This window comes from Lacticaseibacillus suilingensis (assembly GCF_016861845.1).
Taxonomy (GTDB): Bacteria; Bacillota; Bacilli; order Lactobacillales; family Lactobacillaceae; genus Lacticaseibacillus; species Lacticaseibacillus suilingensis.
Genome location: NZ_BOLV01000011.1, coordinates 57,329 through 99,975 on the forward strand (window position 1 = coordinate 57,329; position 42,647 = coordinate 99,975).

Consider the following 42,647-nt stretch of genomic DNA (forward strand, 5'->3'; position numbering starts at 1 on the left):
TAAAACCCAGGGGGTGACAACATGCCCAAAGTCGATTTGATGCTTGGCGACTGGAATCAGTTATCTGACGAACGCCGCCAATTTATCGCTACTCAACTCAGTCGCTATTTTCTCAGCCCGTTGCTGAGCGTTGATGCCATTGTGCCAGTAGGCGTGGATTATTTTGGCCATCACCTCAGCACCTTCGACATTCTGATTGGCGGCGAGTGGCTGCGCTTTGTGCCCGGCCTGCGCGCAGTGCCGCTGGGCATTGAAACCCCAGCGCCAGCCGCGATGGCCCCGGTGCTGAAGGCGATGGGTGAAGCCGCGGCGGCCCATTTGAGCCCGACTGCAACGGTGGATATGCCGCCGATGCTGGTGGCGCGTGCCAGTGTGGCGAGCGATGAGGAAATCATTGGGACCATCAATCTCACCACGCAGGCGTTTGCCGGTGATCATTTTGCCTACATGCCGGTGAAAGGCGAGGTCTTGGGACTGCTCAGCCAGGGCTCACCGGATCCTTTCACGCCAGCAAGTTGGGCGCCGACCTTAACCGGTGAGCATGTGGTGCTGCGCCTGGCCGGCGAACATCAGTATCAAGTGGCGCTGAAGCAAAACTGGAATCAGGCCCAGCTGGAAAAGCGGCTCAGCGGTTTTGGTTTCGCCTTGCCTGATGAACGAGAGTACGAGTATCTTATGAGCGGCGGCCTGAACACCTTGTTTGGCTGGGGCAATCGTCTGCCAGAGGCGACCATGCAGTATGTGCCGAACCGCTTTGGCCTGACCGTGCCGGTGGTGCGGGCTGGGGCCGAAGTCGTGCGCGGCGCTTACGCCAAAAGTGCGCCGGTGGCAGCTGGGGCCAGCGGAGCAGCACTGCTCCCGCTATCGCCGTTTTATCGCACCACGGCTGGTGACTTTAGCCAGATGCGGTATCGTAAAATTGCCAAGATTGAGCTGACATAATCGGAGGAGACGGCCATGAAAAAAGTGAAAGCGGCTGGTGCTAAAGCAGGTAACTTGCTTTTAGATGGGGCAATCGGCGAAATCGTGGGCCCAATTCTCGTGATTGGTCTGCTGATTGCGGCGCCGGTCTCAGCGCTGAAGAAACGGTTTGGGGCGAAACGGGAACGGTAAGGTCGGCTTAGCTTTTGAGCGTTTAGTTGCGCTCCGCTGGGCAGCGCCCGAGCAGCTAGCTACGCTTGGGGCCTCATCGCCAAAAACCGGCGATAATGCTCCAAGCTAGGCTACCTGTCGTGCTAAGTGCGCCCAGCTTCGCAGCCTGTGTTGACACCTTCCTTCCTACTTCGTATAATTGCAAGCGTTAGGATATGCAACCTGCTTAGGCTTTTCAGAAAGCTGCCCGGGGATGAGAGGGCGGTAAGCAGCGCGGGTTGTGCTCCCTGATTGGATTAATCAAACACGTAAATGAAGAGGTAAACGATCAACATCGTTGCAACCAAGGTGGTACCGCGCGTGAGCGTCCTTGGATCTGCAGGGGTGTTTTTTATTTGCACAGGAGGCAAAAGAATGAAGCAATTGAGTAGTGGCGAGATTCGCCAAATGTTTCTCGACTTTTTCAAGTCGAAGGGCCATGCCATCGAACCTTCCGCCAGCCTGATTCCCGTTGATGATCCCACCTTGCTGTGGATTAACTCAGGGGTGGCGACGCTAAAGAAGTACTTCGATGGCACCGTGGTCCCGAAGAATCCGCGGATTACCAATGCCCAAAAGAGTATCCGCACGAACGATATCGAAAACGTCGGCAAAACGGCGCGCCATTTGACCTTTTTTGAAATGCTGGGGAACTTCTCTGTCGGTGATTACTTCAAAAAAGAAGTCATTCCTTGGGCCTGGGAATTTCTGACGTCTGACCAGTGGCTGGGCTTGGACAAGGATAAGCTGTACGTGACGGTTTACCCAAAGGACCAGGATGCCAAGGCGATTTGGGAGCAAACCGGGGTGCCGGCTTCCCATATCTTTGAAGTGGAAGACAACTTCTGGGATATCGGTGAAGGCCCATCTGGCCCAGATACGGAAATCTTCTATGACCGCGGCCAAAGCTTCAGTGACCTGCCTGAAGATGACCCAGAGAACTATCCTGGCGGCGAAAACGAGCGTTACGAAGAAATTTGGAACATCGTGTTCTCTCAGTACAACCACTTGCCAGATGGCCGCTATGTCGACCAACCCCATAAGAACATCGATACCGGGATGGGCCTGGAACGCTTGGTTTCGGTTATTCAAGGCACTAAGACGAACTTTGAAACTGACCTGTTCATGCCGATCATTAAAGCCACAGAAAAAATGTCTGCGGGCCATGTGTATGGCGAAGATAAGCAAGCCGATGTGGCCTTCAAGATTATTGCTGACCATGCTCGCACGGTGACCTTTGCCATTGGCGACGGCGCCTTGCCTTCCAACGAAGGCCGTGGCTACGTGCTTCGGCGCCTCATTCGCCGCGCCGCCGTTAACGGCAGTCGGTTGGGCATTCAAGGGGCCTTTCTCTACAAGTTGGTGCCGGTAGTGGGCGAGATCATGGCCAGCTACTATCCAGAAATCAATCGGAACCAGGACTTCATCGAAAAGGTCATTCACTCCGAAGAAGATCGTTTCCAGGAAACTCTGAACGCCGGCATGGCGCTGCTGAGTCAGACCATTACCGAGCTGAAGGCCAAAGGTGAAACCGAGATTCCTGGCGCCACGGCGTTCAAGCTGTTTGACACCTTTGGCTTCCCGGTTGAGTTGACCAAGGAAATTGCCGGCGACCAAGGCGTTGACGTTGACATGAAAGGCTATGAGCAAAACATGCAGGCCCAGCGGGAACGTGCTCGCGCGGCGCGTGGCGATGCTCAGTCCATGGGTAGCCAGGACAAGACCTTGATGGCCATCAAGACGCCAAGCAAGTTTACGGGTTGGACCGATCTGGCGGACCAAGCAACCTTGATGGATTTACTGCAAGATGATACCGAAAAAGAACGCGTGGAAGCTGGCACGGCGCAGCTGATTTTTGACCAGACGCCGTTTTACGCCGAAATGGGGGGCCAAGTGGCCGACCATGGGACCATTCTTGATGACAACGGCACCGTTGTCGCCAAGGTGGTTGACGTGCAGCACGCCCCGAATGGTCAAAACTTGCATACCGTTGAAGTGGAAAACACCCTGAAAAAAGGCGCTACCTACACGTTGCAAGTGGATACCGACCGCCGCCGCAAAGTGTCCATGAACCACACTGCGACTCACTTGCTGGACCAAGCATTGCGGCAGGTGCTGGGTGAACATACCCACCAAGCCGGCTCTTTGGTGGAACCGACGTATCTGCGCTTTGACTTCACCAACTTCGGCCAAGTGACACCAGAACAGTTGCGCCAGGTCGAACAGGTCGTCAACGAGCAGATCTGGCGGCAGCTGCCGATCACCTGGCGCGAAATGCCGATTGAAGAAGCCAAGAAGCAAGGCGCCATCGCCATGTTTGGCGACAAGTATGGCGACACCGTGCGCGTGGTCACCATTGGCGATTTCAACCGCGAATTCGATGGCGGCACGCATCCTACCAACACCGCGGCGCTGGGCTTGTTCAAGATCACCGGGGAAAGCGGGATTGGCGCTGGCATTCGCCGGATTGAAGCGGTCACCAGCCAGGAAGCCTACGAGTATTTGACCCAGCAGCAGGACGAATTGGCGCAGGCGGCCAACACTCTGAAAATTGACCAGGTCGCCAATGTACCAGCCAAGGTCGAGCAGCTGCAAGCTGAACTCAAGGCCAGTCAAAAGACGGTGGAAGGCTTGCAGGCCAAATTGGCGGCGCAAGAAGCCGCTGGCATTTTTGACCACAGTGAGCAAGCTGGCGCCCACACCTTGATTGCCAAAGCCGTCAAGGTCGCCGGGATGAACGAACTGCGGCAGTTGGCGGATCAATGGCGGACCAAGCAAGCTTCTGATGTCTTGGTTTTGGCCACAGCCAATGACGGCAAGGTTTCCTTGCTCGTCGCCGCCAGTGAAGCAGCCAACCAAGCTGGCATCAAAGCCGGCGCGCTGATCAAAGCCATCGCGCCTGCCATCGGTGGGGGCGGCGGTGGTCGGCCTGATTTGGCCCAAGCCGGCGGGAAGAACCCGGCGGGGATTGCCGATGCTTTGGCCCAAGCCAAGCAGGTGCTGGCCCAAGCCTAATTGAATGATTGAACCGAGGGGCTGTGACAAATGTCACAGCCCCTAGATTCACTCCGACTGTTTCAGCAGAGTTACGTGCCAAAAGGCCGGAGCCGAGCAGCTAGCTACGCCATCCACCGAGTCCAAAGTTCGGACTTGGTGGATGGCTAGGCTACCTGTCGGCTCCAAACCCACCTTTTGTCACAGCCCCTTGTGTCTCATCCCCTTGTCATCAAATTGTAATACGTGAAGCAATGTACAACCGGCGGGCGGCGGCTTGGGGTTAGTTGACGTTGCTAGCGAAGCGGCCGGGCCAGCGGGACCGCCAACCGTTGTACTTTCCCGGCCTATCAAGTAAAATAGAGGATAGCTAGAAGGAATAGAGGTGTTAAGAATGGGCACATTAGACCAAACCGTTCATTTTGATTTTCCGGAAAACAGTCCCAAAAACGTTCATGAAACGCTGGCCACTGTGTACAAGTCACTTGAAGAAAAAGGCTATAATCCAATCAATCAGATCGTTGGGTATCTGATTTCAGGCGATCCGGCATATATTCCGCGGTACAACGATTCACGGAATTTGATTCGCAAGTATGAACGCGATGTGATCATCGAGGAGCTTGTTCGCAACTACCTCGGTAAGGAGAAAAAGTAGTGCGGTTAATGGGGTTAGACGTGGGCTCACGCACGGTGGGTGTCGCGATTTCCGATCCATTGGGCTGGACCGCCCAAGGCCTTGAAATCATTCGGATCAACGAGGACAAAGATGACTTTGGCCTGGATCGAGTGGCAGAATTGGTCAAGCAGTATGAAGTGACAGCATTCGTTGTCGGTCTGCCCAAAAACATGAACAACACTGCAGGGCCGCGGGTGGAGAAATCCCGCGAATACGGCGAGAAGCTGGCGGCTCAATTTGGCTTACCGGTTGACTATACGGACGAGCGCCTGACCACGGTGGAAGCATCGCGGATGCTCGTTGAAGAAGCCGACGCCTCACGCAAGCGTCAAAAACAAGTGATCGATAAACTGGCAGCTCAGCTGATTTTGCAAAATTATCTGGATCTGCACAGTCGCAGTTGAAACATGGAGGGCCCTCATGGCAGAGAAGAATGAGAACGTACAACCAGGTGACGACGAACAACTAATTACCTTGGTGGATGATAAGGGTAACGAAGAATTATACAAGGTGCTATTCACCTTTGATTCAGAAGATTATGGTAAGAGTTACGTGCTTTTGTACCCAGAAAGCGCGAGTGATGATGAAGAGGTAGATATCCAAGCCTTCTCCTTCACCCCAGATGACAACGGCGATGCCTCACAAGGCAACTTATTCCCCATCGAAGACGATGATGAATGGGATATGGTCGAAGAAGTGCTCAACACTTTCTTGGCCGACGATGACGACGCTGAATAGTCACACTGAGCCCTGCCAGCAATGGTGGGGCTTTTTGTTTGAGCCAAGCTTCTGGGGTAGGCTAATCATCCCGCTAAGTGCGGCCAACCTCCGCAGCCTGTGGTCGGTAGCGCGTGCTTATGCTAAAATAGAGCGCAGTAACATTTCGAGGGGGACTTGTGGTGACAGACCAAAAGCGACGGTTTAAGGCCGTAATTGGCGATAAAGAATACACAATTATCGGACCAGGTAGCGTGGCCCAGTTTGAAACAGTCACAGCGCTGTTAAACGAGCGCTTGGCTGCCATTCAGGCTGCAGATCCTCACATGACGACTGAATCCGCGGCGGTGCTGTTAGCATTCAATGCGTTATCAGAATTAGTTGCGGCCCAAGCAGCCGCGCAAGCTCCGGAGGCGCCGCATGCTTAGTTTGGCAATTTTGCTGGCGTTAGCGTACTTCTTTTATGAAGGCGCCGAACGCGGCATTTGGCTCCAGCTTTTTCACACTGGCGGCTACCTTTTGAGCATCGGCTTGGCCAGTCTGTTATATCGGCCGATTGCCGGCATGATCGCGCTTTGGGTGCCATATCCTTCCGCCACGCAGCAGAGCCAGTTCGTTTTTTTCACGAATAAAGTCGGCTTGACCTTGGATGAAGCGTTTTATCGAGGGGTCGCGTTTATTTGCGTCCTCGCGTTAGGCTGGCTCATCACGCGCTTTGCCGCGCTTTGGGTGCATGACTTGAAGTACAAACGCGCTGACCGGATGAGTTTTGTGACTGGTGGGCTGCTCAATCTGCTGATGGGGTATGTCTTTATTTTCCTGCTGCTGTATCTGGTGGCATTGGTGCCAATGGCAGGGTTACAAAACCTGCTGGCCAATTCCTTTATGGGTCGAACGATGGTGCGCTATTCGGTGGGCCTGACGACTTGGATCACGCAGCTTTGGATTGGTTAGGGCCAGCGCCTTTTTGGGCTGGTCCTTCTGTCGCATTAAGGAGTATTAAGTTATGAATAAAAAAATATTAACGACGCTGGGATTTGATCAAATCCGCACCGCGTTGTTGCAGTATGTGGTGACCGCGGCGGGGCATAACCGCGTGCGGTCCTTGACGCCCACTGCCGATGCCAAGGCGGTGCAAACTGCGTTAGATGAAACGGCGGATGGTGCGAGCATTTTGCGGCTGCAAGGCGGGATTCCTATCCCCGAGCTGGAGGATATCGGCCCGGCGCTGAAGCGGGTGGAAATCGGCGCCACGCTGAACGGCCATGAGTTTGCGGCGCTGACGCGAGTGCTGCGCACGGTCTCAGCCGTCGATGATTTTCTGACGGGGTTAACTGATAAAATCGATTTGCGCCGCGTGTATCAGCTGCAAGAAACGCTGACGCGGCTGCCGCAGTTGACGCGGCGTTTGTACACCGCTGTCGACGAAGAAGGCAATGTGACCGACGAGGCGAGCGAACAGCTCAAGGCGATTCGCAATCAAATCAGGCAGCTGGAAGCCAATATTCGCTCCCGGATGGACAGCTATATCCATGGCAACACGGCCAAGTATCTCAGCGACCCGCTGGTGACCCTGCGCGATGACCGCTTTGTCCTGCCGGTGCGGTCTGATTCCCGGGGCCAAGTGCCTGGGGTCGTGCATGACCAAAGTGCTTCTGGGGCCACACTGTTCATCGAACCACAGGCCGTGGTCGACATGAACAACCGGCTGCGCGAGGCCCAAATCGAAGAGAAAAATGAAGTGGCGCGGGTATTAGGGGAGCTGTCTGAAGAAGTAGCCCCATACACCAAGCAGATTGCCCGTAATGCCACGATTCTCGGCCATTTTGATTTCATCAACGCCAAAGCTCGCTATGCGCGTGCCATCAAGGCAACCGAACCGCTGGTGTCAGCGAAAAATGAAGTTGATTTAATCCAGGCGCGCCATCCGCTGCTCGATCCTCATCACGTGGTGCCGAACGACATCACCCTGGGTAAGGACTACCAGGCGATTGTGGTCACCGGGCCGAATACTGGTGGGAAAACCATCACCTTGAAGACGCTGGGGCTGATTCAGTTGATGGGGCAGGCTGGGCTGTTCATTCCGGCACATGAAGAAAGTCAAATTGGAATCTTCTCCGAGGTGTTTGCCGATATCGGGGATGAACAATCCATCGAACAAAGTCTCAGTACTTTCTCCGGCCACATGGCCAACATCGTGGAAATTCTTGATCATATCGACGACCACGCCTTGGTGCTGTTCGATGAACTTGGCGCCGGGACCGACCCGCAGGAAGGCGCGGCGCTGGCGATTGCGATTTTGGATGAAGTGGGCACGATTGGCGCCGATGTGGTGGCGACCACCCACTATCCGGAATTGAAGCTTTACGGCTACAACACACCTGGCACCATCAATGCCTCGATGGAATTCGATGCCGCGACGCTGCAACCGACATACCGGCTGTTGATTGGGGTGCCAGGGCGGTCGAATGCCTTCGACATTTCGCGGCGCTTAGGGCTGGATTCGGCCATTGTCGATCGCGCCAAGGCCTTGATTGCCGATGACAGCCATGATCTCAACAACATGATTGCCGATCTGGAAAGCCAGCGCAAAGCGGCGGAGACCGAATATAAGGCCGTGCGCCAGGAGCTCAACGCTGCCCAGGCCTTGCACGACGATTTGGAAAAGGCGTACCGCACCTTTGAAACCCAGCGTGATCAGCAGCTCAAGCAAGCGCAAAGCCAGGCCAACTTGCTGGTCGAAAAAGCGCAAACTAAAGCCGACAAAATCATCAAGCAACTGCGTGCCATGCAGCAAAGTGGCGCCGGCAGCGTGAAGGAAAATGAGCTGATTGACGCCAAGACGGCGCTGAAGCACCTGACGCCAGAGTCTACGCCGAAAAATCGGGTGCTGCGGCGCGAGAAGCGCAAGCAGGCTTTGCATCCTGGCGATACCGTCAAGGTGCTCAGCTACGACCAAACCGGCGATTTACTGGACCAGGTCGATAACGACCACTGGGATGTCCAATTGGGCATCATGCGGATGCGGATTAAAACTTCAGACATCGAAAAAATTGCTACCCCCAAGGCTGAAACGCCGAAACGCCGCGTGGTTGCGGTGAAAGGCGGCAGCACTAGTGGCCCAAGTACGACGCTGGATTTGCGCGGGGTGCGCTATGACGACGCCATGCAACAACTGGATAGTTACATCGACTCGGCGCTGCTGGCAGGATATCCGCAAGTGACCATTGTGCATGGCTTGGGGACTGGTGCGATTCGCAACGGGGTCACCCAGTATCTCAAGCGCAACTCCCAAGTCAAAAAATTCGGCTATGCCCCGCAAAATGCCGGCGGTTCAGGCGCGACGATTGTGCAATTCAAATAATGAGTTGCCTGCAATTAAGTTGAGCCGGTATGGTGAAATGTGCTATAATGATTCTAGTTACAAATAGTAAGGACTTAGCAGCGGCTAAGCCAACCCAGACTGCTTTTGGTGGCAGCCGAAACAAGGAGGAATTCGCATGGTTAAAGTCGTAACTGATCAAGATTTTAAACAAGAAACAGACACCGGCGTGACCCTGACTGACTTTTGGGCAACTTGGTGTGGTCCATGTAAGATGCAAAGTCCAGTGATCGAATCATTGGAAAACAGCCGTTCTGACGTCAAGTTCACGAAGATGGACGTTGACCAGAATCAAGGCACCCCATCTGAATTTGGCATTATGGCAATTCCAACGCTGGTCATCAAAAAAGATGGCGCTGTGGTGGAAAAGCTCGTGGGCTACCAAACCAAAGACCAGCTGAACGCTGTGTTGGATAAGTACACTAAGGCTTAACATCAACCCCTCGCAACCAGGCGAGGGGTTTTTGCGTGCCAAAAAGCGTCCGAGCCTCAGCCGACTCGGGCGCCATCAATTTGTATGATGTTTTGGGGGTAAGACTAGTTTTTCACTGTCACAGGTTCCTGAGTGGTAGGGTCAGGGCCGCATTAACGGTTGATGGAACGAGCCATCCGCTGCAAGGCGTGGCGTTCGCCGCGAATGGCCTTAGACAGCGCATAGATGTTTTCAAAAGGTGACTGCACACCCCAGCCGGCATCGCCGATGTGCTGAATATCCACGCCGAGCACCTTGTTGCGGACGGCGACCTCGGCAATGTAGGCGGCGCCAGAGGATTCTTGACTGGTACCAATTGCGCTCATCACCAGCGCACCTTGGGCATGCACCAGTTTTACGATGGGCTTCAGGTCGCTTTCGTCCAGCCCGGGCACGGTACCAACAGCTGGCACCAAGATGACATCAGCGCCGGCCGCGAGGAATGCTTCTGCTGCCTCTTGGTCGATGACTGGTTCGTTCACCCCAGCGGCGTGCATCTTGCCGGCAATGATCAAACCGGAGAAGACGCGCTTGGCCACTTTAATATTCTCGGCAATCTGGGCATTCGTGACCCCGGTGCCGGGATTACCGGTCAGGCAGACAAAGTTGAATCCTAGCCGTTCTGCTTCTTTGAATGTTGCTTCACTCGCCTGGCGGCCGGCAGGGATTTCCTCACGCGTTTCCTGCATGTCCGCGTTGACGTCGACCGGTTCCAGATTGACTCCGATTGGCCGGCCCACCAGCTGCTGCAGGTGGTGGACACTTTCACCGTCGTGCTGGGGCTCAGGCACGAGCGTTTTGCTAGGATATAACCCAAAAATGGCAGGGTTGAAGACATCCAGTCCATTTAACAGGATTAAGTCGGCCCCGAACGCCGCCGCGTATTCACTAGCGGTTAAGCCATCGCCAACGGGATTGCCAGTGACGTTTTCGCTGACAATGGTTCGGCCTTCGCTGGCTAAAATGCTTTGTTTGAGTTCCGCGCCATTCATTTTCAATATTTCACTTGCATTAGCACTGAGTAACCTGGTTACCATCAATTTCACTCCAATATCGTTGCGACTAAATTATTTTTTGTAATTAAATTTGAGCGCTACCGAGGCCAATCGCAGCGCGTTGCTAAGCCACAACCTGATATTAACGGGACAGAGAACACGCGTCAATCCTAAAAATAGCGTTTTCACTTGTTTGCGACTTATTTATCAAATACAATAATGTCGAACCACAAATTGGAAACGAGGCTAAATGATGGCTGAAAGTACTCAGCGCCGGCGTAACCGGCAAAAAATCTTGGAAGATCTCTATGTCTACGCACCGGCTTCGCGCATTGATATTGCCAACCGGACGCACATTACCCCGGCTACCGTGACCACCTTGACCGCCGCCATGTTGGATGCTGGTGAAATTGCTGAAGATGGCGAGGCGGCAGTCAAAATTGGCCGGCCCAAAGTGCTTCTGCGCCTCACGGCAGCCGATGACTACTATGTGGGCTGTGAATTGCGGGCAGAAGCGTACACCTTCGTATTAACCGATGCCACCGGGAAAGTGGTTGATCATCAGGCCACGTCTTTCTCGCGCCAGTTCGATCCGATTGAATCAACCGTGCAAACCCTGACCAGTGCGTTGCAGGCCTTTTTAGCGCAGCATCACGATAAACATATCCTGGCAGTGGGCATCGCCATTCCCGGCCATTACGAGCCAGACACGCAGCGCATTGCTTCAGATCATCCGCACTGGTCGCAATTCGATTTTACCTCGTTGAATGATGCCATCAACGTGCCAGTCTATTATGAAAACAATGTTCAAGCGATGGCCATCACCGAGCGGCTGTTCAACAGCCATCAAAATGATGAAACGTTCATCTTCTTTCATGTGGCGCTGGGCGTGGTGTGCTCGACCATCTACCATGGCCGCATCTACGGTAAGCATAATCCGCTGGTGGGCGAAGTGGCCCACATGGTTGTGAACACGGAAGGGGAGCTTTGTAGCTGCGGGCGGCGCGGGTGCTTGCAAACCTATTCCTCTGAAAATTGGATCATGCGCAAAGCCCGTGTCCTGTACCAACAGGCCGATCAGACCTACTTGCGGCAACTGGCAAAGACGCCGGCCGCTTTGACCTTCGATGAAGTGCTGCAAGCCTACGACCTTGGAGATACCGGCGTCATGAATATTCTGACGAATGCCATCAAGTATCTAGCCGTGGCCGTGACTAACTTTACGCTGCTCATCGACGCGCAAAGGATCATCCTGCATGGCCGAATTTTCGAGCGACCAGCCTTATTCCGTCAGCTTCAACAATACCTACAAACCAACCAGGTCACCGTTGCGACGGTGACGACGAGGCGGCTGGTGGTGAAGCCAGCTTTGCTCTACGATGGTGCGGTAGGGGGCGCCGGCCTGGCCATTGGCCGGGATCGCTTGGGTTTTGCCTGAAGCCGCGGAGAGCGCATTGTTATTTATATTTCACAATTAAAGTTGTCAGAGAAGAAACTGTGAAGCCGGCGCTATCCAGCTCGCGGTTTTTAATTTGTCCCCATCCATAGGAACAAATTTGTCAATGACCGTCAAAAAGGCCGCTGAATGAATGATTAATTCGGGTGGCAGTTGGTGGCTTTTGTTATTTAATGAGATCTCACTAGACACCCGGCAGTCGATAGAATACGCTTTGCTTGTGGCCAAAGGCAATATACCGGAGGCCGCGGCATGACCGACCGGCGTTATCTTCAAGTTAAGCCACGTTATTTTTCATTCGGCGCCGGTTGTTAGCTAGGCATCCCGCCAATCAATGCCTAACTGATTGCATCAGATTATTGAACTCATCTTAGGAGGACATTTTTATGAACGCTATTATGAACTGGCTTGAAAAATATGTTGTGCCAGTTGCAGCGAAGATTGGCTCAATTCGATGGCTGGTGGCCTTGCGTGATTCATTCATCGCGACTTTACCCATTACCATGGCTGGGTCACTGGCTGTCTTGTTAAACGCTATCTTGCAGACTTATCCGGCGCAATGGGGCTGGACCGGGGTGGTCAACGCGGCGCAACCGCTGATCATGATCGACAACACAGTCTCGATGGGATCCTTGAACATCTTCGCCATCTTCTTCGCGGTCATGTGGGGTTACCACTTGGCCTCGGCTTATAAAGTAGACGGGGTTGCTGGGGCGTTGGTTTCCGTTTCTGCCTTTTTCATGGGGATCAATGCGACGGCTCAGGTCGCGCTGGGAAAAAAGCTCAGTGCTGGGGCGGCTAAAATTCTGACCGACGCTGGTGTCACCGTCAGTGATCAGTCCATTACTGTCGGTAACGCCTTTACTACTGGTCACTTGGGCTCCGCGAGCCTGTTTACCGCGATGATTTTCGGCGCTTTGGCCATGGTAGTTTATATCTATCTGATGAAAAAGGACATCTCGATTAAGATGCCCGATACCGTGCCACCGGCGGTTTCCAAGGCCTTTGTTTCCTTGATTCCGGCGATTGCCGCACTGTATGTGATTTCCATTGTCAACTACCTCTTCACCTGGTGCACCGGTCAAGTCTTCGGCGACTGGTTGTCCGAAATGATTCAGGCGCCATTGTTGCACGCCGGGCAATCAGCAGGGATGGTGCTGTTGGTCACCTTCCTGGTTCAGCTGCTATGGTTCTTCGGGATTCACGGCTCCAGTGTCCTGCAGCCAGTCCTGGATTCCATCTGGCAGACATCACAGCTGGCGAACATTGCGGCCCTGCAGAACCATGATCCGCTACCATACAAGTGGGTGCGGGGTTCTTGGGATGCCTTCGCCTGGTACGGCGGTGCCGGTGGGACAATCATTTTATTGATTGCCATTCTTTGGGTCTCTAAGCGGGCCGACGAAAAAACCGTTGCCAAGCTGGCCTTTGTGCCTGGCCTGTTTAACATCAACGAACCCGTGATGTTTGGCTTGCCCGTTGTGCTTAATGCGATTTACTTCATTCCGTTCCTGCTGGCACCACTGGTTAACACTGCAGTGGCTTATGTGGTGACAATGCTCGGGTGGGTCGCTCCGGTGCAGATTGCGGTGCCTTGGATTACCCCGCCAATCTTGGATGCTTGGATGGCTACCAACTTTGACTTCCGGGCCATCATCTTGGCGGTATTCAACATGATTGTGGCCTTCTTCATCTGGTTGCCTTTTGTCATGGCCTCTAGCCGGATGCAAAATGAAGAACTCACTGAATAATCAGTAGGCAGATCGTGGCCGCTTCCTCGTGAAGCGGCTTTTTTGTCGCCTGAAACTAAAAAAGTCACCAGCGCACTGGTGACTAGGACGGTTAAAGCTGCACATGCATATCTGGCCGAGGGACTTCAGCTTTGAGGTCCATGGCGGCAGTGAGATGCACTTTTTGTTTGTGGGTATCAACAGTGGCGTTGGCTTCAACCACCACCCCGAGGGCTTGCTGAAGGCTCTCGGCAAGAAAGCCCGCTTCTAACTGAAAATCCGGCTGGGGGAAGTTCGCAATGCGTGTGGCAACCACGGTGCCGGCTAGGGTATAAACGCGTTCGTGGCGTTTTGCGGATTCCGCTGTCAGCTCGCCAAAGCCGACTTCTGCAAACAGCTGAGTGAGCTCGGCTTCGTCGACTGGCAATTTTCGGGCCAGGGCCCGGCCGGCCCAATAGGAGATGTTCGAGGTTTCTTCGCCTAATAACTCAGGCAGCAGCAAGTCTCTGAGCATCAGCTGCCCGAACAAGGGGCCTTCTGCGGGCAGAGCCAGTAAGTCTTGATATGTTCCTTTTGCCATTGAGGCGCCTCCAAAACTGCGCAACCGCTGCGCAATGATCCTTTTCATTATAGCGGAAAAGGCCTCAGGACAACAGAGGCGAAACACTGCGCTGACTTGAATTTTTGCCGCGTAGCGTCCACAATGGAGGTTCAAAGTCATTTAACGAAAGGCAGATTGGGTTATGAATACACAACCGATTGGCTTCATTGATTCAGGCGTCGGGGGCCTGACCGTCGTCAAAGAAGCACTGCGGCAGCTGCCGAATGAAAATGTCGTCTTCCTGGGGGACCAAGCGCGCTTGCCTTATGGGCCGCGCCCAGCGGCGCAGGTGCGGGCATTCACCTGGCAGATGGTAAACTTTTTGCTTCAGCAGCAAATTAAAATGCTGGTGATTGCCTGCAATACGGCCACCGCGGCAGCATTGCCTGACATTCGCCAGAAGCTGAACATTCCGGTGGTCGGGGTAATTGTGCCAGGCTCGCGGGCGGCGATTAAAGCCACCAGCACCAACCATATTGGCGTGATTGGTACGGAAGGGACGGTGAAGAGTAACGCTTATGCTGACACCATTCATGGCAAAGCCGCTCACATCAAGGTAACCAGTTTGGCGGCGCCGAAGTTTGTCCCGCTGGTTGAAAGCAACGAAATGACCTCCCCAGTGGCTAAACGCGTGGTGGCTGAAACCTTGCAGCCGCTGCTTCACCAAGGCATTGATACCCTGGTGATGGGCTGCACGCATTACCCGTTGCTGCGGCCGTTGACTCAAAATGTGATGGGTGATGACGTCACCTTAATTGACTCTGGTGCCGAAACCGTCAGCGAAGTATCGATGTTACTGGATTACTTCGACATTGCGGCCGGGCCCAAGACGCAGGCCACCCGCGTCTTTTATACCACCGGTAATGCCAAGATGTTTGATGTCATTGCCGGCAACTGGCTGGGGCTAAAGGTCAATGCTCAGCATGTGACCATCGACGCCGAGGCCACGGATCATTTACCGGCGGCTGCCCCGCAAACCGTGGTGATTGCCTCGAAAAACGCCGGCAAAGTCAAGGAACTGGCAGCGATGTTTGAAGCAGATGGCCTCAGCGTCAAAAGTCTGGCGGATTTCCCCGACTTGCCGACAGTGCCGGAAACTGGCGAGACCTTTGAGGAAAATGCGCGGCTGAAGGCAGACGGCTATGCTAGCGCTTTGGAGCTACCAGTGGTGGCTGATGACTCGGGCCTGATGGTGGATGCCTTAGACGGTGCGCCAGGGGTATTTTCCGCCCGGTACGCTGGCCGCGGTCATAATGATGCTGCCAATAATGCCAAGCTGATTGCCAACCTAGCAGAAGTGGCGCCAGAGCAGCGTACTGCCACTTTCCATACGACCTTGGTGTTTGCCAAACCGAATGATCCGGACCATGACCTTGTTGTGAATGGCGAGGTGAAAGGCCAAATCACTGGCGTACCAGAAGGGGACAACGGTTTCGGCTATGATCCTTACTTCTTCCTGCCGGCGCTAGGCAAAACCATGGCCCAGCTGACGAGCAGCGAGAAAAATCAGGTCAGCCACCGCGGCAACGCCATGCGCGCCTTGGAAAAGCAATGGCAGCAGTGGTTCACAGGCAAGGAGGACGCACATGAAACTCGTCGCAGTGAGTGATACCCATGGGGATCATCAAATTCTTGAGACCATTTTGACCCAGCAGCCAGATGCTGATGCTTATTTTTACGCTGGCGATTCCGAGTTTGCCGCTGATGATCCGATTTTTGACCATTATGTGGCGGTGCGCGGCAACATGGACTTTGATTCCGCCTTTCCGCTGACTGTCAGCCAAACTGTGGCTGGGGTGCCGGTGTTCATGACCCATGGCCATCGCTTTGGGGTGAACTTCAGTTTAACGCAACTGTTAGACGCTGCAGCTAAGGCCAAGGCTCGCATTGTCATTTTTGGCCACACCCATCAGTTAGGGGTGGAGCAGCACGATGGCATGGTGGTGCTGAACCCTGGGAGCATCTCCCAGCCGCGCGGCCAGTTTGCGAGGCTGGGTGGCACTTATGCGGTGATTGAAGCGACTGATGAGGCGATCACGGTCACCTACTATCTGCGCAACGGCCAGCCGGCGCCGGATTTGCAGCGGCGCTTTGCGTTGAAATGATGGCATCAGTCGAGGGGAGGCGAAGGGGATGCCGCTCGTCCCAGATTTGCGCGCTTGGCCGCTGGCTAAGGCACAGTTGCAGCTCAAAACGTTGGGCCTAGTTGGTCGCTCGGTCAAAGTCGCAGCCGCCGTTCGGTATGCGAACTGCCAACCGCAAACCGTCCTGAGCATGACGCCACCGCCTGGCCAGCAAGTGACGGCGGCAACAGTCGTCAACCTGTTTTACCTTGATGCCAAGACTCTGGCGACCAGCCAGCGGCAAGCGGAAGTACTGGCCAAAAAGCCGACGGTAACACCAGCCCACCCAGATTTGGCATCAAAGTTGCCTGCGCAGCGGCACCGGCCCCGGCTGGCGGAACCAGTGAAGCCACGCGAACTGTTCAAATCATAAAGCAAGAAGCTGCCGAAGTCGTCAGCTTCTTTTTGATTAGCCCCATGAAAAAAGCCCTGATGCTTCGCGCATCAGGGCCGTTTGGCCTTTATAGAAAGACTGCTTTATATAAGACGATTGCTGTGATGGCGGCCAAAATCGGTGCCGCCACCGGCACCCAAGCATAGTCCCAATCGGAGCTGCCTTTGTGCCGCAGCGGCAACAGCTGATGCAGCAGCCGTGGCCCGAGGTCACGGGCCGGGTTCAAGGCCGGGCCGGTGGGGCCACCAAAGCTGGCAACCAAGGTCGCAACCAGGAACCCCAGCGCCATGTGCGCAGTGCCCAGGTTATTCTGAAAGAATGGGGCTTTGGTAATGCCCAGCGCACCGAAGAAAAGAATAAAGGAACCAATGAATTCGTTGATAAAGCCATTCAGTTTGCTGCTGGTGGCATTGATCGTGGAGAACGTGCCTAAGACGTGGCGCGTGTCGGTGGTCAAGTCGTAATGCGGCTTGTAGGCGGCCACCACCCACAGCTGACCAAACATGGCCCCAGCAAATTGAGCAATAATGTAAGGTAGCACTTCGCTCCATGGAAATAACCCTGCAGCCGCCAAGCCAATCGTAAACGCGGGGTTGATATGGTTCCCCGAAATCCCGCCAATCATCATGGCTGGGATCATGACCCCAGCCCCGTAACCGACTGCAATCAGCATCCAGTCGGAACCATTACCTTTTGTCCCTTTGAGATCGACGTTGGCGACTGAACCGTTGCCTAACGCGACCATGATCGCGGTCCCCATGAACTCAGCAAAGAGTCGGGTCCAAAGATCGTATGTCATTATTGCGCCTCCATCTGCCCTTATTTTCTGAAATTGGACAGTCATATGCTTACCAGTGTAGCAAGGGTTAAGGGCATAGTAAACAACCTTTGTGAAAGAAGCAAGCAATTAGCCTTCAGAAATAACAGGCCTGCCGAAAAGCCTTGAAGCCGATTTCACATGCCGTGGGAGGCGCATGAAAGTACGCCGCCGTGCTGCCGCAACCGGTTACAAATAACGATACTGACCTAGTGATTTTGCCGGTTGAGGCGTGGGCCTAGTTTGTTAAATCCTGTCTAAACCTAGGCGATGAAGGTGCTTTCATGGCGGGAATTCGCTACAATAGTCCTGTACGACAAAAGGAGCGATTTTATTGATAAACCAAGTGATCGAGAACATGATGACGGAAAACCGCAGTCACTTCCTTATTCCTGGCGATATGATTGCCAGTGTCAGCGAAGACAACTCGCTGCGGCACGCGTTTTTGGTCCTGACGAAAGTGCGCTACGCTAAAATTCCCGTGCTGGATAACCAGGATCATTTCAAAGGCCTGATTTCACTGCCCCAAATCACTGACAAAATGCTCGGCCTCGATGACATCACCGCTGCCCCGCTGGACCAATATTGCGTGAAAGACGTGATGGAAACCGGCGTGGTCACCATCGATGACCCATATGATATCGAAGAAGTGCTCCATGCGTTGGTCGATAGCGCGTTCCTCCCAGTCGTGCAAAAAGATGGCACCTTCACCGGTATTGTTACCCGGCGCGAAGTGATGAAAGGCATCAATTACATCGGCCACAATATCGATAAAGAATACACATTATCCGAGAAGACCCCGGAATTGAAAAACTAAAGCACGACGCAAAAACACCAGCCAACCGCGAGTTGACTGGTGTTTTGCTGTAAGTTTAGAACCGGCGGCCCATAATCGCTAAGCTGCGGCGCTGGCCATCCATCAACGCCACGTCTGGCAACAGCCCCCACTGGCTAAACTGGTTCTTAGTGAACAAGCCGAGGCTGGGGATGTTATGCGCGAAGATAAAGGCGACGAGGGCATCGAGACCCAGCACCGGCAGTTGGCCGAATACATGATCCAGCGCGGCCTGGCCCAAGCCTTGGTGGTGATGAGCGCCATCGATGTAGATGCTGATTTCTGCCGTATGACCATATGCCGGCCGGCCGTAGAAGTCTTCCAAGCCCACCCAGCCGGCGAGTTCATGATTCTGTTTAATTAGCCACAACGGCCGGCGCTTGGGGTCGAACGCGGCAAACCAAGCGGCTCTGGAAGCGACCGTGACCGGTTCAAGATCAGCAGTGGCTAAGCGGCTCGGGATGATTTGATTGTAAATGGCGACCACCGCCGGTAAATCGGCTTTGGTGGCGAAAGTAAATTCTGGTTGCATGACTGGCCTCTTTTAGTTTGAATACTCGTATTATACGCCAGTTGCCGCATCGCTGGGTTTGTCCAAGAAAATCGTGGCCAACACGCCTAGCACAACGCCGGCCACCACCGTGAGGATGCCGCCGATGCCGGTGCTGGCCGGCCAGTAGGGCTTCAGGCCAGTTTCTACCAAGATCAAGGCGGCGGCCAGCACAATGCCGATGACCGCATAATACACTTGCGCTTCGAAACGCTTGAGTAACATTTCCATCACTTTGGCGATCACCAGTAGCCCGACGATGGCGCCAAGCATGAAGGGACCGAGCAAGGCCACGGTCATCAGCTGCTCCTGAAAGGCGGCCCAGTTGCCGGCCAACAAGGCGCGCAAGGCCGGCCCGATGGCGCTCACGGCATTATACACGGTGCCATATTGGTCGATCACCATCAACATAATGGAACCGGAGATGCCTGGAATCGCCATCAGCGCGACTGCGAACACGCCGGCAAAGGTCATGGTGCCGGCATCAGCCAATGATTTCAGACGAGTGATGGCAATCAAGTTTTCAGGTTGCTCGCCGCCGAGCTTGGCCAAGCCATAAATCGCGGCGAATCCCAGCACTGGCAGAAGCACATACCAAGCCTTGAACGGCACCTGGGTGATTTTGCGGTAGATAAACGGCCCAATTCCCAGCACCAAGCCGATAAAGAAGCTGTAACTGGGCAGCGGCCAGCTCGCCGTGATCAGCAAAATAGCCTTGGTGGAAAGCAAAATTCCCAGCACTGCCCCGAGCCCCACTGGAACCAGTAAGCGCAGGTGGGTGCGCGGCGCTTCGCGAAAATGGTTCACGGCAGCGAGCAGGCGGTCATACAGCCCGACCACCACGGCAAAAATGCTACCAGATAAGCCAGGAATGACAAGGGCGATTCCGATGAGGGCACCTTTGATCAGATTTAGCAAAGTCAGTCTCCTTATTGGGCGCGATTAGGATTGGCGTAGATTAAGGGGTGGTGTCGGCAAATCGATGCCAGCATCATGCAAGGCTTTGACATAAGCAGCGAGAAAACGACGCTGCACGTTGAGCTGTTCACCATTAGCCGTGAGGAACTTGACTTGGTAGCTAAAGGTGCCATCACCGTTATCGGTCAGCCCCAAGACGTCGGGGCCTTGGCGAATAGCTTTGATTTGCGGCACGAGGTCCGTGTTGACTTGATCGATCACCGTGCGCACATGCTTGAGATCCGCTTCCGGGCGCATCGGCAATTTAACCAAAGCCAGCATGTTGCTGCGAGAAAGATTTGAAACAATGGTAATATTGCGATTAGGAATGTAGTTCACGGTGCCATCATAGCTGCGCACAATCGTTGTCCGCAGCCCCACTGAGGTGACAACGCCGGTAATGGTTCCTAGGGTGACAGCATCGCCGACATCGATTTGGCCTTCTAATAGAATGAAGAAGCCCGTGACGACATCAGCGACAAAGCCTTGGGCGCCGAGGCCTAAGGCAATACCGACCACCCCAGCACCAGCCAGCAAGGTCCCCACCGGTACGCCAAGCACAGTCAACACTGCATAAAGGTAGAAGAAAAAGACCGTGTAGCCCAGCACATTTTTGCTGAGGGCGTGCATGGTGGTAGCGCGGGTGCTGGAGACGCCAGTGCGCGCTTGGTAGGCGTTGAAGCCGTGATTGATCAGGCGTTTACCGATGGCGTTAATCACCAGAAACAGCACCGTGAACAAAACGATTTCAACCACGGTACTGACGATGGCATCGATAATTTTGCTCCAATCGATGGCATCAAAGTAGCGCCGCCAGGCATTGGGTTGCTCAGTTAAAGTGGTCAGTAGGATGTATGGGTTCAATATAATCGCTCCTTAGTCTGTTATCAGTGTAACAAAATCCACCAACCCGGCCTAGCGCTGGTCTTGAATTTATAAAAAGTCTATATGATTGCCAAGAAAGTAGGTTTCAACATGCCCAATCGTCTCACGCCCCAACAAGCCGCACCGCTATTTGCTGGGTGGCCAGAAACGCCCATCTATTCATGCTTAAGTGGCACCATGGGCCAGCTCATCGGTACGGAGAGGGCTGCAGCAGCGGTCATCGGTGACTTTGTCTTCTTAGCGGGCCAGCCTGATGCCACCTTGCTTAACTCGATTGCGGCTCCGCAACCGCTGATTGTGGTGCCTCGCACTGACGCCTGGACACCGGTGATTGAGGGCACTTATGGCACTTGCGCTAAGCGCTTTGAGCGTTATGCCACGGTGAAAATAACCGCCGGCTTTGATCCGCACCGCTTGCAGCAGCTCGCCAATCCGCCCGCCGGCACGCAGTTGGTGGCGCTGGACCAGCACTGGTTTGGCGTGTGTCAGACGCTGGCCTGGGCGGAAGATTTTACGCGGCAGTTTCGCAGCTTTGATCAATTTGACCGGCTGGCTTGCGGCGTGTTGGCGCTGCATGAAGGTGAGCTAGTGGCTGGCGCCAGTGCTTACAGTGCTTATCCTGGCGGCATCGAAATCGAAGTCGATACGCGTGAAGACTACCGGCGTCGCGGACTGGCCACTGCTTGCAGTGCGCAGCTGATTTTAACCTGTCTCACGCGGGGCATTTATCCGAGCTGGGACGCGCACACCAAAACGTCGCTGGCGCTGGCGCAAAAGTTAGGCTATCAGCTGGCCTATGCCTATCCGGCGTACATGGTCGCACCAGGCAGTTAACGTCGTGAAAAATTTGCCGCGGCCTGGTAATGATGATATTCTTGTTGTATACATATGCATCCCTTTTCGTGGGGTGTTAAAGGAGGGTGTTGCATGTCAGGAGCAGAAGTTGCTGGGGTGATTGCGGCAGTGGCGTTTTTGATCATTGCCTTAGCCGTAGCGATCATTGCCATTCGTTTATCATCTGTCACCAAGGAAATTAAAAACACAGTCGCCGAGGTTAACCAGACGCTGGATACAGTCAACGGCGAAATCAAACCGCTGACCAACGAGATTGAAGCGTTGCTGACCAAATCCAACACGTTGCTCAACGACGTGAACGGTAAGGTAGCCGCCATTGATCCTGTGTTTACCGCCATCGGTGAGCTCGGAGAAAGTGTTTCTGACCTGAACACCTCAACGCGTAACCTCGCGGCTAAAGTATCGACTGGCGCGAAGAATTCCGCCAAGGTCACCGTTGCCGCCAAGGTGGGTCAACGAGCCGCCGCTATGTTTTCCAAGAAAAATGAGCAAACCACAAAATAGGAGGTTTTCATTATGGCAAAAAAGAGTCATTTCTTGTTAGGTTTCGTTCTGGGTGCTGCTAGTTCGTTGGCGGCAACGTATCTGCTGACGCCGCAAACCAGCGATGAGCTGAAGGAAAAATTCAGCAAGACCAAAGATGATTTGTCTGACCGGGCGGCTGATTACTATGACTACGCCCGCGATGCCACTGCTGAATGGCGCGAATCCGCCCAAAGCATGGTTGAGGATCTCAAACAGCGCGCGGCCAATGCGAAGCACGATGCAGGCGATGTGGCCAGTTATGATGATGCCACTCAGGCCCTTAAAGACGAACTGACCGACGCGCCAGAAGTGCCAGCCAGCGATGATTTCGATGATATCGTCTTGGATGGCAAGAGTGCCTTTGCTCAAGCCAAAGACGATGCCGAAACTGCCGCCGATGATTTGGGCGAAGTGGCCACTGAAGCCACTGCCGACCATGATGAAGCAGAAGCCTTCGATGATGCCGCCACCAACGACATCGATCCTAGCGTGCCAGACGAAGCGGCACGGGCAGATCAGGATAACCCAGAAGCATAAAGCTTAAGCGCGATGAGCGGTGCTCAACGCGCTTTTTGTTTGCATAAAAATAGCGTTGGGCCGCGGCCCAACGCTGGTTTTATCTAATGGTAAAGTTACTTGTTGTTCTGCTTAGCTTCTTTACGCACCCGCGCATGTTCGGCAACTTGCTCGATGTGCTGGTGCATCAACTTTAACATCAGATCATTTGGTAAACCCATTTGAGGGGTCATCGCACGTTCGATATCAGACACAGGCATAATTCTTTTCCTCTTTTCTCTTCTTATTTTTCATCTTAATCATATGGGCTAGCCCTTAGATGTGCAAATAATAAATACATGAGATATTTCGTGTACATTAATCGTGAACATATGTAGACTGCCGAGAGTATGAACGTTGATGCCATTGGGTTTCCATTTTTGCTTTAACGCGCCGGTTTTGGCTTAAAATCACGCTTGCTTAGACTCACAGAAATGCCTAATCGTTCATTTTTGAGCAAGCCAAGTCCGTCAAACCAGGCCCTGTCTCGGTTTTGATACATTCAGATGAATAAATAATAAATAACGTATGCATACGGTGAACGGTAAAAGCCTAAACCTAGGCGTTTTTAACTTTGCGAGCATACAAAAAGCGCTGATCGCAACCAGCGCTTTGAAGTTAATTAATGACCGTGTAGTCTTTTGAGGTGTGAGTGAAGGGTTCGCAGCCGGTGGCAGTGACGTGGACGCAGTCTTCAATGCGCACGCCTGCCACGCCTGGAATGTAAATGCCTGGTTCAATCGAGAAGCACATGCCCGGCTTCAATTCCATATCATTGCCGGCCATGATGGAAGGAAACTCATGAGTGGACATGCCGATGCCGTGGCCCAGGCGGTGATTGAAGTACTCGCCATAGCCCGCCTTTTCGATGATGTCGCGGGCAATTTTGTCCAAATCAGAAGCCCGCAAGCCAGGCCGCACGGCGGCTTGGGCGGTGAGTTGCGCCTCTAAGCAGACTTTGTGGATTTCTTGGGCCTTGGCCGAAACGCCAGCGCCGAAGGCCACTGTGCGGGTGGCGTCGCTCATGTAGCCGTGGTTGTCCGTGCCGAGGTCAAACAGCACCAGTTCGCCGGGCTGCACCGCGGTGGCTTCCGGTCCGCCATGGGGATCAGCGGCGTCAATGCCGGCCTGCACAATGGTGTCAAAGCTCATGTGCATGACGCCTTCCTTCATCATGGCATATTCGATTTCCGCTACGACTGCTTGTTCGGTGATGCCGGTGCATAGAGCCTTGAAACCAGCCGCAAAGGCGCGATCGGCTTGGCGCCCGGCTTCTTCCATTTTGGCAATTTCATCAGGCGTCTTGATCAGCTGCAGCGTTTCAATGAAGCGGCTGGCGTCAGCCGGGAACGTTGCCGTCGGGAACTGCCGCATGATGGCTTCGAACTTGAAAACGGCGAGGTCGTCTTTTTCGATGCCCCATTTGATGGGGTTAGCGACGCGCTTTTTGATTTCAGCGGCAATCAGGGCAAATGGCTGCTCATGATCGAGGTAGCCGGCGACCCCGTATGGCCAGCCGGCCTTCTTCACGGCTTCGATGGATAAGGCCGGGACGAACAAGAAGGGGTCTTGGTCAGGAAAAACAAACAGGCCGGTGATCCGTTCTTCGGGATCACTGAAAAAACCGGTGAAGTAATTGATATTGGTGTAATTGCTGATATAAGCGACATCCAGCGACTGGGCTTGCACCCAGGCCTGGAGCTGCTCGAGATGGACGTTCATAAGCTTTCCTCCTGAAATTCTCCCGCGCTCAGGGGAGTAGTGACTTGCGGAACCAGTATACCACAGCGGGGTGTCACGACTGGCTTTCTGAAAAACGGTAATGAAAATTACAATGAAAAATTCAGTAAAACGCTTGCATTGCTGATGCTAGTCTGCTAAAGTATGTTGGAAATCACGAGAACCAAAACGTTCGCGTAAGGAGCAAACTAACAATGGAAAAACAAACAATTACGATTTATGATGTGGCCCGTGAAGCCAATGTCTCCATGGCCACGGTTTCGCGCGTGGTGAACGGCAATCCGAATGTGAAGCCGGCCACCCGCAAGAAGGTCCTTGAAGTCATCGACAAGCTGGACTACCGACCAAATGCGGTGGCGCGCGGCTTGGCCTCCAAGAAGACGACCACGGTTGGGGTGATCATTCCTGATGTCACCAACATGTTCTTCTCCAGCTTAGCACGGGGGATTGACGATGTGGCCACGATGTACAAGTACAACATCATTTTGGCCAACTCCGATGAGAACAGTCAAAAAGAAGTGCAGGTGCTCAACACCTTGCTGGCCAAGCAAGTTGATGGGTTGATCTACATGGGCAATGACATTTCCGATAGCATTCGCCAAGAGTTCTCTCGGAGCAAGACCCCAATCGTGCTGGCCGGTTCCGTTGACCCTGACGAACAAGTTGGTTCCGTCAACATCGATTACGTGGCTGCCGTAGAAGCCGCCACGACGCAGTTGATCAATTCCGGCTCCAAGCAGGTGGCGTTGGTCACCGGCCAACTGGCTCAGCCGATCAACGGCCAATATCGCCTCAAGGGCTACAAACAGGCCCTGCAAAAGGCCGGCTTGCCTTACGACGAAAGCTTGGTCTTCGAAAGTGAAACCAGCTACCATGCCGGTTTAGCCTTGTTTGCGCAGCTGCAAAAGGCTGGCGCGACGGCGGCCGTGGTTGGCGACGATGAAGTCGCAGTGGGTATTCTCGATGGCGCGCTGGACGCTGGGGTGAAAGTGCCAGATGATTTCGAAATCATCACCTCCAACAACACCAAGCTCACCGAAATGGCTCGGCCGCAGCTGACCTCCATTGATCAGCCGCTGTATGATATCGGTGCCGTGGCCATGCGCCTGTTGACCAAGATGATGAATAAAGAAGATATCGACGCCAAGACCATTCGCCTGGGCTTTGATATCACCACGCGCAAGTCGACGCGTTAAACTTGTCCGACTTAAAATCCCGCAGCTGATGCTGCGGGATTTTTGATTCCGACCACGAAAAAACCGCGCTGATTGCGCGGTTAGCTCATTATTGATTGGCTTCAGTGGTGGTCGGAGCAGTGCTCGAGGAGCTGGCCGCACTGGAAGAACTGCTGCTGTTAGCTTCATCAGCTTTCGCGGCATCGGTTTGGTCAGCCTCATCGCCACTCTTCTTTTGCCCATAACTATCATCGTTGCCGCCTTGCAGGGAGGCCCAGAAGTCGGTGTAATTAGCGGTGGTACCGCCAATGCCAAACTGGGCCTGGGTGACGCCTGGGGTATAGCCATAGGACAAGGCTTCTGCGGTGCTGCCGGTGAGGCTAAAGGTCTTACCGTTATAGGTGACATCCCCATTTTTCAGGCCGGTTTCGGCATTGACGGTGGTGGACTTGACGGCGCTTGGCCGCTGCATGGTGTCGCTTAAGGCAAAGAGCTTCGGGTCAAGGGCATAAACGGCATTGGCCAATGCCGCCCAATAGCGCTGGTTAATGGCACTACCGCTGGAACTGAGCGTGTGGTTAGCGCCGTTGGCATTGTCGTAGCCCATCCAACTGGCCATGGTGATGCCTGGGGTGGAGCCGATAAACCAGAGGTCTTTGTAGTCGTTAGAAGTCCCGGTTTTGGCAATTAGGTTGCTAGCGTTGAAGTTGACATTCTCCCCGGCGTAAATCCCGGTCCCACTGGTCACGGTTTGATGCAACATTTGCGTCAAGATGTAAGCCGTGGCCTTCGAGAAGACATGGCGGGTTACCGTTTTGTGCTGGTAAATGACCTTGCCGGAAGGATCTTCGATGCGGTCAATGACGTAAGGCGAAACATTGCTACCGCCGCGGGCAAAGGTGGCAAAGGCACTGGCCGCTTCCTGCACTGTTTCACCGTAGTCTGTCCCGCCAAGGGCTAAGCCTAAGGTGGCATAGTCGTTATCGGTTAAGGTCGTGACGCCCATTTTGGTCATGTAGGCTTTCACATCCACGCTTTTGCGCAGTTCTTGGTACAAGTTGACGGTGGGGATGTTCAGCGAGTTCTTCAGGGCCGTGGTGGCATCTACGAACTTATTCAAAATCGTGTTGCCATAGTCGGTGACGGAATAGCCGCCGCCAAAGTCCTTCTTGAAGTCAGCGAGCATGGTGCGACTGCTAATAATGCCGCTGTCGATAGCGGGGCCGTAAACCAGCGTTGGCTTAATCGAGGACCCAGGGGAGCGCTTGGTGTAGATGTGATTGACTTGCCCGGCCGTGCCGCCAACAAAGCCCAAAATCGCCCCGGTTTGATTATCCAACAGCACGGTCCCGTTTTGCACTGGCGCCGAGGTCTTGGTGTAGCCGCCGGTGACGCTGTCTTTGACGTAGCCCGTGTAAGTATAGCCAAAACTGCCTTTATAGTTGGCCACCACTTTTTGCATGGCGTCATAAATCGGCTTGTTCAAGGTGGAGTGCACTTGGTAACCCTTGGTGGCGAGCAGCTTGCTGGCATCCTTGTCGTAAGTTTGGGTCAAGCTGGAGCTGCCTTCAAGCTGGGTTTTGGTGTAACCATCGGCTTTGGCCAATTGCTGGGCCAAGATGGTCTGGGCCTCGCTTTGCACCATGGTGTACACATAGTCATCCGAGCTGACGGTACTTTCCGCATTGCCTGGCGTGAGCAAAGCGGCTTTGAGATCAAACGCCTTGGCTTCGTCATATTCGGCCTTGGTAATGGTGCCAGCGCGATACATCCGAAACAAGACGGTTTTTTCACGGTTAAAGCCAGCGGAGAGATCAGACTTGAAGGCCCCAGTGTTGGTGTAAGGCGTGTAGACAGAAGGGCTTTGCGGCAGCCCGGCGATGTAGGCGGACTCGGCCAAATTCAGATCCTTGGCATGCTTGCCGAACAGTCCCAGCGCCGCGGTTTCCACCCCGGCAATATTTTGTCCGGTGTGATTGCGGCCAAGGGTGATGATGTTCAGGTATTCCTCTAAAATCCGCGCCTTGCTGTAGTGGTGATTGAGCCGCAGCGCGTACATGATTTCCACGGCCTTACGTTTAAAGGTGGTTTGCGAATTCAAAAATTGCAGTTTGACGACCTGTTGGGTCAAAGTCGAGCCCCCGGTTTGGCTGCCCAAGCCGGTGACTTCCGCAAACACGGCGCGAATCAGCGCTTTCGGCACCACGCCATGGTTGGTCCAAAAATCCTCATCTTCGGTGGCGACAATCGCTTTTTGCAACCAAGGTGAGACCTTGTCCAAACTGACGGTATCACGCAGGAGGTCACTTTTAACATGGCCAATGGACTGATTGTTGGCATAAAACAGCTGGGTCGAGGTGTCGACATTGGCCAAGGTGCGGGTCATTTCGGCCTTGGTTGGGACCGCAGTGTCATTGATGATGGAAGCAAAATAGCCGCCGAGCAGGCCCACGCCAAACGCCAGTAAAATCAAGGCTAGCCCAACACTGTAGTAAATTAACGACCGCAGGGTATGCAAGGCGACCCGCAGGTATAAGGGCCAAGTGGCCTTGCTGAAAGGCGGCAAGGCCACTTTTTGCGCCTTGGGTGCCTGCTGCTTTTTTTGGTGATGCTTAGACTCTCGCACGTTTGAAATCCCCCAGATTACAACTAATTACGCATCATTATACCCCAAAACCACCCCTCGGTCATGCCGCTGCTGGCGGCCGCAATCGGCGATGCATTCTCGCGGCCGGCATACTAGACTAGCGATATGGAGGCGGAGGCATGTATCGAACGATTTTATTTGATGTGGATGACACCTTGCTCGACTTCGAAGCAGGGGAACTGGCTTGCTTAAAGCAGACCATTGAAGACTTTGGCGCCCGGTACACACCGCGGCTTGAGGCGCGGTATCTCACCATCAACGCTGGGCTGTGGGTGGATTTTGAAGCAGGCCGCATTCCGCGCCAGCAGATTTTTGCCCGCCGCTTTACCCAGTTGTTCAAAGAATTTGGCGTCGAGGCAGATGGGCTGGCCGCGGAGAAGCATTATCATAAAATGCTGGATCAACAAGCGATTGTGCTTCCCCATGTGGCAGAAACCCTTGAGGCCCTCAGTGATTACCGCTTGTATGTGGTGTCCAACGGTGTGATTGAAGTGCAGCGCCAGCGCCTGGCCAAAGCCGGGCTGATTGATGCCTTTGCTGATATCTTTGTTTCGGATGCCATCGGCGCCCCGAAGCCCACCATGGCCTTCTTTGATTACGTGGCCAAACATATTCCCAAATTTGACGCGGCCACGACCTTGATTGTTGGCGATTCGCTGACCTCTGATATTCAAGGGGGCCGCAACGCCAAAATCGATTCGGTATGGTTCAACCCGCATTTCAAACCTAATCGCACCACCGTGATACCGGTTTACCAACTGAGCGAATTTAGTGATCTGACGAAAATTGCTGCGGAATAGTGCAAACAAAGGGGAGTGGCTGTCAAGCCACTCCCCTTTGTTTGCGTTTAGACGAGCCGGATGCTGCCAGTAGTGGTGGTGATCAGCCCCTGCGGTGTCAGGAGCTGTAGCGCGCCATCCGCCGTGAAGCCTTGAACGGTGCCACGCTGGTCAACGCCGGCGCCGGCAAGCGTCACGGTCCGGCCCAGCCAGGCGGCATGCTGCCGGTAAGCCGGCATGATTTGAGCAGGCGTCTGCAGCAGCTGGGTGAAATGAATGAGCCACTGGGCCAGCAAAGCTGGCCGCAAGTCATTCGCCGGCGCGGCGGTTAGTAGCGCACCGATGGGCAGGCCCAGCTTAGTTTCGTGCCGCTCGGCGCTCGGGGTGAGATTGACGCCGACTCCGATCAGCACCGTGGGCTGCGGCTCAGGCAAAAAGGTGGCCATGATGCCGGCGACTTTGCGGTCGTTCACCAGCAAATCATTGACCCACTTAATCGTGGCCGTGACTTGGACCACCCGGCTGACGGTTTGTTGCAAGGCCACGCCAGCAGCTGGGGTCAACAGGGCGGTGGCAGCCGGTGCCGGCATTGCATAAGTGAAATAAAGCCCTGCGACCGGCGGCGAATCAAAATGATGGCCGCGCCGGCCAATGCCAGCCGTTTGCTCATCAGCTAGCAGCAAAAACGGGGCGCGGCGACCACTTTGAATTTGTCGTTCTGCCACCAACATCGTCGAGTCCACGGTTGCAAAATGGGTGATCGAGATTGCCGCCAAGGTAGGCGGGAGCTGGGCTTTGAGGTCATTAATGACGGACATACTTTCACCTCACAGAAAAACCGCGGACCAGCCGCGGTTTCAGTTTCGTTATTGCGCTAAGCGACTGATGGCATCGGCGTAGATGGCCACCGCCTGAATAATGCTATCGACTGCCATGTATTCGTTGGCTTGATGCATCACGTTTTCCGCATCAGGCATCAAGGCCCCAAACGCCACGCCGCGGTCGATGATGCGGCCATAAGTGCCGCCGCCAATCACCTGTTCAAAGCCGGGTTGGCCGGTGTGATCTTGATACACTTGCAGCAGGGTTTTCACCAGTGGATCATCACCAGCGACATAATGCGGGGCCTGGGCATGGCCGTTCACGGAAACTGTCACGGTGTCCGCCCCTAAAGCGGCGGTAATGCCGGCAATGATGGTGTCTGGATCCGTGCCTTGCGGGTACCGCACATTCAGCAGCACTTGCTGCTTGCCGGCTGGTTCGTAGGTCAACAGATCAGGGCTAGCGGTTAATTCACCCATGACGGCATCTTTGTGGTTAATGCCCAGCAGGTGGCCGCGAGAGTCTTCATGCATGTGGGCCGCAATCGCACTGACATATTGCTTGCCAGCTGGATCCAGCGGCAATTGGTTCAGCAAGGTGGCCAGGAAGGTCGCCGCGTTGATGCCGTCGCTTGGTTCCTGGGCATGCGCGCCTTTCCCCGTCATGGTCAGCGTGATGCCATTGGCCGCCGGGCTGGTTTCAACGTGAATCCCTTTTTGCTGGTTAGCCGCCGCCAGCAGGGTGTCCAGGCTCGTTGGAATCTCCCCTGCCAAAGTGGCGGTGGCGCTTTGCGGCACCATGTTCACCCGCAGACCAGCGCTAAATGACGTCAGCTGCAACGCCCCGGTGGTTGGCTGCGGCTTGAAATCAATGGCGAAAGTGGCAATGCCTTTTTCCCCGTTGATAATTGGGAATTCCGAATCCGGCGAGAAACCAAAATCAGGCGCGGGTTCGGTTTCTAAGTAACGATGGATGCCGACCCAATCAGACTCTTCGTCGGTACCGATGATGAAGTGAATCTTCTTGTTAATCGGGCACTTCAAGTCGCGCACCAACTTCAACGCATAGTACGCAGCGATGCTTGGCCCCTTATCATCAGAGGAGCCCCGGGCATAAAGCTTGCCATCTTTAATCACGGGATCGAAGGGATCGGTGTTCCAGCCTGGGCCGGCCGGGACGACATCCATGTGGCCAAATAAGCCGAAGATCTCGTCGCCTTGGCCTAATTCGATGCGGCCGGCCACATTGTCGATGTTCAAGGTGTTAAACCCATCGCGTTCCGCCATGGCGAGCATGGTGTTCAGCGCCTTGGCCGGGCCAGGGCCAAGCGGGGCGGCGTCAGTTTTGTGCGCCACGTCGCGCTGTGAGTCGATTTTCAAAAGGGTGGTCAAATCTTCAAGGAGTTGAGGACGGATCTTTTCTGCTTCAGCTTGCCAATTGGTCATGGTCATCCCTGCTTTCTTTAGTTGATTAATTAAACCATATCATATTGCCATAAAAGACAACTAGTGAAAACGATTAGAAATGCCTACTTTTTACGCCCCGAGGCGAGTCGGAGTCAGTAGGCTGGAATTCGGGGTCAGGCGCAAGGCCACTTGCAAGTGCGGCATGGCCGGCGCATCAAGGGTTGGCGTCAGGCGCAGCTGCAAGGCACTGGCTTTGAGCCAGCCTTGCGCCACATGCAGCCAAGGCGTGCCGCCAGTGAGATGCACAGCATCAATCGTGACCGGCGTGTTGTTGGCCAACAAGGCACACTGGCCGCTGCTGGTTTGGGGCAGGGGATGCAAAGCCGCCCCAAGGCCCTGGTGGTGAATCCAGGCGGTTTGGCCCAGGAGTTGATTGGCCCAGCCAGCCGTCGGCGCAAAGTTAACCGTCAAAGCCGCCACAAACTGATTTTGTGAGAGTTGATAGAAGGTTTGACCGCCACTTTTGACTTCCTTTAGCACGTCAAAGGTCGCCACTGGGGCAATCGTGCGCTGGGTAGGGGTTGGCGTGTACGGATTTTGATAAATGGGTAGACTGGTTAAGGAAGAATTGCTGGCCAAGCCACTGCGGTTCACTGTGGTGGCTTCCGCTTTCAAGGTGGCATATTGATGGGCAATGGCCGGATAGTTGGTGACCACGCCATCGATATTCAAGTTCACCAGCCATTGCCACTTGGCCGGCGTTTCCGTCATTTCATCCCAGGCGAACACTTTTTGCCCAATGGCATGCAGCGAGCTGACCAGCGGCTTGGTCAACAAATCGGTGGAGACGTCGATGCCATTGACCCACTGAAAGACGCTGTAGTTGATGCGTTTTAGCGAGCCGACAATGAACAGGCGCGGACAGTTGGGCAGCAATTTTTGCAGCCGCTTGAGACTACTTAAGGAAAAAGAATGAAACATGACCCGGTTTTGCATGCCATACTGGGTCACAAGGGCGGCAATCTTCTTTTCCAAGTCTGGATGGGGCTCGCCTTTGACGATTTTAGTTTCAATTAGAAACTTTTGCTGGCCGCTTTGGTAATGCGCAAAGAGTTCCTGCAGACTGTGAACCGGTTCGCCATTTTTGGTATGATAACCATGCAAAACGGCGTAAGGCGTCTGGGCAATGAGCGCATTGTGGCCGGTCATGCGTTGAATGTTATCATCGTGTTGAATGACCAACACGCCATCTTGGCTTTCATGGACATCCAATTCCACATAATCACTGCCGCGGGCAAAAGCGGCATCGTCGCTTTGAAATGTTTCTTCCGGCGCATCGATTGGATCACCGCGATGACCCACGACGGTAAAGCCGGCAGTCAGCAAATACAATCCAATCAAGGCGCCAATCCATAACCGTTTCGGCATGAGGCGCTCCTTTCACTCGTTGGCCGCAGTGCGACCGCTAACAAAACCTTAGCACAAAAAAACCGGGATGAAAAACCACACCGACTGCCGGTGCATCAAGATCCCGCTGAATCAGCAAAGGAGATTATTATGGCGCAAAAATATGAAACTTTTGATTTACTGCAAGAAATCACGTTAAATGATGGCCGTCGCTACATTGAACTTGGCAATATCATGATGAATGGCCGCGCGGAAAAAGCGGCGATCAAGGGCTTGATCAGGCGTGTCCGCATTTTGCAGCTCAATATCCCGCACTCCAACGCGGTGAAGGTGTATGAACAATACGTCAATGAGCACTACAAATTCCCCCCGTTTGATCTCGACCAGTGGGAAGAATGGGCGAAGCCAGAAGGACCGGTGAAACAAGCGTATGATGAAATCTTACGCCAAAACCATATTGGCTAAACCTTGGCGCTGGCTGTTGCCAGTGCTGAGTTTTTTCGTGGTCCTGGGGCTCACGCGGCTGGATGCCCCGTTGTACCACCAGCCCATTGTGCAAGTTACCGCCGTCCACACCGGCAAGGCCCAAAAGCAAGTGGATAACTTTGATAATCATGACGTCACCCATCGCCAGCAAGTGCAGGCCAAGTTCCTGAACACCGCGCGGCGCGGGCAAGTCATCACGTTGAGTAATACGTATTCCGGCTCGGGGGCGCTAGATACCCCGCTGCGCCGCGGCGACCAAGTGTTTGTCGAGCGGCAGGCGGGCCGCTATCAACTCAAAGATGAAAAACGAGATGGCGCAGTGCTAGGCTTGCTGGCTGCCACAGTTTGGCTCATGGCCCTGGTGATGAAAAAACGGGTCTGGCTGACTTTTGGCAGTATTTTGGCCAATGCGGGGCTGCTGCTGGTGACCTTGCATGTGGAAACCACGAGCAATCAAAAGTTGGCTTATGCTTTGTTTAGCCTGATGGCGGTGTTGTTTACCGTGGTGACCACAGTGTTTATTGCCGGAATCAAGCGTCAAGCTGCCGTGATTGCCGTGGCCACATTAGGCGCCACCGCCTTGTCCTTAGCGCTGGGCTACGGCTTGTTTGCGGCGACTGGCTATCGGGATTTGCACATTGAGGCGGTGGAATATGTGACCCAGGTGCCGCAACTGTTGTTTTTCGTCCAGATCATGATTGGTTCGCTAGGGGCGGTGCTCGATGAAAGCAACGACATCGCCGTGGCGGTGATGCAGTTGCCAGCCGGCTTTAAGCGGCGGTTTCAGGCCGGGATGGCGATTGGCCGCAATGTCATGGGCCCGCTGATTGCGGTGCTGTTCATGATTTTTATGGCCGATACTTTTACTGAAAGCATCTTGTGGCTGCGCAATGACAATGCGATTTCGCAAACCTTTATCTGGGTGATGGGCCTGGGCTTTGCGCAGGCGCTGATTTCGGCGTTTGGCATTGTACTGGCAGTACCACTAACGAGTCTGCTGGCGGCTTGGCCAAAGAAGGTGCAAGCATGAATACATTTGAAGCATTGCTTTTGGCGCTGCTAGTGTTGATGGTGGCAGTTGGCGGCAGGCAAGGCGTCAGCAATTTCTTAGCCGTGATGATTAATTTCCTGCTGATGATGCTGGCGGTGATCTTGATGGCTGGCGGGTTTAATCCCATCGGCGTGGCAGCGGTGCTGGGGTTGGTGGTGCTGGCCACCACGATTTTCTTGTCGACCCGAGACAGTGATGTGGCCCAAACCGCTTTTGTGGCGGCACTGCTGGTGATGCTAGGCATGCTGCTGGTGATCGGCATCGGCGTGCGGTATGCGCATGTGGCAGGCTTTGGCACCGAGGATTCCGAGGCGCTGGAAGGTTACAACCTGCTGATTGGCGTCAGTTTTCCGCACATTTTGATCGCCACTGCGCTGTTTTCGACCCTTGGCGCGATTGCTGAAGCGGCAGTGGCAGTGGCGGCGGGGATGAAGACGCTAGGCGCGGCCGCGGCTCCCGCGGGGCTGACGCAAATGGCGGCCGAAATCATTGGCACCGCGTTGAACACCTTGTTCTTTGGCTTTTTCGGCGGCTTTGCTGGGCTATTTCTGTGGTTCACGCAGTTGCGCTACCCGTTCTGGCAGGTGCTGAACAATCAAATTTTTGCCCGGGAACTGATTGAAGTCTTGTTTTCGATGATTGCCGTGACGCTGACGGTGCCCTTCACTATGTGGATCGTGCAGCGGCGGCAGGGAGGCCGTTCGTGAATTACTTTATTTCGGATACTCATTTTTTCCATGCGGACCTGCTTGGCCCCAATGATTTTGCGCCGCGGCTGTTTGATTCGGTGGCGGCGATGAACAATGCGCTAATCAGCGCCTGGAATGCACGCGTCGACGATGAGAATGACCGGGTCTATCATTTGGGGGACATTGCCATGAACCCAGAGGCGATGCCGACGGAGCAGGCGGTCCTGGCTGTGTTGACGCAGTTGCATGGGCAAATCGTCTTCATTAAGGGCAATCACGACTACCAGGCCCGCTTCAAGTTTCTTCACCGCCAAGATCCCGGCTGGCACGGCCAGCCCAAGTTCCTGTTTCATGACGTCGGCACCATCATCAAAGATGATCACACGCAGTTCATCATGACCCATTACCCGCTACTGTTGGGCATCACCCAGCAGACGCTGAATTTGCATGGCCATATTCATAACAGCATGGTGCCGATTGCTGAAAACATCAACGTCGGGGTGGATGCCCCGGAACGCCGGCTGGTGCCGAGCATTCAGGCCTTGCCTTGGGGCAGTCCCTTGTCTGCGGCCGAGGTGCATGAACTGGCGGCGGCCAAAAAAGCCTATTTGCAAAAACGGGGGCATAATTAGAAAGTTCACATTGATTTTTAATCTAAACCCCGGTAAACTGTTAAGCAAAGCGGGGTGGGGGATTGGAAAAACAAGTCAAAACAGAGCTCCAAGCACTGCGGCAGGCGCTCCTAGCAGCGGCGGACCGCAAAGCAGCGGGGCAGATCAACGCGTTAGTCACACTGGGTTTTCGCAAGCTGCAGCAAGGCGATTTTACGGCGGCGTATGTCACTTACAGTTTTTGGCCCCAGTTGGCCGTTTTCTTACCAGAGGCGGCCCAGCCAGCACTTCATGCGCAGCTGGTGCAACTGGAACAAGGGGAAGCATAATCGGTAGCGGCAGGGGAGCCGCTTCTTTTTTGCAATTCGGGGTAAGCGTTTTCTTTCCAACTCGTTTTTTCGTATAATCGAGGCAAAAGGAGTGGTCAAAATGAAAAAGCAATGGTTAGGACTGGCCGTGCTGGCTGTCATCGTGCTGGGCGGCTGTGGGCAGAAGCAAGCAACCAAGCCATCATCAAACAGTGCTAAGTCGAGCAAGGTCAGCAGTAAAAAAGCCAAGGCCAAAACCAAGGCCAGTTCAAGCAGCAGTCAGGCTTCAAGTTCAACCGCCGCGCCGGCGCAATCCCATCTGGCAACGCTCCACAGCGCCTTGCGCAAGCAAATTCCTGGGGCTAAATTCCCGCAGCAAGATCCTGCCGCCAGTGGGCAAGCCTTGAACGTTGCGGCAGCAGGCACGAGTGCCAACTATAAGTTGTATTTCAGTTTCGGCGCCGCTGCCGCTTTTCAGGCGAGCTCGCTGCCGCGGTCAAATGCCCCTTACGTGTTGACCAAAACCACGCCGGAATCAACTGCGGCGGCTGAAGCGGCAGATGCTGCCATCAACTATCAGGCCCTGCAGGCTGGTTTGCCAACGGTTGCGCTGGGCGATGGCTTGACTGGGACCAAGGAAGGCGCGGCCGGTTCGACTTATGTGACTTGGCATGAAGGCCGCTGGTCCTTGGTGGCCAGTGGGGTCAATCAAAATCAGGAAGACCCAGCCGCGTTGGCTAAGCAAGCCGTGAGCTTTTTAGCCCAAGCCAGTTTGCCGATTCCGGCCACCCATGGCGCGGTGGTGCTGCATGTGGCCAAAAGCAATGACCGGGTCAACACCGTGGCCTGGCGCGAGAACAGTGCCTACTATCAACTTAGTGGCATTGACCCGCTGATGACCTTGCGCTTGGCAACTTTGCTCCGCTAGGTGGACGCAGGCGCCTGTGCTATACTAGATGCTATTGTAGGTCAAAGGAGGTGGCAAAATGTCTGAACGGACCTTGAAAGAGCGGCCAGTACGCCAGCCGATTGTCCCCATGGCGCAAATCAGTCAGGTTGCCCCTGATTTGATCACGATTGATGGGCGGCGCTATCAGCTGGTTAAAGATCATAAAGCGGGCTTTGATAAGGCCAAGTTTGCCGAACGCTACATGGATGTTCTAGAAAAATATGATTACATCGTCGGCGACTGGGGTTATGAGCAATTGCGCCTGCGCGGGTTTTATCGCGATGACAATCGCCGCGCCAGCAAGGATCAGTTGATCGGGACGCTAGAAGATTACCTGTATGAATACTGCAATTTTGGCTGCGCCTTTTTCGTCTTGCAACGGCTGGATGCGCCGGCAGTGAAGCCTAAGCGGCGCCGCGGCGGTAAGAGTCATCATCGCAAGGCTGTGCCCTATGAAGAAAAAACAGTGAAGTCGCAGGCCCTTGCTGGCCGCGCCGAAACCGTGGCCAAGGCCAAACCGCGCAAACGCCACTTCACCATTAAAACGCGCGAATCTGATTGAGAAACAGGAGAAGATTTTTGACATATCAAGGTTATATGATTGATTTAGACGGGACGATGTATCGCGGCAAGGAGCGGATTCCAGAAGCGAAGGCTTTCGTGGAGCGCCTCCAGGCCAAGCACATCCCGTTTTTATTTTTGACGAATAATACCACCAAGTCGCCGGCTGATGTGTGCCGCAATTTGGCCGAAAACCATGACATTCACGCCGACCCGGCGCAGGTCTACACGCCTTCTTTGGCGACGGCGAGCTGGATTCAGCAGCAAAACGGGGGGGATGCGCGCGGCAAGTCCGTTTACGTGATCGGTGAGCTCGGCTTGAAGCAGGCCTTGTTGGATGTGGGACTGCGCTTTAACGAGTACGATCCTGATTACGTGGTGGTGGGGCTGGATTATGATGTCACCTATCACAAATTCGAGCTCGCCACGTTAGCCATTCAGCGGGGCGGCATGTTCATCGGCACCAACGCTGACACCAATCTCCCGAACGAACGCGGCCATGTGCCTGGCGCCGGTTCAGTGATTGCGTTGGTGGAGCGCAGCACTCAGCGCAAGGCCTTCTACATTGGCAAGCCCGAATCCATCATCATGACTCAGGCCTTGCATAAAATGGGCCTGACCAAGGAGCAGGTCGTGATGGTGGGCGATAATTACAATACCGACATCAAGGCCGGCATTAATGCGGGCATCGATACCTTGCTGGTGTATACCGGGATCTCCACCCGGGCCGATGTCGCTCAGCAAACGATTAAACCCACGCATGAAGTCGCCAGTTTGGCTGACTGGGAGGTTTAAGATGAAGCGGCTGGGGCAGCAGGTCTGCCTGTGGCTTTTCATCATCAGCGCGGTGGTGTGGGGCACGATTTTGCTGACCTACGCATTGTATCCGGTGTTCATGCACCTCGAGGATCTGCCAGCGGTGGCGGGGCTGAGTGGCGGCCGCCTTTATCACAATTATGTGCACCTGCTGACTTACCTGCAGGTGCCTGGGGTCGCGTTTAGCCTCCCGGATTTTCGCTGGTCGGCCAGTGGCGCGCAGCATTTTGCTGATGTCAAAAAGCTCTTTGTCCTGGCGATTGTGGTGTTTTGGGTGACGGTGTGGCCGGCCTGGCATTGGTTGCGCCAGCTGCGGCAGACGCACCAACGCTACTTGTTGATTCGGCCGTTTCAAATTGGGGCGCTGGTGCCGTTAGTGCTGGGGGCTTTGATGGCCGTGAACTTTGATGCGGTGTTCATCGGTTTTCATAAGCTGATGTTTCGCAATAATGATTGGTTGTTCGATCCTAGTGTGGATCCCGTCATCAATGTGCTGCCGGAGAATTTCTTCGCCGCCTGCTTCGCCCTCGCCTTGCTGCTGTTTGAAGCCATGATGGTCTGGGGACTGGTGAGTGGCCGGCGGGATGCCAAGCTTCAAGGCCAATAAAAAACGTGTTCGTCAGTTGACGAGCACGTTTTTGCTTATTAGCCGGGTTTAAGCGGCGGTTTTGTTGCGGCCGCGGAGCGCGGTGATCAGCACCGGAATCAGGGAAATCGCAATGATGCCCAGCACTACCACCGAGAAGTGTTCCTTCACGAAAGGCTGATTGCCAAAGAAGAACCCGGCAACGCAGCACAGGGTCACCCACAGAAAGCCGCCAATCAAGTTGTAGTGGATGAATTTTGGATAGTGCATGTTGGAACCGCCGGCCACAAACGGGGCGAAAGTTCGCACCAGAGGCATAAACCGGGCGATGGCGATGGTTTTACCACCATGGCGATTAAAGAAGTTTTCGGCTGATTTCAATTTATCGCGGTTGATCAGGCGCCCGAACAAGGAACTGTTAGAGGCGGCTAAGCCCAAATGGCGGCCGATTTCATAGTTGACAGTGTCGCCAATCACGGCCGCGGCGAAGAAGACGCCGAACAGCACCCAAATGTTCAGCCCATAGGCTTCGTTCGCAGCCAGCGCACAAGCCGCGAAGAGCAGCGAGTCACCAGGCAGGAAGGGAAACACCACCAGGCCGGTTTCGATAAACACCATCAAGAACAAAATCAGGTAAGTCCAGTTCCCAAAGCTAGAAACAATGGTCACCAAATGGGTGTCGATGTGTAGGATAAAGTCGATCAGTTGGGTCATGCTACTCCTCCGAGTTTAGTTTGGCTCCAGGTGGCGCTGGCGCACAGTATCTTGCTGCGCTTCATTATACCGGGTCTGGCGCGGGGCAGGCGTGGCCTTTGGATAAGTTTAATAATTATCGTCTTCCAATTCAGGATGCGAATGGGCCAGCCGGCTAGCAGCGGCGGCAGCAATCGCGCCAACTATATCATCCAAAAAGGTGTGGATAATGCCTGGTTCATGGGCATTCAAGACCGCCAAAATGCCAGGCTTGACGCGGTCAATGTAGCCATAATTGGTAAAGCCAATCGAGCCGTACACATTCACCACCGAGAAGGCCAGAATTTCGTCGACCCCATAGAGGCCTTCATCTTCTTCGATGATGTGCTGCAGCGGCTGGTCGAGTTTGCCCGCCTCCGCCAGTTTGTCGAGTTGGACGCCAGTCATGACCGCATTTTGGACTTCGCGCTTGCGCAGAACAATCATCACATTTTCGATGGCGTCGGGTAAAGTGAGATCAGGGATGAATTTTTCCTGGAGGAACATGACAAGTTCACCGATATCTTTGGGTTCCACCCCGCGTTCATGCAGTAAGGCAATCGTGTGTTCATAGAGCTTTTCTTCATTGGTGATGCTTTGTTGATCTGCCATTTGAATCGCTTCCTTTGGTTAATGATAAAGCTGTGAGCTGTGCAGGGCCTGGCGGCGTTCTGGATATAAGAAACTCAAGGCTTCGTTGACGGCAATCGGGGCTTCGCCAAAGCCGCTGGCGATTAATTTCAGTTTGCCAGGATAGCTGGCCACATCGCCGATGGCATAAATACCTTGGCGACTGGTGACCATGGTGGAGGCCACTTTAATGGCATTGCGGTCGAGATCCACCCCCCAGCTGCGCAACTGCTTGTTTTCACTCATGAAGCCGTAATTGACCAACAGCTTGTCGACGCGTAGTTGGCGTTTGGCCTCGCCGCGCACCTGCTTTAACGTGATGTCGATTTGGTGACCAGCCGCCTGCACGGATTCAATCAAAAATGGGGTGTGCAACTGGACAGGGCTGGCTTTTAATTCAGCCACGCTTGATTCTAAGGCGCGGAACTGATCACGGCGATGAATCAAGTTGACCTGCTTGGCGCGCGGGGCAATGGCTAAGGCCCAGTCAATGGCGGAATCCCCGCCGCCGGCAATGGCCACGGTGTCGCCATCGAAGGTCGCAAGGTCCCGCACAAAGTAGAAGACGTTTTTGTCGTCTAAGGCCGGGTCGTAATCCACGGCGAGGCGGCGCGGGGTGAAGGCCCCGCCACCAGTCGCGATAATCACCGTTTTGGTCAAAATCGGCTCCTGGGTGGTGTCGAGTTGATAGGTGCCATCATCGAGTCGATTGATGGCAGTGACAGTGGTGGCAGTTTTGATGGTGGGCTTGAAGTGGGTGACTTGTTTTTGCAGTTGCTCGACCAGCTGCTGGCCGCTGATGCCGGGAAAGCCCCCAATGTCATACAGCACCTTGGCGGGATACAAATTCCCGGTTTGGCCGCCTAAGTCGCTGAGACTTTCCACTAAAGCCACGTCAGCGGCATGTAGTCCGGCGTAAAAGGCGGCGAACATGCCGACTGGCCCGCCACCGATCACGGTGATTTCATACGTGTGTGTTGCCATTTGGATTCCTCGTTTCCTCTATGAACTATCTGCTTAACCGTACCATATTTTAGGCTTGGCAACCACGACCAGGTCGCCCCAGTTTGCCATTTAGTAGCACCGCGATTATGGTATAATGCTCCAGAATAAGATTGCTTAATAGGAGGAAACTATGTATCCACAACTCGAACTTGATACTTTCAGCGGCCCCAAAGCCGTTATGACCACGTCCATGGGTGACATCACCTTTGCTTTGTTTCCAGAGCAAGCCCCGAAAGCCGTGGAAAACTTCACGACCCTGGCTAAGCAGGGTTATTACGACGGCATCACCTTTCACCGGGTGATTCCTGACTTTATGATTCAAGGCGGCGATCCCACCGGTACCGGCGCTGGCGGTGAAAGCATGTGGGGCCAAGCCTTTGAAGATGAATTCAGTGCCTCGGTCTTTAATCTTAAAGGCGCGCTGTCCATGGCCAATGCTGGGCCTAACACGAATGGTAGCCAATTTTTCATTGTGTCCAACGAACACCTCAATCCGCAGATGGCGCAGCAATTGCCTGGCGCCGGTTATCCGCAGGCCGTGGTCGATGCTTATCAGCAAGGCGGCACCCCATGGCTTGACGGCCGGCACACGGTGTTTGGTCAAGTGATGGCCGGCATGGATGTGGTTGAAGCCATCAGCCGGGTCAAAACCAGCGCCGACAAACCCGACACGCCAATTACCATCGAACACATCACAATTGCCTAGTTTGAGTCACGGCTGAGCATTCGGTATACTGAATAGGTAAGCAGACTCACATCATAGAAATGAAGTGGCGCAATGAACTATCGGATCGGTGATATCGTCACCGGCAAGGTCACTGGCATTCAGCCCTACGGCGTTTTTGTTCTGCTCGATGATCGCCACCAAGGCCTGATCCACATTTCCGAGTGTCAACACGGTTTCGTGAAGGCACTAACGGATTTGTTCAAGGTCGGCCAGCAGGTCCAAGTGGTCATTTTGGATATTGATGAGTTTTCGGGCAAAATCAGTTTGTCCGTGCGGGCGTTGCAGCCGGCACCGGCGATGACCACTTACCGGCATCGCAAGCACTATTGGACGAACCGTAAGCTGCATTTAGGCTTTACCCCGATTGCCGAACGCCTCGATGGCTGGGTCAGCGAGTACCTTGGCCTGATGGAAAAGCACACAGACGACTAGTCGTGTGCTTTTTTCGTACATTGAATTTTGTTTATTCATTTTTGTTCGGAAATAGGCGAGATGAATAATCATTCTTTGCGCTCTTAGTGGCCAAATTTTCGCTTATTCTGTTTTTTTAGTGAATGTTGAATTAAGTGTTGACGCTAGGGGCTGTTGGCTGGTAAGATACTTGTTGTTGTCAAAACGGCAAGCGCAAATCGCTGCGCCGGCAAATGCTTGGAAGACGAATAATTATTCATTTCATGACATTTTAATTTGACAAGCAAAAAGCCATAAGATATACTGTTAAAGTTGTCTTTTGGACACAGTGGTCCTTTGAAAACTGAACAAAGTTTCGTAAATGTGATAGGGCTTTTCGATTTAAATCGAAGAGAATTAAACATGAGCGAAGTCAATTCGCAAACAACAAATCGAGCTATTCAAATAACTCATTATATG

Annotated in this window: 48 protein-coding genes (1 of these 48 cut by a window edge); 33 read left to right on the forward strand and 15 right to left on the reverse strand. The window is 54.0% G+C overall.

The annotated features are described in order from the left end of the window. The 11 genes from JUF11_RS07915 to trxA all read left to right on the forward strand — a co-directional run. Positions 1-3, forward strand: partial view of a DEAD/DEAH box helicase gene (locus JUF11_RS07915; RefSeq protein WP_204119122.1) — the 3' end only. It extends 1,338 nt beyond the left edge of the window; 3 of the gene's 1,341 nt are visible here — the last part of the coding sequence; its start codon lies off the left edge, out of view; it ends in the stop codon at positions 1-3. Positions 4-21: 18 nt separating this feature from the next. Then, on the forward strand, positions 22-942 hold the full coding sequence (locus JUF11_RS07920) for a hypothetical protein (protein WP_204119123.1): 921 nt from the start codon (positions 22-24) through the stop codon (positions 940-942). Between the two features lie 15 nt (positions 943-957). After that, the gene (locus JUF11_RS07925) at positions 958-1,113 is read left to right on the forward strand and encodes a hypothetical protein (RefSeq protein ID WP_204119124.1); all 156 of its coding nucleotides are present in this window, start codon (positions 958-960) and stop codon (positions 1,111-1,113) included. A 393-nt stretch (positions 1,114-1,506) separates the two neighbouring features. Beyond that, complete coding sequence (gene alaS / locus JUF11_RS07930; protein ID WP_204119125.1) at positions 1,507-4,146, forward strand: alanine--tRNA ligase; 2,640 nt, start codon at positions 1,507-1,509, stop codon at positions 4,144-4,146. A gap of 373 nt (positions 4,147-4,519) precedes the next feature. Beyond that, positions 4,520-4,780, forward strand: coding sequence for an IreB family regulatory phosphoprotein (locus JUF11_RS07935; protein ID WP_125579761.1), 261 nt, complete (start codon positions 4,520-4,522; stop codon positions 4,778-4,780). After that, positions 4,780-5,205: a Holliday junction resolvase RuvX gene (gene ruvX, locus JUF11_RS07940; protein WP_125579759.1), complete on the forward strand. Its 426-nt coding sequence runs from the start codon at positions 4,780-4,782 to the stop codon at positions 5,203-5,205. Before JUF11_RS07935 ends, ruvX begins: the two co-directional genes overlap by 1 nt. Before the next feature lie 16 nt (positions 5,206-5,221). After that, positions 5,222-5,539, forward strand: coding sequence for a DUF1292 domain-containing protein (locus JUF11_RS07945; RefSeq protein ID WP_125579757.1), 318 nt, complete (start codon positions 5,222-5,224; stop codon positions 5,537-5,539). A 161-nt stretch (positions 5,540-5,700) separates the two neighbouring features. Beyond that, positions 5,701-5,946: a cell division protein ZapA gene (gene zapA / locus JUF11_RS07950; protein WP_204119126.1), complete on the forward strand. Its 246-nt coding sequence runs from the start codon at positions 5,701-5,703 to the stop codon at positions 5,944-5,946. Next, a complete protein-coding gene (locus tag JUF11_RS07955) occupies positions 5,939-6,472 on the forward strand; it encodes a CvpA family protein (RefSeq protein ID WP_204119127.1) in 534 nt (177 codons plus the stop codon). The genes zapA and JUF11_RS07955 overlap by 8 nt, the downstream gene beginning before the upstream one ends. 52 nt (positions 6,473-6,524) lie before the next feature. Continuing rightward, complete coding sequence (locus tag JUF11_RS07960; RefSeq protein ID WP_204119128.1) at positions 6,525-8,882, forward strand: endonuclease MutS2; 2,358 nt, start codon at positions 6,525-6,527, stop codon at positions 8,880-8,882. Positions 8,883-9,018: 136 nt separating this feature from the next. Further along, the gene (gene trxA / locus JUF11_RS07965) at positions 9,019-9,333 is read left to right on the forward strand and encodes a thioredoxin (RefSeq protein WP_125579749.1); all 315 of its coding nucleotides are present in this window, start codon (positions 9,019-9,021) and stop codon (positions 9,331-9,333) included. Positions 9,334-9,485: 152 nt separating this feature from the next. Here trxA and JUF11_RS07970 read toward each other — a convergent pair whose 3' ends face one another. After that, positions 9,486-10,409, reverse strand: a complete 924-nt coding sequence (locus JUF11_RS07970) for a DUF7916 family protein (protein ID WP_204119129.1) — start codon at positions 10,407-10,409, stop codon at positions 9,486-9,488. Positions 10,410-10,620: 211 nt separating this feature from the next. Here JUF11_RS07970 and JUF11_RS07975 point away from each other — a divergent pair, with 211 nt between their 5' ends. Then, positions 10,621-11,805 carry an ROK family protein gene (locus JUF11_RS07975; RefSeq protein ID WP_204119130.1) on the forward strand — a complete coding sequence of 395 codons (1,185 nt, stop codon included), beginning with the start codon at positions 10,621-10,623 and terminating at the stop codon, positions 11,803-11,805. A gap of 404 nt (positions 11,806-12,209) precedes the next feature. Beyond that, a complete protein-coding gene (locus JUF11_RS07980) occupies positions 12,210-13,574 on the forward strand; it encodes a PTS sugar transporter subunit IIC (RefSeq protein ID WP_204119131.1) in 1,365 nt (454 codons plus the stop codon). Positions 13,575-13,665: 91 nt separating this feature from the next. Here the strand turns inward: JUF11_RS07980 and JUF11_RS07985 are convergent, their stop codons facing one another. Next, the gene (locus JUF11_RS07985) at positions 13,666-14,133 is read right to left on the reverse strand and encodes a DUF2507 domain-containing protein (protein WP_204119132.1); all 468 of its coding nucleotides are present in this window, start codon (positions 14,131-14,133) and stop codon (positions 13,666-13,668) included. Between the two features lie 163 nt (positions 14,134-14,296). Between JUF11_RS07985 and racE the strand changes: the two genes are divergently transcribed. Genes racE through JUF11_RS08000 form a run of 3 tightly spaced genes read left to right on the forward strand, consistent with a single transcriptional unit; the run spans position 14,297 to position 16,650 of the window. Then, on the forward strand, positions 14,297-15,763 hold the full coding sequence (racE, locus tag JUF11_RS07990) for a glutamate racemase (protein WP_204119133.1): 1,467 nt from the start codon (positions 14,297-14,299) through the stop codon (positions 15,761-15,763). Next, a complete protein-coding gene (locus JUF11_RS07995) occupies positions 15,741-16,259 on the forward strand; it encodes a YfcE family phosphodiesterase (protein ID WP_204119134.1) in 519 nt (172 codons plus the stop codon). The genes racE and JUF11_RS07995 overlap by 23 nt, the downstream gene beginning before the upstream one ends. Before the next feature lie 28 nt (positions 16,260-16,287). Next, positions 16,288-16,650 (forward strand): PASTA domain-containing protein, encoded by a 363-nt coding sequence (locus tag JUF11_RS08000; RefSeq protein WP_204119135.1) that lies wholly within the window; start codon positions 16,288-16,290, stop codon positions 16,648-16,650. 88 nt (positions 16,651-16,738) lie between these two features. Here the strand turns inward: JUF11_RS08000 and JUF11_RS08005 are convergent, their stop codons facing one another. Further along, positions 16,739-17,470 (reverse strand): MIP/aquaporin family protein, encoded by a 732-nt coding sequence (locus JUF11_RS08005; protein WP_204119136.1) that lies wholly within the window; start codon positions 17,468-17,470, stop codon positions 16,739-16,741. Between the two features lie 352 nt (positions 17,471-17,822). On the opposite strand from JUF11_RS08005, the gene cbpB reads away from it, so the two are divergent. Further along, positions 17,823-18,305 (forward strand): cyclic-di-AMP-binding protein CbpB, encoded by a 483-nt coding sequence (gene cbpB, locus JUF11_RS08010; RefSeq protein ID WP_204119137.1) that lies wholly within the window; start codon positions 17,823-17,825, stop codon positions 18,303-18,305. Between the two features lie 55 nt (positions 18,306-18,360). Here the strand turns inward: cbpB and JUF11_RS08015 are convergent, their stop codons facing one another. The 3 genes from JUF11_RS08015 to JUF11_RS08025 are packed head-to-tail and all read right to left on the reverse strand — an operon-like array spanning position 18,361 to position 20,697. Next, positions 18,361-18,855, reverse strand: a complete 495-nt coding sequence (locus tag JUF11_RS08015; protein ID WP_204119138.1) for a GNAT family N-acetyltransferase — start codon at positions 18,853-18,855, stop codon at positions 18,361-18,363. A 30-nt stretch (positions 18,856-18,885) separates the two neighbouring features. Then, the gene (locus JUF11_RS08020; RefSeq protein ID WP_204119139.1) at positions 18,886-19,791 is read right to left on the reverse strand and encodes a DUF368 domain-containing protein; all 906 of its coding nucleotides are present in this window, start codon (positions 19,789-19,791) and stop codon (positions 18,886-18,888) included. A gap of 24 nt (positions 19,792-19,815) precedes the next feature. Beyond that, entirely contained in the window at positions 19,816-20,697 is an 882-nt protein-coding gene (locus tag JUF11_RS08025) for a mechanosensitive ion channel family protein (protein ID WP_204119160.1), read from the reverse strand. 108 nt (positions 20,698-20,805) lie between these two features. On the opposite strand from JUF11_RS08025, the gene JUF11_RS08030 reads away from it, so the two are divergent. From JUF11_RS08030 to JUF11_RS08040, 3 genes are all read left to right on the forward strand, one after another. Beyond that, a complete protein-coding gene (locus JUF11_RS08030) occupies positions 20,806-21,549 on the forward strand; it encodes a GNAT family N-acetyltransferase (RefSeq protein WP_204119140.1) in 744 nt (247 codons plus the stop codon). A 93-nt stretch (positions 21,550-21,642) separates the two neighbouring features. After that, the gene (locus tag JUF11_RS08035) at positions 21,643-22,074 is read left to right on the forward strand and encodes a DUF948 domain-containing protein (protein WP_204119141.1); all 432 of its coding nucleotides are present in this window, start codon (positions 21,643-21,645) and stop codon (positions 22,072-22,074) included. 12 nt (positions 22,075-22,086) lie between these two features. Then, positions 22,087-22,632, forward strand: coding sequence for a YtxH domain-containing protein (locus tag JUF11_RS08040; RefSeq protein WP_204119142.1), 546 nt, complete (start codon positions 22,087-22,089; stop codon positions 22,630-22,632). A gap of 95 nt (positions 22,633-22,727) precedes the next feature. Here JUF11_RS08040 and JUF11_RS08045 read toward each other — a convergent pair whose 3' ends face one another. Together JUF11_RS08045 and JUF11_RS08050 are read right to left on the reverse strand one after the other, a co-directional pair. Beyond that, positions 22,728-22,871: a hypothetical protein gene (locus JUF11_RS08045; RefSeq protein WP_164507836.1), complete on the reverse strand. Its 144-nt coding sequence runs from the start codon at positions 22,869-22,871 to the stop codon at positions 22,728-22,730. Positions 22,872-23,268: 397 nt separating this feature from the next. Next, a complete protein-coding gene (locus tag JUF11_RS08050) occupies positions 23,269-24,372 on the reverse strand; it encodes a M24 family metallopeptidase (protein WP_204119143.1) in 1,104 nt (367 codons plus the stop codon). A gap of 212 nt (positions 24,373-24,584) precedes the next feature. On the opposite strand from JUF11_RS08050, the gene ccpA reads away from it, so the two are divergent. Further along, positions 24,585-25,586 carry a catabolite control protein A gene (ccpA, locus tag JUF11_RS08055; protein WP_125579721.1) on the forward strand — a complete coding sequence of 334 codons (1,002 nt, stop codon included), beginning with the start codon at positions 24,585-24,587 and terminating at the stop codon, positions 25,584-25,586. A gap of 88 nt (positions 25,587-25,674) precedes the next feature. On the opposite strand, the gene JUF11_RS08060 is transcribed toward ccpA, so the two are convergent. Continuing rightward, the gene (locus JUF11_RS08060) at positions 25,675-28,191 is read right to left on the reverse strand and encodes a transglycosylase domain-containing protein (protein WP_204119144.1); all 2,517 of its coding nucleotides are present in this window, start codon (positions 28,189-28,191) and stop codon (positions 25,675-25,677) included. A gap of 140 nt (positions 28,192-28,331) precedes the next feature. On the opposite strand from JUF11_RS08060, the gene JUF11_RS08065 reads away from it, so the two are divergent. Then, the gene (locus JUF11_RS08065) at positions 28,332-29,012 is read left to right on the forward strand and encodes a YjjG family noncanonical pyrimidine nucleotidase (protein WP_204119145.1); all 681 of its coding nucleotides are present in this window, start codon (positions 28,332-28,334) and stop codon (positions 29,010-29,012) included. A 47-nt stretch (positions 29,013-29,059) separates the two neighbouring features. Here the strand turns inward: JUF11_RS08065 and JUF11_RS08070 are convergent, their stop codons facing one another. From JUF11_RS08070 to JUF11_RS08080, 3 genes are all read right to left on the reverse strand, one after another. Further along, positions 29,060-29,809: a biotin--[acetyl-CoA-carboxylase] ligase gene (locus JUF11_RS08070; protein WP_204119146.1), complete on the reverse strand. Its 750-nt coding sequence runs from the start codon at positions 29,807-29,809 to the stop codon at positions 29,060-29,062. 48 nt (positions 29,810-29,857) lie between these two features. Continuing rightward, on the reverse strand, positions 29,858-31,258 hold the full coding sequence (pepV, locus tag JUF11_RS08075; RefSeq protein ID WP_373305863.1) for a dipeptidase PepV: 1,401 nt from the start codon (positions 31,256-31,258) through the stop codon (positions 29,858-29,860). A gap of 90 nt (positions 31,259-31,348) precedes the next feature. Continuing rightward, positions 31,349-32,647: a glycerophosphodiester phosphodiesterase gene (locus JUF11_RS08080; RefSeq protein ID WP_204119148.1), complete on the reverse strand. Its 1,299-nt coding sequence runs from the start codon at positions 32,645-32,647 to the stop codon at positions 31,349-31,351. A gap of 129 nt (positions 32,648-32,776) precedes the next feature. Here JUF11_RS08080 and JUF11_RS08085 point away from each other — a divergent pair, with 129 nt between their 5' ends. The 9 genes from JUF11_RS08085 (at position 32,777) to JUF11_RS08125 (ending at position 38,704) form a co-directional block, all read left to right on the forward strand. Further along, positions 32,777-33,091: a hypothetical protein gene (locus JUF11_RS08085; protein ID WP_204119149.1), complete on the forward strand. Its 315-nt coding sequence runs from the start codon at positions 32,777-32,779 to the stop codon at positions 33,089-33,091. Next, positions 33,057-34,142, forward strand: coding sequence for a YibE/F family protein (locus tag JUF11_RS08090; RefSeq protein ID WP_236000492.1), 1,086 nt, complete (start codon positions 33,057-33,059; stop codon positions 34,140-34,142). Before JUF11_RS08085 ends, JUF11_RS08090 begins: the two co-directional genes overlap by 35 nt. After that, the gene (locus JUF11_RS08095; RefSeq protein WP_204119150.1) at positions 34,139-34,870 is read left to right on the forward strand and encodes a YibE/F family protein; all 732 of its coding nucleotides are present in this window, start codon (positions 34,139-34,141) and stop codon (positions 34,868-34,870) included. The genes JUF11_RS08090 and JUF11_RS08095 overlap by 4 nt, the downstream gene beginning before the upstream one ends. Further along, a complete protein-coding gene (locus JUF11_RS08100) occupies positions 34,867-35,484 on the forward strand; it encodes a metallophosphoesterase (protein WP_204119151.1) in 618 nt (205 codons plus the stop codon). The genes JUF11_RS08095 and JUF11_RS08100 overlap by 4 nt, the downstream gene beginning before the upstream one ends. 62 nt (positions 35,485-35,546) lie before the next feature. Next, entirely contained in the window at positions 35,547-35,792 is a 246-nt protein-coding gene (locus JUF11_RS08105) for a hypothetical protein (protein WP_204119152.1), read from the forward strand. Positions 35,793-35,892: 100 nt separating this feature from the next. Then, on the forward strand, positions 35,893-36,699 hold the full coding sequence (locus tag JUF11_RS08110; protein ID WP_204119153.1) for a hypothetical protein: 807 nt from the start codon (positions 35,893-35,895) through the stop codon (positions 36,697-36,699). Positions 36,700-36,808: 109 nt separating this feature from the next. Beyond that, positions 36,809-37,282 carry a YutD family protein gene (locus JUF11_RS08115; protein WP_236000493.1) on the forward strand — a complete coding sequence of 158 codons (474 nt, stop codon included), beginning with the start codon at positions 36,809-36,811 and terminating at the stop codon, positions 37,280-37,282. 17 nt (positions 37,283-37,299) lie between these two features. Then, positions 37,300-38,076: a TIGR01457 family HAD-type hydrolase gene (locus JUF11_RS08120; RefSeq protein ID WP_204119155.1), complete on the forward strand. Its 777-nt coding sequence runs from the start codon at positions 37,300-37,302 to the stop codon at positions 38,074-38,076. A 1-nt stretch (position 38,077) separates the two neighbouring features. Continuing rightward, on the forward strand, positions 38,078-38,704 hold the full coding sequence (locus tag JUF11_RS08125; protein WP_204119156.1) for a TIGR01906 family membrane protein: 627 nt from the start codon (positions 38,078-38,080) through the stop codon (positions 38,702-38,704). A 48-nt stretch (positions 38,705-38,752) separates the two neighbouring features. On the opposite strand, the gene JUF11_RS08130 is transcribed toward JUF11_RS08125, so the two are convergent. The 3 genes from JUF11_RS08130 to JUF11_RS08140 form a co-directional block, all read right to left on the reverse strand. Beyond that, a complete protein-coding gene (locus JUF11_RS08130; RefSeq protein ID WP_203633727.1) occupies positions 38,753-39,397 on the reverse strand; it encodes a VTT domain-containing protein in 645 nt (214 codons plus the stop codon). 108 nt (positions 39,398-39,505) lie between these two features. Further along, entirely contained in the window at positions 39,506-40,009 is a 504-nt protein-coding gene (locus tag JUF11_RS08135; RefSeq protein ID WP_125579951.1) for a phosphatidylglycerophosphatase A family protein, read from the reverse strand. 36 nt (positions 40,010-40,045) lie between these two features. Further along, positions 40,046-41,029, reverse strand: coding sequence for an NAD(P)/FAD-dependent oxidoreductase (locus JUF11_RS08140; protein WP_204119157.1), 984 nt, complete (start codon positions 41,027-41,029; stop codon positions 40,046-40,048). 151 nt (positions 41,030-41,180) lie between these two features. Here JUF11_RS08140 and JUF11_RS08145 point away from each other — a divergent pair, with 151 nt between their 5' ends. Next, the gene (locus JUF11_RS08145; RefSeq protein ID WP_204119158.1) at positions 41,181-41,756 is read left to right on the forward strand and encodes a peptidylprolyl isomerase; all 576 of its coding nucleotides are present in this window, start codon (positions 41,181-41,183) and stop codon (positions 41,754-41,756) included. Positions 41,757-41,828: 72 nt separating this feature from the next. Then, a complete protein-coding gene (locus JUF11_RS08150; RefSeq protein ID WP_125579688.1) occupies positions 41,829-42,209 on the forward strand; it encodes a CvfD/Ygs/GSP13 family RNA-binding post-transcriptional regulator in 381 nt (126 codons plus the stop codon). The last annotated feature ends 438 nt before the right edge of the window (positions 42,210-42,647 follow it).

Excerpts from the sequence above, each read along its gene's own strand:
- JUF11_RS08095 (WP_204119150.1), top strand. The coding sequence starts at position 34,139 with ATGAATACATTTGAAGCATTGCTTTTGGCGCTGCTAGTGTTGATGGTG.
- pepV (WP_373305863.1), bottom strand. The coding sequence starts at position 31,258 with ATGACCAATTGGCAAGCTGAAGCAGAAAAGATCCGTCCTCAACTCCTT.
- JUF11_RS07955 (WP_204119127.1), top strand. The coding sequence starts at position 5,939 with ATGCTTAGTTTGGCAATTTTGCTGGCGTTAGCGTACTTCTTTTATGAA.
- JUF11_RS08040 (WP_204119142.1), top strand. The coding sequence starts at position 22,087 with ATGGCAAAAAAGAGTCATTTCTTGTTAGGTTTCGTTCTGGGTGCTGCT.
- JUF11_RS07925 (WP_204119124.1), top strand. The coding sequence starts at position 958 with ATGAAAAAAGTGAAAGCGGCTGGTGCTAAAGCAGGTAACTTGCTTTTA.
- JUF11_RS07970 (WP_204119129.1), bottom strand. The coding sequence starts at position 10,409 with ATGGTAACCAGGTTACTCAGTGCTAATGCAAGTGAAATATTGAAAATG.
- JUF11_RS08035 (WP_204119141.1), top strand. The coding sequence starts at position 21,643 with ATGTCAGGAGCAGAAGTTGCTGGGGTGATTGCGGCAGTGGCGTTTTTG.
- trxA (WP_125579749.1), top strand. The coding sequence starts at position 9,019 with ATGGTTAAAGTCGTAACTGATCAAGATTTTAAACAAGAAACAGACACC.
- JUF11_RS08065 (WP_204119145.1), top strand. The coding sequence starts at position 28,332 with ATGTATCGAACGATTTTATTTGATGTGGATGACACCTTGCTCGACTTC.
- JUF11_RS08030 (WP_204119140.1), top strand. The coding sequence starts at position 20,806 with ATGCCCAATCGTCTCACGCCCCAACAAGCCGCACCGCTATTTGCTGGG.
- JUF11_RS08045 (WP_164507836.1), bottom strand. The coding sequence starts at position 22,871 with ATGCCTGTGTCTGATATCGAACGTGCGATGACCCCTCAAATGGGTTTA.
- JUF11_RS08130 (WP_203633727.1), bottom strand. The coding sequence starts at position 39,397 with ATGACCCAACTGATCGACTTTATCCTACACATCGACACCCATTTGGTG.
- JUF11_RS08005 (WP_204119136.1), bottom strand. The coding sequence starts at position 17,470 with ATGACATACGATCTTTGGACCCGACTCTTTGCTGAGTTCATGGGGACC.
- JUF11_RS08115 (WP_236000493.1), top strand. The coding sequence starts at position 36,809 with ATGGCGCAAATCAGTCAGGTTGCCCCTGATTTGATCACGATTGATGGG.
- ccpA (WP_125579721.1), top strand. The coding sequence starts at position 24,585 with ATGGAAAAACAAACAATTACGATTTATGATGTGGCCCGTGAAGCCAAT.
- JUF11_RS07995 (WP_204119134.1), top strand. The coding sequence starts at position 15,741 with ATGAAACTCGTCGCAGTGAGTGATACCCATGGGGATCATCAAATTCTT.
- JUF11_RS08080 (WP_204119148.1), bottom strand. The coding sequence starts at position 32,647 with ATGCCGAAACGGTTATGGATTGGCGCCTTGATTGGATTGTATTTGCTG.
- JUF11_RS07920 (WP_204119123.1), top strand. The coding sequence starts at position 22 with ATGCCCAAAGTCGATTTGATGCTTGGCGACTGGAATCAGTTATCTGAC.
- JUF11_RS08085 (WP_204119149.1), top strand. The coding sequence starts at position 32,777 with ATGGCGCAAAAATATGAAACTTTTGATTTACTGCAAGAAATCACGTTA.
- JUF11_RS08110 (WP_204119153.1), top strand. The coding sequence starts at position 35,893 with ATGAAAAAGCAATGGTTAGGACTGGCCGTGCTGGCTGTCATCGTGCTG.
- JUF11_RS07980 (WP_204119131.1), top strand. The coding sequence starts at position 12,210 with ATGAACGCTATTATGAACTGGCTTGAAAAATATGTTGTGCCAGTTGCA.
- JUF11_RS07935 (WP_125579761.1), top strand. The coding sequence starts at position 4,520 with ATGGGCACATTAGACCAAACCGTTCATTTTGATTTTCCGGAAAACAGT.
- JUF11_RS08140 (WP_204119157.1), bottom strand. The coding sequence starts at position 41,029 with ATGGCAACACACACGTATGAAATCACCGTGATCGGTGGCGGGCCAGTC.
- alaS (WP_204119125.1), top strand. The coding sequence starts at position 1,507 with ATGAAGCAATTGAGTAGTGGCGAGATTCGCCAAATGTTTCTCGACTTT.
- JUF11_RS08050 (WP_204119143.1), bottom strand. The coding sequence starts at position 24,372 with ATGAACGTCCATCTCGAGCAGCTCCAGGCCTGGGTGCAAGCCCAGTCG.
- JUF11_RS08070 (WP_204119146.1), bottom strand. The coding sequence starts at position 29,809 with ATGTCCGTCATTAATGACCTCAAAGCCCAGCTCCCGCCTACCTTGGCG.
- JUF11_RS08150 (WP_125579688.1), top strand. The coding sequence starts at position 41,829 with ATGAACTATCGGATCGGTGATATCGTCACCGGCAAGGTCACTGGCATT.
- JUF11_RS08015 (WP_204119138.1), bottom strand. The coding sequence starts at position 18,855 with ATGCAACCAGAATTTACTTTCGCCACCAAAGCCGATTTACCGGCGGTG.
- JUF11_RS07945 (WP_125579757.1), top strand. The coding sequence starts at position 5,222 with ATGGCAGAGAAGAATGAGAACGTACAACCAGGTGACGACGAACAACTA.
- JUF11_RS07960 (WP_204119128.1), top strand. The coding sequence starts at position 6,525 with ATGAATAAAAAAATATTAACGACGCTGGGATTTGATCAAATCCGCACC.
- racE (WP_204119133.1), top strand. The coding sequence starts at position 14,297 with ATGAATACACAACCGATTGGCTTCATTGATTCAGGCGTCGGGGGCCTG.
- JUF11_RS08000 (WP_204119135.1), top strand. The coding sequence starts at position 16,288 with ATGCCGCTCGTCCCAGATTTGCGCGCTTGGCCGCTGGCTAAGGCACAG.
- JUF11_RS08090 (WP_236000492.1), top strand. The coding sequence starts at position 33,057 with ATGATGAAATCTTACGCCAAAACCATATTGGCTAAACCTTGGCGCTGG.
- JUF11_RS07975 (WP_204119130.1), top strand. The coding sequence starts at position 10,621 with ATGGCTGAAAGTACTCAGCGCCGGCGTAACCGGCAAAAAATCTTGGAA.
- JUF11_RS08145 (WP_204119158.1), top strand. The coding sequence starts at position 41,181 with ATGTATCCACAACTCGAACTTGATACTTTCAGCGGCCCCAAAGCCGTT.
- JUF11_RS08125 (WP_204119156.1), top strand. The coding sequence starts at position 38,078 with ATGAAGCGGCTGGGGCAGCAGGTCTGCCTGTGGCTTTTCATCATCAGC.
- JUF11_RS07985 (WP_204119132.1), bottom strand. The coding sequence starts at position 14,133 with ATGGCAAAAGGAACATATCAAGACTTACTGGCTCTGCCCGCAGAAGGC.